Here is a 57,671-nt window from a genome sequence, read left to right on the forward strand (position 1 = left end):
GACTTAATCGCATGGGCTGAAGCAGCTGGTGCGATTTTTTGCCCTCAGGTCGACGCTTTATTGCGAAATCTGAGGGTAAAGAAACGATTTTGGGTCTGTAGCTCAGTTGGTTAGAGCGCACCCCTGATAAGGGTGAGGTCGGTGGTTCGAATCCACCCAGACCCACCAAATCAATCTCCTACGTTGTCATAAGACTCGTCGTTTAGCAGGCTAAACGTCCTCGTCTTATTCCTAGTATTAGAATGATTTGGTGTTTGGCTAAACATTGTGCATCTTGTGTAATGTAAAGCTAAGAAAAAAGCTAAGAACTAAATGGGGCTATAGCTCAGCTGGGAGAGCGCCTGCCTTGCACGCAGGAGGTCTGCGGTTCGATCCCGCATAGCTCCACCATTTAGCTTTAAGTAATAACGAACCGAAGTCAGATATCAAAGTAATAGGCTGTACACAGTTTACTCCTTTGATTTCTTATGAAGTCACGCTCTTTAACAATCTGGAAAGCTGATAGAAATAATTTGTAGTTCTTGATACGCAAGTGTCTTAGAAATTCTTGGCGAAATAAGTTGTAAGCATCAGTCACTGATGCGTTATGACCCCGCTTAAAGATTCCTCATTATTTTATGTCCATCTATTAAATGTTTTTCGAAGCGTTTGTTAGGTGAGGTGCAGCGACGCGAGTGCAAGGCGCGGTTTGAGTGAGCCTCCTGAGCATAGTTAATCTATGTGATGGAGCGAGCGAAAGCCGCAACGCAGAAATCGCTAAGCAGCACCCACATAAAAGAGGCTTCTTGGGGTTGTATGGTTAAGTGACTAAGCGTACACGGTGGATGCCTTGGCAGTCAGAGGCGATGAAGGACGTGCTAACCTGCGTTAAGTACGGATGAGCTGGTAAGAAGCGCTTGAGTCCGTAATATCCGAATGGGGAAACCCACTGCACTCAGTGCAGTATCGTAACGTGAATACATAGCGTTGCGAGGCGAACCGGGAGAACTGAAACATCTAAGTACCCCGAGGAAAAGAAATCAACCGAGATCCCCCTAGTAGCGGCGAGCGAACGGGGGCCAGCCCTTAAGCTGTGTGTGGTGTAGTGGAATGGTCCTGGAAAGACCAGCCGTAGTGGGTGATAGCCCCGTACACCAAATGCCACTTACAGTGAAATCGAGTAGGACGGGACACGTGATATCCTGTTTGAATATGGGGGGACCATCCTCCAAGGCTAAATACTCCTGACTGACCGATAGTGAACCAGTACCGTGAGGGAAAGGCGAAAAGAACCCCTGTGAGGGGAGTGAAATAGAACCTGAAACCGTGTACGTACAAGCAGTGGAAGCCCACTTGTTGGGTGACTGCGTACCTTTTGTATAATGGGTCAGCGACTTACTTTTAGTAGCAAGGTTAACCGTATAGGGGAGCCGTAGGGAAACCGAGTCTTAACTGGGCGAATAGTTGCTAGGAGTAGACCCGAAACCCGGTGATCTAGCCATGAGCAGGTTGAAGGTTGAGTAACATCAACTGGAGGACCGAACCCACTAATGTTGCAAAATTAGGGGATGACTTGTGGTTGGGGGTGAAAGGCCAATCAAACCGGGAGATAGCTGGTTCTCCCCGAAATCTATTTAGGTAGAGCCTCGGACGAATACTTGCGGGGGTAGAGCACTGTTTAGGCTAGGGGGTCATCCCGACTTACCAACCCTATGCAAACTCCGAATACCGCAAAGTACTATCCGGGAGACACACGGTGGGTGCTAACGTCCATCGTGAAGAGGGAAACAACCCAGACCGCCGGCTAAGGTCCCAAAGTCATAGTTAAGTGGGAAACGAAGTGGGAAGGCTCAGACAGCCAGGATGTTGGCTTAGAAGCAGCCATCATTTAAAGAAAGCGTAATAGCTCACTGGTCGAGTCGGCCTGCGCGGAAGATGTAACGGGGCTAAACTATGCACCGAAGCCGCGGATGCGCTCTTTATTGAGTGCGTGGTAGGGGAGCGTTCTGTAAGTCTGCGAAGGTGTGTTGTGAAGCATGCTGGAGATATCAGAAGTGCGAATGCTGACATGAGTAACGATAATGGGGGTGAAAAACCTCCACGCCAAAAGACCAAGGGTTCCTGTCCAACGTTAATCGGGGCAGGGTGAGTCGACCCCTAAGGCGAGGCTGAAAAGCGTAGTCGATGGGAAACGGGTTAATATTCCCGTACTGACGTGCATTGCGATGGGGGGACGGAGAAGGCTAAATGGGCCAGGCGTTGGTTGTCCTGGTGAAAGGGTGTAGGCAGGGTGTTTAGGTAAATCCGGACGCTCAATGCTGAGACCTGAGACGAAATCGCTACGGCGGTGAAGTCATTGATGCCCCGCTTCCAGGAAAAGCCTCTAAGCTTCAGATGCACGTGAATCGTACCCCAAACCGACACAGGTGGTCGGGTAGAGAATACTAAGGCGCTTGAGAGAACTCGGGTGAAGGAACTAGGCAAAATAGTACCGTAACTTCGGGAGAAGGTACGCTGAAACAGGTGAAATCCCTTGCGGATGGAGCGTGGGTCAGCCGCAGTGACCAGGTGGCTGGAACTGTTTATCAAAAACACAGCACTGTGCAAACTCGCAAGAGGACGTATACGGTGTGACACCTGCCCGGTGCTGGAAGGTTAAATGATGGGGTTAGCCTTCGGGTGACGCTCTTGATTGAAGCCCCAGTAAACGGCGGCCGTAACTATAACGGTCCTAAGGTAGCGAAATTCCTTGTCGGGTAAGTTCCGACCTGCACGAATGGTGTAATCATGGCCACGCTGTCTCCACCCGAGACTCAGTGAAATTGAATTTGCGGTGAAGATGCCGTATACCCGCGGCTAGACGGAAAGACCCCGTGAACCTTTACTATAGCTTGGCACTGAACATTGGCCCTACATGTGTAGGATAGGTGGGAGGCTGTGAAACCATGACGCCAGTCGTGGTGGAGCCATCCTTGAAATACCACCCTTGTATGTCTGATGTTCTAACGTTGGCCCCTTATCGGGGTTGCGGACAGTGCCTGGTGGGTAGTTTGACTGGGGCGGTCTCCTCCTAAAGAGTAACGGAGGAGCACGAAGGTTGGCTAAGTACGGTCGGACATCGTACGGTTAGTGCAATGGCATAAGCCAGCTTAACTGCGAGACGGACAGGTCGAGCAGATACGAAAGTAGGTCATAGTGATCCGGTGGTTCTGTATGGAAGGGCCATCGCTCAACGGATAAAAGGTACTCCGGGGATAACAGGCTGATACCGCCCAAGAGTTCATATCGACGGCGGTGTTTGGCACCTCGATGTCGGCTCATCACATCCTGGGGCTGAAGTCGGTCCCAAGGGTATGGCTGTTCGCCATTTAAAGTGGTACGCGAGCTGGGTTCAGAACGTCGTGAGACAGTTCGGTCCCTATCTGCCGTGGGCGTTGGATGATTGAGAGGAGCTGCTCCTAGTACGAGAGGACCGGAGTGGACGAACCCCTGGTGTTCGGGTTGTATCGCCAGATGCATTGCCCGGTAGCTACGTTCGGAATCGATAACCGCTGAAAGCATCTAAGCGGGAAGCGAGCCTCAAGATGAGTCATCCCAAGGGCTTTACGCCCTCTGAAGGGCCGTTGGAGACGACAACGTTGATAGGTTGGGTGTGTAAGCGCTGCGAGGCGTTGAGCTAACCAATACTAATGACCCGTGCGGCTTAACCATACAACACCCAAGAAGTGTGAGACCTTGCGCTCAAGAGCAACAAACAAATTATTCAGATTACCGACCTTAACCGTTCGTTAATCAAACATTCAGTTTTCTAGATACAATTTATGCCTGGCGGCCATAGCGCTGTGGAACCACCTGACTCCATGCCGAACTCAGTAGTGAAACGCAGCCGCGCCGATGATAGTGTGGCAGATGCCATGTGAAAGTAGGTCACTGCCAGGCAACCAATTCAAAAAGCCCTTCGCTGATGTGAAGGGCTTTTTTTATGCTTTCGAGACACTCATTTCACATGGCAAGGTGGATAAAGCGGAGCGTAGCGACCTCCCTATAGTGAAAGTAGGGCTTAGCACGCTCGGAAAAAGCAGCGCTTTTTCAGTGCTAAGCGACCCGAGCTCTGCGAGGGGATGGGCCACGCCAGGCGCCAAATTCAAAAAGCCCAACTCGAAAGAGTCGGGCTTTTTTTCGTCTGTCGAAATGTGGCGGCTCTGGCGTGGGGGAGAAGAGTGTAAACCAAAGCCTACTTCGCTTGAGCTAATAATTTTACTACCTCGCGAGTTTTCTACTCTTCTTGATCAGGTTCATTAATTTATTTTTACTTTATTTGCCCACTTCTTTGCTCATTTCCTTGTCGATTTACTTTAAAAAAAGTTAATTGATTTAATAACTTATCAAGTTTTTTATACTGAATAACTTGCTCAATAAAGAGAGCTGTAGCACACAATTAATAAATAAGCATTTAAAAAGCAGCTTTAGTGACTTACATCAAAGTATATGTTCTAGCGAATGCTAATATCCGCACAGATTTGAAGTGATAGGTAATGATCATGCTTAAGAACAGATGCTTTTTTTTATACCTCATGCTGATGAGCATGGTGTGCGTAATGACTCCGAGTATTAGCCATGCTGCTGCGCTAAGTACTCTAGAGCAAGAGCGTCTGTATAGCGTCCTTCCGAGTGTTGAGCAGGTATCAGAGCCTAGTGGTGAATTTGGAGTGCGAACCCTTCACCAAGACGGTGAAATCGTGGGTTATGCCTTTCAAACTAACGACGTGCTTACCATCCCTGCTTACTCCGGTCGTCCTATTAACTTTCAAGTTATTATGGATCCCCAAGCCAATATTTTAGATGCCTATGTGTTGCATCACGATGAGCCTATTCTGCTTATTGGTATTCCAGAGCATAAGCTACATAACTTTGTTAGCAAATACCAAGGCGTGAATGCGAATCAGCGGGTGGTAATCGGTCACTCTAAAGACGACAGCGCTATTACTATTGATGCAGTCAGTGGTGCCACTGTAACTGTGATGGTAGCTAATGAAACTGTGATGCGCGCTACCCATAAAGTGGCTATTGATTTGGGCTTAATTAGCGCAGATGTAGCAACCGCCGCCCCTCAGTCAACCATTAATACCGAAGTTGACCAAGTTAAGGATTGGGAAACGCTCATTAATGATGGCTCTGTTGCACATTTAAGTCTGACCCGCGGTCAAGTAGACGATGCCTTTGTGGGAACAGAAGGCGAAGGGGTTGATAATGCGCGCCCCGAGCAGCGAGATGAGCAGTTTATTGATCTCTATTTCTCTGATCTGACGGTGCCTACTATTGGCCGCAGTATCTTAGGCGACAAGCAATATGAGCGATTACAAGATGAATTAGTCGCAGGCGAGCACGCCATCTTAGTGGCCGGTAACGGTAGCTATTCCTTTAAAGGCTCAGGTTATGTGCGCGGTGGTATCTTTGACCGTGTTCAATTAAGACAATACGGCGACATTATTAGCTTTAGAGATTTAGACTTTACGCGCTTAAATGACGTCTACGCCGAAGGTATGCCAAGATTTTCTGAGATGGCGATCTTTATCGTACGCAGTAGCTACGAACTAGACCCAGGCCAAGATTGGAGCTTAGAGCTATTAGTGCGTAAGCAAATTGGCCCGGTGAGTAGTGTCTTTACTATCTTTGAAGGCCAATACCAAACACCCGAAGCTTACCTGAATCGCCCAGAAGCGGTGGCAAGTGAGCCGCTCTATGATGAGCGACCAATGTGGGTCACCATTTGGGAGCAAAAGACCTTTCAAATTACGGTATTAGTGATTGCACTGGCCTTGTTAGTGATCATTTTGTTTATCCAAGATTACTTAGTGCGCCGCCCACGTTTAATTCACTTTATTAGAAACTCATATCTCACCTTTACTGTTATTTTTATCGGTTGGTATGCACTTGGGCAACTGTCGATTGTAAACGTACTGACCTTTGTCCATTCGTTATTTGATGACTTTAACTGGGGCATCTTCTTAAACGACCCCATTATCTTCATCTTATGGACCTTTACTGCCGCCGCCACTCTGTTGTGGGGACGCGGTATATTCTGTGGTTGGCTGTGCCCCTTTGGTGCACTACAAGAATTAATTAATGAGATAGCCCGTAAGCTTAAAATTAAACAATATACAGTTCCTTTCGGAATACATGAGCGGCTGTGGGCCATTAAGTACATAGTGTTATTTGTACTGTTTGGTCTGTCTTTGCAGTCGCTTGCTACCGCCGAGAAGTTCGCCGAAGTTGAACCTTTCAAAACCACTTTTACTTTAGGCTTTGATAGGCAGTGGTGGTTTGTTTTATACGCGGTGATCTTACTGGTTATTAACATATTTACTCGTAAAGTTTACTGCCGATATATCTGTCCTCTGGGAGCTGCGTTAGCCATTCCTACTCGAGTGCGGTTATTTGATTGGCTTAAACGCCGTAAGGATTGCGGTTCTCCTTGCCAGCTATGCGCTAAAGAATGTGAGGTGCAAGCCATACATCCAGACGGCACCATTAATGCGAGTGAATGTCACCACTGCTTAGACTGCCAAGTGACTTACTATAACGACAATCGGTGCCCTCCTTTAGTCGCGACTAAAAAGCGTAAACAACGTAAACAAAAAGAAATTGATAATGCTTTGGTCATAGAAACAGTGCAGTTAGAAGATAAACCTCTTTGATTGTCAGGCGATTCGCCAATGGAGAAAGTGAACTATGAAAGATAAAAAGACAGGTGTAGAGCAAGAGCAAACTGGGTTGAATCGTCGTGGCTTCTTAAGTGCCGCTGCATTTACCGGCGCTGGGTTGGCTGCAGGAGCTGCCGCTTTAGGGTCTTCGTTTATGACTCCTGAAGCGTGGGCGAGTGCGGTTAAAGAATCTCAAAATCGCGCGGTAGTAGACCCAGGCGAGTTGGATGACTACTACGGTTTTTGGAGTGGTGGTCAATCCGGTGAAGTACGCGTATTTGGCGTGCCTTCTATGCGTGAGTTAATGCGAATTCCGGTATTTAATACTTGTTCTGCTACTGGTTGGGGCTTAACTAACGAGAGTAGAGCTATCTTAGGTGAAAGTGCTAAGTACTTAAACGGGGATACTCACCACCCTCACTTATCCATGACCGACGGTAAGTATGACGGTAAATATCTGTTTATTAACGATAAAGCCAACAGCCGAGTGGCGCGTATTCGTTTAGACGTGATGAAGACCGATAAAATTACTACCGTGCCTAACGTACAAGCGATTCACGGCTTGCGCTTGCAGAAAGTGCCACACACTAAATATGTATTCTGTAATGCGGAATTTATTATTCCCCATCCAAACGATGGCTCTAACCTAGATAATTTAGATAGCGCCGAAAAATACACCATGTTTAATGCCATTGATGCAGAAACCATGGAAGTAGCCTGGCAGGTTATCGTAGATGGTAACCTAGATAACGTGGATGCGGATTACACCGGTAAGTATGTGGCTGCAACTTGTTATAACTCTGAAGGTGCAACTGATCTCGCCGGTATGATGCGTAATGAACGCGACTGGGTGGTTATCTTTAACGTTGAACGTATTGAAGCAGCCATTAAAGCGAACAAGTTTATTAACTTAGCTGACTCTAAAGTCCCAGTCGTTGATGGCCGTAAGAAAGACGGTAAAAATAGCCCGCTAACTCGTTATGTTCCGGTGCCAAAAAACCCGCACGGTTTAAACACCTCGCCCGATGGTAAGTACTTCATTGCTAACGGTAAGCTGTCGCCCACTTGTAGTATTATTCAGTTAGATAAGCTAGATGACTTATTTGATGACAAGTTTAAAGACGAGCGTGAAGTCATTGTCGGTGAGCCCGAGTTAGGCTTAGGACCTTTGCATACCACCTTTGATGGTCGTGGTAATGCATACACCACACTCTTTATCGATAGCCAAGTAGTAAAGTGGAATATTGCTGATGCGATTCGTGCGTATGATGGCGAAGATGTTAACTATATTCGCCAAAAATTAGACGTACAATACCAGCCAGGTCATAACCACTCTTCACTGACTGAAACTTCGGAAGCTGATGGTAAGTGGTTAGTGGTCTTGAGTAAATTCTCAAAAGACCGCTTCTTACCGGTTGGCCCATTACACCCAGAGAACGATCAGTTGATCGATATCTCAGGTGATGAAATGAAACTGGTCCACGATGGTCCTACTTTCGCTGAACCCCATGACTGTATTATGGCTCGCCGTGATCAGATCAATACCCTGAAAGTGTGGAAGCGCGATGATCCTTTCTTTGCTGGCACCGTTGAGCGCGCAAAGAACGATGGCATCGTTCTAGAAAGAGATAACAAAGTTATTCGCGAAGGTAATAAGGTTCGCGTGTATATGACGTCTGCTGCACCTAGCTTTGGTATGACCGAGTTTAAGGTCAATCAAGGTGATGAAGTGACAGTGACCATTACTAACATCGATATGATTGAAGACTTGTCTCATGGTTTCTGTATGGTTAACCACGGGGTAAGTATGGAAATTAGTCCGCAACAGACTTCTTCTATTACTTTCACCGCTGACAAGCCAGGTGTGCATTGGTATTACTGTACTTGGTTCTGTCATGCGCTACACATGGAGATGGTCGGTCGTATGTTTGTTACGCCTAAGAAATAATTAATGATAGTGCGGGTGCAAATTATTGCACCCGCTTTTAACTTTGAAGTTTATATCTGATAATGTGTACCAGTGCCGATTTCACTAAAGAGTAATAATAAAATGAAATTAGAAAAATACAGTTTGCTTTTATTATTACTATTAACTCCTTATGCCCACAGTATTTCTGCCCCCGATGCATTAAAAGATCTGCATTTACACGCTATTCAAGCGCCACCGGATGCGGACACCAGCCTCACTTCTGTGGTTGAGCTGCCCTTAGAGCTCATTTCTGATAATAAATGGCGGCTGCCTAAAGGCGAATATCAAGGTAACTATGTAATTGATGTCCCGATCCATTTAGCATGTGATGACGGTGCTATTTTTAATGGTAATAACCACAAAAATACGCTCAATATTCGTGCGCCCCATGTGACGATAGAAAATTGCCAGTTAACTAACTGGGGGCAAAACTTAACGAATATGGATGCAGGCATCTTTGTTGAACGTACCGGTGAATTTAGCAATATTTTGAATAATCGTCTCTCAGGACCTGGTTTTGGTATTTGGGTGGATGCGACGCCTAATGTGACCATAGATAAAAATATTATTGAAGGCGATGAAAGTATAAGAACGCAAGATAGAGGCAACGGTATTCATTTATTTGCCGTTAACTTCGCTAACATTATAAATAATGAGGTTTATCATGTAAGAGACGGTATATATATCGAAGCGGCTAACGATAATATTATTGACGGTAATTACTTACATGATATGCGCTATGGCGTTCATTATATGTTTTCCCACCGTAATGAAGTAACCAATAACCTTACCCGTCGTACTCGCACCGGCCTTACTCTAATGCAGAGTCGCCAACTCACGGTGCATAACAACCGTTCAGAGTTTGATCAAAACTACGGCATTTTAATGAATTACATTACTTACTCTACTATTAACGACAATTTCGTTTCTAATGTACAGGCGGGGGTCGGTGATGGCATTCATATTAAAGGCGGTGAAGGTAAAGGTATTTTTATTTATAACTCGCTCTTTAATGAAATCTCTCACAATTATTTTGAAGATAATGCGCTGGGCGTGCACTTAACTGCTGGCTCTGAAGATAATAAAATATATCATAATTCTTTTGTTAATAATAAAACCCAAGTTAAGTATGTCTCTTTAAGAAAGCAGGAATGGTCTGAAGAGGGGAAAGGCAACTTTTGGAGTGACTACTTAGGATGGGATAGAAATAATGATGGTATAGGGGATGTGATTTATGAGCCTAACGATAATGTTGATAAATTACTTTGGTTATACCCTCAAGTTAAATTTTTAATGAACAGCCCGAGCATAGAATTATTACGCTATGTTCAAAAAGTGTTCCCAGTTATTAAGTATCCAGGAGTCCAAGATAGTTTCCCATTAATGCGTCCTATTAAAAATGCTGACTCCTATCGTTAAGGAACCAAATTATGGCTGTTGTAGAGCTAACAAACGTAAGTAAATATTATGACCAGTTGGAAGTGCTTAAGGACATCAGCTGGAGTCTTGAGCAAGGACAAACCTTAGGCTTATTTGGCCATAATGGCGCGGGCAAAACGACCACTGTTAGACTAATCTTAGGTTTAACAGGCACCTCCAGTGGGCAAATCTCTGTATTAGGCAAACAGGGGGGTGGCATTGATGCCCATAGAGAGATTGGGTTTTTACCTGAAAACGTGATGTTTTATCCGCAGCTAACAGGGCGAGAAATCTTAACCTATTTTGCTCGTCTTAAAGGCGCGAGTATAGGTCAAGTTAATGACTTACTTGAACAAGTGGGGCTGGCAAGTGCCGCTAAACATCGCATTAAAACTTACTCTAAGGGGATGCGCCAACGCCTAGGCTTAGCACAAGCTTTATTAGGAGAACCTAAGCTATTAATTTTAGATGAGCCCACGGTAGGGCTAGATCCTATCGCCACCCAGGAGTTATATGAGTTGATGGGTAAGATGCAAAAACAGGGGACGAGTATTATTATTTGCTCCCATGTATTGCCAGGGGTGGAACCTTTTATTAACCAAGCCGTTATTTTAGCCAGAGGCCAGTTAGAGGCCAGTGGTAAGTTATCAGAATTGCGCCAACAGGCCGACTTACCAGTAAAAATTATTGCCACCGGCCTAAGCCTGCCTATTAACCATTACAGCATAATGGCACACAAAGAGTTAGCTCATCAATGCCATGAATTTAGTGTGCAAGACAGTAATAAATTAGCGTTGCTAGAGCAGATTATTAAAGGTTCGCCGCAAGATGTAGAAATTAAATCTCCATCTTTAGCTGACTTGTATTGTTATTATATGCAGCGCGCCGGGGCGCTGGGTGCGGCGGGAGTACAATAATGGATAGCATCTTACATATTGCTAAAAAAGAATTAAATGATGGCTTAAGAAACCGCTGGTTATTATTTATTACAATTTTGTTTGCCTTAATGGCTATCGGTATTTCTTGGTTTGGGGCGGCGGCTTCAGGCCATGTTGGCTTTACTAACTTACCGGCGACCATTGCCAGCTTAGCCAGCCTAGCTACTTTTATCGTGCCGTTAATTGCCTTACTTTTAGCCTATGATGCCATTATTGGTGAAGAAGAAAACGGCACCCTTATCTTATTGCTCGCCTACCCTATTAGTAAAAGCGATATTATATTAGGTAAGTTTATTGGTCATGGCGTTATCTTATCTTTAGCCACGCTAGTGGGCTTTGGTAGTGCTGCCATCGCTATTGCCATGCTAGTCACAGAAGTAGATACGGCTTTTTTACTGCTGTCTTTCACTAAGTTTATTTTATCTTCATTGTTACTGGGGTTAGTATTTTTAGCTTTTGCTTATGTATTAAGTTGCTATGCCAAAGAAAAGTCTACCGCCATCGGTTTGGCATTAGGGCTGTGGTTTTTATTTGTATTGGTCTTTGATTTAGTACTGCTGGCACTATTAGTAATGAGTGAGGGGGCATTTAACCCTGATGCACTACCTTGGCTACTACTCCTAAATCCTACCGATGTTTATCGACTCATTAACTTAATGGGTCTAGATATGACGGGTAATGGGGTGGGCGTGATGAGCTTAGCTGCAGACTTACCCGTTAGCGCCGGTGTGTTGTGGGCCGTATTAGGATTATGGGTTGCCTTAGCCTTGTTATTAGCTAAGACACTTTTCATGCGTAAAGATTTTTAGTCTTGTAAAAGGGTTAATAATGCGTACATTTTTAAGATTAATTGCCGTGGCGTTGTTTTCACTGTGGCTTGCTGGCTGCGATCAAGACCCGACACAGCGCACCAGTGCCGAGCCTATTGCTTTTCATAGTGATGATGAGTGCCATGTGTGCGGCATGATTATTACTAATTGGCCAGGCCCTAAAGGAGAGATATTAGCGGGTACCGATGAAGTGTATAAGTTTTGCTCTACGGTAGATATGTTGTCTTGGTGGTTGCAGCCGGAAAATAATAACCGCGCCGCTGATATCTATGTGCACGATATGACAAGTACGCCTTGGGATAGCCCAGAAGATGAGCACTTAATTAATGCAACTGAAGCTTGGTATGTGATGGGCTCTAGCCAAATGGGGATGGGACCCACATTAGCCAGCTTTAGCAGCCAAGAGGCGGCTAATGATTTTAGCGAACAATATAATGGCGAAGTACTTGCTTGGGCTGATTTAGATCTTGAGGTATTACAAAAAGTCATGCACTCGGGCCATAGCTTTTCTTTAGATGCTGAGCCTGAACACGCGCATCATTAATAATAAAAAAGCCCGCTATTTAGCGGGCTTAATAATTAACGAAGTAATAAATTAACTTATAAAGTAACAATCCACTGCGCTAGGCTGGTGGCTTCTTCTTCTGTTACTGCATTCGGACCCATTGGCATAGCCGAGCCCCATCTTCCTTGGCTGCCATTTTTAATATGGTCTGCAAGCGTCTCTACAGCATTTTCATCATCTGCATATCTCTCTGCTACTGCAGATAAAGCAGGGCCTACTAATTGGCTATCTACGGTGTGGCAACCGACACAAGAGTTACTTTTAAAAATGGCTTCTCCCTCGTTGGCTAGGCTGCCAAATGATACAGCTAAAGATAAAACAGCAATTGGCAATAGTACTTTTTTCATAATGGCTCCTTCGAGGAATGGTGATTTCGCTAATGTGGTATATGAAATACACCATATAAACATGTCATAAAATTAGCATGTTGGCGCCAAGCGAAGTTGCGCTGGATCAATAAAATCGCACTTTATGACTGACTCGAACAAGAAGTTTTCTATTTTCTCTACTATGGCGCAAAACTGGGCATTGGCTTTTTTAGGCAAGGATCAGTTAGCATAAATGCGATTTTTAGTTGGTCTTAAAAAAGTTGTGTAGACAGCGCTTTTTTAGACTTAGATTTTAGAGGCTTGCCGTTACTAGGTAGGCGCTTAACAGGAGAACATAATGCCTATTTTAAATATCGCTCTTATTGAAGGCCGCTCTAATGAGCAAAAAGAAGCCTTGATCAAAGAAGTCACCGAGGCTTGTGTAAAAGCACTGGATGTAGCACCCGAAACGGTACGTATCTTATTGCAAGATATTGCAACGCAAGATTTTGGTGTGGCGGGCGAGTCTGTAAAGGCTAAGCGTGAGCGCCTAGCGTAATTTCTTACTATAGCAGGGGCCGCCCTGCTATATTTTTATTTAATAACCGCGCTCAACTGAGTTATTTTCTTTCTCTAGTTAGCCATTCCCTGCCTGGTTTTATTACTTTCGCTTTCCCTCTTCTGTATTTATTTCATTATGTTTTTGAAACGATTGCCTTTTAAAATAACGACTAAATGGTGGCGGTAGGTTTTTAATGAGGCAAAGCGTAAACTGCTGTTATGTTCAAAGAGCGGGCTTACACATGCATAATTTGTTAATGATTGCGGTGGGTGGTGCGCTTGGTGCGCTATTACGGTTTGGTATTACGGAATTCATGGCGCGAACGGTAGGAAGATCTTTTCCCTATGGTACGCTCACCGTTAACCTACTGGGCTCGCTGCTTATGGGCTGTATCTTTGTACTAGTACAGCAGCAAGTATTAAGCCATCACGGCTGGCGACCTTTTATTATGGTGGGCTTATTAGGCGCGCTCACTACCTTTTCTTCTTTCTCGCTAGATAGTTTGCTGTTACTTGAGCAAGGAGCATGGCTGAAAGCGATGTTGAATGTGTCGCTCAATGTGGTTTGTTGTATTATGTTGACCTACATTGGCATGCAATTAACGACGAGTCTCATCGCTTCCCGTTAGTCTAGGCCACGCATTTGCAGTACACTCATATACTTTGATTTTATAGGTGCCTTCAGCATGTCAGAACAAGAAAAATCGACGACCCACTTCGGTTATAAGACGGTAGAAGCCAACGAAAAAGAGCAAATGGTGGCCAGCGTTTTTCATTCAGTGGCGGCCAAATACGACATTATGAATGATCTAATGTCGTTTGGTATTCATCGATTATGGAAGCGCTTTACCATAGATTGTTCTGGCGTGCGCAAAGGACAAAAAGTATTGGACTTGGCCGGTGGCACGGGCGATCTTACCGCCAAATTTTCCCGTATTGTGGGTGAAACAGGCCAAGTCGTATTAGCGGACATCAATGACTCAATGCTAAAAGTGGGGCGCGATAAGCTACGTAACCGCGGTCTTGGCAACAATATTAGTTATGTACAAGCGAATGCCGAAGCGCTGCCTTTTCCTGATAATCACTTTGACTTAATTACCATTGCTTTTGGTTTGCGCAATGTCACCGACAAAGATAAAGCGCTGGCTTCCATGCAAAGAGTACTAAAGCCAGGCGGGCGGTTACTGGTGCTAGAGTTTTCTAAGCCACAGCATGAAGTGATGAATAAATTATATGATTTTTATTCATTTAATATTTTGCCTAAAGTGGGGCGGATAGTGGCGAAAGACGGTGACAGTTATCAGTATTTAGCGGAGTCTATTCGCATGCATCCCTGCCAAGATACGCTTAAACAGATGATGGAGCTGGCGGGGTTAGAGAAGGTTGAATACTTTAATCTCACCGATGGCATAGTCGCACTGCATCGTGGGTTTAAATTCTAATGCGCGCCTTGTTATTCCCCTTGGTCAATGGCTCGCTTGAAACCGCTTTCAACCGGTTTCTGCTCCATGAGCCTCAGGCTCTTAATAAAGCCCCTTCATTAGCGGGAAAAACCTTGCAGCTCACTATTACTGGGCTGAGCAGCTTTTACCTAGTATTTAGTGAGCAAAAACTGCAAGTGTTGCACACCTTTGAGGGCAAGGTAGATAGTCATTTAAGCTTATCGCTTAATGCGCTTGGCTTATTAAAAGACAAAAGCTTGTTGATGCAATATATCCGTGATGGCCGCATCGACTTACAAGGCGATCCTAGTCTTTGGCAAGATTTTTCCACTTTGTTGAAAACGCCTGACTTTGATATTGAAGAGTGGCTGGTTCCTTATATGGGCGATGGTCTGGCTCATTTAGTGGTACGCCACGCCACAGAGCTTGCTCAAGGGCTGCAACAGCGCACACAAGCACTGCGTGGCCACGTGGGGGATTATGTGCGTGAAGAAGCGCGCTTAGCCGTAGGCCCTCTTGAGCTGGCCGATTTTAGTGATCAAGTGCAGGAGTTACATCAGCAAAGCTTAAGGCTCGCTAATCGATTAGCGAAGTTAACGGATAAGATTAGGCATTCATGAAAAAGCTCCGCGAACTAATACGACTTTATCAAATAGGTAAAACGCTGCTTGAGTACGGGCTCGATGAACTGATCCCCGCTCGTTTACAAATTTGGCCAGCACGCATGGCCAGAAGCAGCCTGTTTTGGTTAAAAAACCGCCATCCTGACTTGTCTCGCGCTCACCGGATCCGCCTCGCATTTGAACAGCTAGGGCCGGTGTTTATTAAGTTTGGACAAATGCTGTCCACGCGGCGGGATTTATTACCGCCCGACATTGCTCAAGAGCTGGCCTTATTACAAGACCGAGTACCGCCTTTTCCCGGACAATTAGCTCAGCTGCAAATTGAGGCTAGCTTAGGCGCGCCTATTAATGAATTATTTGATGACTTTGCGATAACACCCCTAGCTTCAGCGTCTATTGCCCAAGTGCATACCGCGCGTTTAAAAACTGGGCAAGAAATTGTTATTAAGGTTATACGACCCGATATTGAAAAAACCATAGACGCCGATGTCAGCTTGATGCAAACCTTGGCGCGGTTAGTGGCGCGCTTTGCTCCTGCGCGCACCCAGCGCTTACGTCCAGAAGCTGTGGTAGAAGAGTATCGTAAAACACTATTTGATGAGCTTAACTTATTGCGCGAAGCGGCCAATGCCATTCAGCTGCGCCGTAATTTTGAAGGCTCGGGCACTCTCTATGTGCCAGAAATTTATTCTGATTATTGTCGAGAAAATGTGCTGGTGATGGAGCGCATTTATGGTATTCCGGTGTCTGATATTGCCGCTTTAAAAGCGAATGGCACTAACATGAAGCTGCTTGCCGAGCGCGGCGTCGAAGTCTTTTTTACTCAAGTGTTTCGCGATAGCTTCTTTCATGCCGATATGCATCCGGGCAATATTTTTGTTTCCTATCAACACCCCCAAGACCCACAGTGGATAGGCATAGACTGCGGTATTGTGGGCACGCTAAATAAAGATGATAAACGCTATCTAGCGGATAACTTTTTAGCTTTTTTTAATCGCGATTATCGTAAAGTGGCTGAATTGCATGTGGAGTCAGGCTGGGTACCTGCCGATACCAAAATTGAAGAATTTGAGTCGGCGATTCGTACCGTACTAGAGCCGATTTTTGAAAAGCCGCTGTCTGAGATCTCCTTTGGCCATGTGTTGCTTAATCTTTTTAATACCGCGCGCCGCTTTAATATGGCCGTACAACCGCAACTGGTCTTATTACAAAAAACGCTCTTATATGTAGAAGGCGTTGGTCGCCAGCTGTATCCTCAATTGGACTTATGGAAGACAGCCAAGCCCTTTTTAGAAGAGTGGATGCAACAACAAGTCGGCTATAAAGCGGTGATTAATGCGATGAAAGAAAAAGCACCGTTTTGGGCAGAAAAATTACCCGAGCTGCCTGAATTAGTGTATGACGCCCTTCGCCAAGCGAAAGCGCAGCACCAACAAGTACAAGGTTTGTATTACCAGTTTGCTCGCCACGATAAAGAACAAGGTAAAGGGCGATTTTTGCTGGCCATGGGTGCTACGCTGTTACTGGCGGGAACCTTATTGCTCGCCATGGATAAAAATCAGTGGGCGTTCAGCGCGTTAGTGTTAGCGCTAGTAAGTTGGTGGTTGGGATGGCGCAAAATCTCCCGCTAATGTGATCTGGCATAAAGGTATTATCTTTAAGCTCGGTTATGATAGGTTTTTATTTTTGATAGGAAGAAGGTTATGGCCGGTATTAGCATATGGCAGTTACTGATTGTAGTGTTAATTGTGGTGCTGCTGTTTGGAACTAAGAAACTGCGTGGCTTGGGCACTGACTTGGGCTCAGCGGTAAAGGGCTTTAAAAAGGCCATCAGTGATGATGAGCAAGATATTGCCAAAGATAAGCAAGATGCAGACTTTGAGCGTGAAGCGTTGTTTGATAAAAAAGAACAAACAGATCGTTTTACGGCCAAAGACCAAGAAAAAACCAAAGATAATGATCGAGTATAAGCATGTTTGATATTGGCTTCTGGGAGCTGGTGGTTATCGCCATCGTCGGTCTGTTAGTGCTAGGTCCTGAACGATTACCTGTGGCTATCAGAACCGTATCACGTTTGTTTAAAACCGTGCGCGACACGGCTAATTCAGTAAAAGCTGAGCTTAGCCAAGAATTGCGCATGGAAGAGTTACATCGAGATTTAAAAAAAGCAGAGCGACTCGATATTAAGCACTTAAGCCCAGAGCTAAAAGAGTCGATTGATCAACTTAAAGAGGCCGCCGACTCGGTTACGCGGCCTTATGCAAAAAAGAGTGCTAGCGAGCCTAAATCTACTGCTGTACTCGAGTCACCCGCTGAAACTAAGCCGAACGTTGAACCGAGTGCAGCGCCTTCGTCGACTTCGCAGGATAACTCGTAAATGAATCAAGTCCATCAGCCTTTATTTAGCCATCTTGTGGAACTAAGAGGCCGATTTTTGCGAGCATTTGGCGCTATTTTACTGGTGTTTCTGGCGTTGGTGTATTTTGCTAATGACATTTACACTATTTTAGCTGAGCCACTACTTCGCCAATTGCCTGCGGGCAGCTCCATGATCGCCACCGGCGTCGCTACCCCGTTTTTAACACCCATGAAGCTGACACTTATCGTGTCTTTTTTCATCGCTATTCCCTATGTTTTATATCAGGTATGGGCCTTTGTGGCGCCGGGCTTGTATAAACATGAAAAGCGCTTAATTGCGCCGTTAGTGTTTTCCAGTGCCTTGCTGTTTTATGCCGGTGCCGCCTTTGCTTACTTTGTGGTTTTCCCACTCGCGTTTGGCTTTTTTACTAAAATGGCACCCCAAGGCGTCACCATCGCTACCGACATTGCCAGTTATTTAGACTTTATATTAGGACTGTTTATTGCCTTTGGCGTGGCCTTTGAAATCCCCATTGCCACTATTGTTATTTGTTGGACGGGCATGATGACGCCCAAAGAATTATCCTCAAAACGCCCCTATGTCATCGTGATAGTGTTTGTGGTGGGTATGTTATTGACGCCGCCGGATGTTATTTCTCAAACCTTATTAGCCATTCCCATGTGGATGCTATTTGAGGTGGGCGTATTTTTTGCCCGTTTTTATGTACGCCCCGAAGACGATGAACAAGAGCAGGACTCTATTTCATGATCGACATTGGCGTTAATTTAACGGATCGCCAGTTTACTAATGACCGAGCAGCAGTCATTGCTCGTGCCCAACAAGCAGGTGTCTCGGCGCTGATCTTAACCGGCACCAATGTGGCTGCCAGTGAGCAAGCGGCAGATTGTGCCGCTGATTATCCCAAATTCTGTTACAGCACCGCGGGCATTCATCCTCATGATGCGAAAAGTGCGGATGAACAGAGTATGAACGCACTACGCGCACTCGCCCTGCGCCCAGAAGTGGTGGCTATTGGTGAGTGTGGGCTAGACTTTAACCGTGATTTTTCACCGCGCCCGCAACAAGAAGCCGTATTTGAAGCGCAGCTGGCCTTAGCGGCTGAGCTACAATTACCCGTTTTTATGCACTGTCGGGATGCACATTCGCGTTTTATGGCGATTCTTCGCCCTTGGCGCGATAAGCTGCCTGGGGCCGTGTTGCATTGCTTTACCGGTAGCGAAGCTAAGCTGAAAGACTGCTTAGAGTTAGACTTGCATATCGGCATCACTGGTTGGATTTGCGATGAGCGCCGTGGCCAAGAGTTACAAGGGCTGGTGTCCTTGATCCCTGCCAAGCGGTTAATGATAGAAACCGATAGTCCGTATTTATTGCCTCGCGATATTAATATCAAACCAAAACCTAAGCGCAATGAGCCCGCCTTTTTAGGGCATATTGCCCAGCGCATTGCTACCTGTCGGGGTGAAACACCCGAGCAGCTGATTGCCGAGACCTTGGCAACCAGTCGTGCCTTTTTCCGTATTTAGTTATTAGCTAGGAGCTGTCATGACTCAACAAATATTTGGGGGCTTTCACAGCCGTCGTTTACGTCGTACCCGTTTCCAAGACTTTAGCCGACGTTTAGTGCGTGAGCATACTCTTACCGTTGATGATTTAATTTATCCGGTGTTTGTATTGCCAGGGATTGGGCGTCGTGAAGCTGTGGACTCTATGCCTGGCATTGAGCGCTTATCGATTGATTTACTTGTTAAAGAAGCCGGCGAGTTAGTTGAGCTTGGCTTGCCCTTAATTGCATTATTTCCCGTGGTGAATGCGGAGCAAAAAACCTTGATGGCTGAAGAAGCTTATAATGATGCCGGATTAGCTCAAGAAGCGGTGCGTGCGCTAAAAGCCGCTTACCCTGAGCTGGGAGTGATGACAGACGTAGCGCTGGATCCATTTACGGTGCACGGTCAAGACGGCATCTTAGATGATACCGGCTATGTGGTTAATGATGTTACTACCGAGGTGTTAGTTAAGCAGGCGCTCAGTCATGCTAAAGCGGGCGCCGATATCGTGGCGCCATCCGATATGATGGATGGGCGTATTGGGGCGATTCGAAAAGCGCTGGAAGCGGGTGGTTTTATTAACACTCAAATTATGGCTTATTCGGCAAAGTATGCATCTAACTACTATGGCCCCTTTCGCGATGCTGTCGGCTCAGCGGCTAATTTAAAAGGCGCGAATAAGTCGACCTACCAGATGGATCCGGCCAATAGCGATGAAGCGCTACAAGAGGTGGCGTTTGATATTGAAGAGGGTGCCGATAGCGTCATGGTTAAACCCGGTATGCCGTATTTAGATGTAGTGCGGCGCGTAAAAGAGCAGTTTGGGGTGCCGACTTTTGCTTATCAAGTGAGTGGCGAATATGCCATGCATATGGCAGCGATCCAAAATGGCTGGTTAAAAGAGCGCGAAACGGTACTGGAGTCATTAATGTGCTTTAAGCGCGCTGGGGCCGATGGCATTTTAACCTACTTTGCCAAGCGCGTGGCGACGTGGCTAAAAGAAGAACAGTTGGCCAAGTACAGCGATAAGAAGTAATAATCAGCCGTTATCCGCAATAAAGAAGGCGCCGCAAGGCGCCTTTTTTCAATATAAAGCCGTTTTTTCCACAAAGTACACGAAAAGCCACGAAAGTAGAGAAAAGCGAAAACAGATATTTTTTGCAAGCTCTATCCAATAGAACCGTCTTGTTCCCTAGTGTTCTTTCGTGTATTCCGTGGCGAGAAAATCTTTAGTCTCTACTACTTATCCTACACCTTACTCTTCACCCTGTTTTATAACCAAGGGCCAACCTAACTCGGTTTGGCGTTGTGCTTCTTGCTGGAGTTCGCTGGCGCGAAGATGGTGAGTTTGGCTCCAGTTTGGCGGCAGGGTAAGTGTGAGTTCAATGCCTTGAGCACTAACGTGAAAGTCAGGCACAGTGCCTTTAGTGCGGCGCAGACAGAGGATAATGCTAATGCGCAGCAGGCGGGTCAGCAAAATCGCCTGTTCATAGCTAGTCGCACTTTGCTGCTCTAGCGCCGCCAGTTGGAAGTCATCTCTTTGGTTAAGGAGCAGTGCGGCTAATAATTGTTTTTGGGCAACGGTAAAGCCGGGCAAGTCGATATGGCTGAGAATATAAGCCCCATGCTCAGGCGCACGCTTATATTCAATACATAAGCCCAACTCATACATCATGGCAGCCCAGCCCAATATATCATCACTTGCATCTTCTAGGGGCTGGCGCTCATTTACTTGCTTAAATGCTAGTAGAGCCGTGTTACGGACTCGTTCTCCTTGAGTGCGATCCAATTGATAGCGATCCATTAAACTATCAAGACTGCGCACTCTGGCATCGCGATCTTGATGCTGGCCTAACATGCCATACATTAACCCTTCTCGTAGCGCCCCCCCAGCTAACACCATGTCGTCGATGGCTAACATATCAAATAGCGCAATGAGGATAGCCAATCCTGAAGGGAATACACTTACCCGTTCGGCTTTAAGACCAGGTAAGTGCAGCTGAGCGAGGGTTTTACAGTCAATAGCGGCATTTTTAAGGGCTTGGAGTTTTGGCAAAGTAATACGTTCATCTTCGCCAAGATTAATCATTATTTCTTGAATGGCTTGAATCGTACCTGATGCGCCAATGCAACCTTGCCACCCTAATTTGAGATAAGCACTGGCGTTTGGCACTAACACTTGGCGCGCTGCAGCGATGGCTTGCTCAAAGTTAGTCTCAGACAAATTACCATCATTAAAATAGCGCTTAAGCCAAGTGACACAACCCATATCTAGGCTATTTAATAATAACGCCGAGGTTCCTTCACCAATCACTAGCTCGGTACTGGCGCCACCTATATCAATCGCGAGGCGTCGTCCGGTTCCTGATGAGGTCCATGCCACTCCCTCATAAATAAGAGCAGCTTCTTCTTCACCGGAAATAATGCGAATAGGGTGGCCTAGTATGGCGTGTGCTTGGTCTAAAAATACTTGGATATTGCTTGCCAGGCGTAATGTCGCCGTACCCACAATACGAATATTTTCTGCAGGCACATCTTGTAGTTGTTCGGCAAATAACTGTAAGCAGTCCCAACCACGCTCCATCGCGGCGTGATCGAGACTGCCATCCTCTTGCAACCCTGCCGCCAAGCGAACCTTACGCTTAATTTTAGCAAGGGTACGACTGGCTCCTGCTACTTCATTTACCACTAGCATATGAAAACTGTTAGAGCCTAAGTCGATGGCAGCATACAGGGCGCTATTTTTCACTATAAGCCTCCGTTAACCAGGACGCCGACGTGGAGCACTGGGGCGGCGTTGACCGTTATTGGGTTTGCGATTGGATGTCGCTCTATGATGATGAATGCGCAGTGGCGGTGTCACATCATCTAACAAAGAGTCTTTATCATAATTACTGACCTGGATTGCGTGCTCAATGTATTCCTCAATGGCTGGCAGATTAAAGACATACTCTTCACAGGCAAAGCTGATAGAGCAGCCGCTCGCACCGGCACGACCGGTACGGCCAATGCGATGCACATAATCTTCGGCATCATCGGGTAGGTCGTAATTAAAGACATGAGAAACTTCAGGAATATGTAAACCCCGCGCCGCCACATCGGTGGCTACTAAAATATCTAAGTCACCTTTAGTAAACTCTTCTAAAATCGCTGAGCGCTTGCGCTGGGGCACATCGCCGGTTAACAGTCCGACTCTATGACCATCGGCAGCTAACCAAGCATGCACTTTTTCACAGCTATATTTAGTATTAGCAAAAACGATGGCTTTATCAGGCCATTCGTTTTCAATTAAGGTTAACAATAACAACAATTTGTCTTCTTGAGCGGGATAAAACAGCTCTTCTTTAATGGCGACGCCTGTTTTACGAGCCGGCTCTATGGTCACTTCTTCAGGGCTATTCATATGCTCATAAGCCAGCTCTTGTACTCGCAACGACAGCGTGGCTGAAAATAACATATTGAGCCGTTGCTGAGGGGGCGGCATGCGTCTGAATAAAAAGCGAATGTCTTTGATAAAGCCTAAATCAAACATGCGATCCGCTTCATCAAGTACCACTGCTTGGATAGCGCCCATATCGATGACTTGTTTTTTTAAGAAGTCGATAATGCGCCCAGTAGTACCAATTAAAATATCGACCCCAGCGTTTAATACAGCAGTTTGCTCTTCGTAGCCTTCCCCGCCATAGGCCAAGCCTAGCTTTAAGCCAGTACTGGCGCTTAAGGTGTCAGCATCATTATAAATTTGTACTGCCAGCTCGCGCGTGGGCGCCATGATAATGGCTCTGGGCTGGTTAACTTGGCGCGCCTGCGTCGCTGGGTGCGTGAGTAGGTAGTTAAAAGTCGCCGCGAGAAAGGCAATAGTTTTACCGGTTCCGGTTTGTGCTTGGCCGGCTAAATCTTTGCCTTGAATTAAATAGGGTAATGACAGCGCCTGAATTGGCGTGCATTGATAAAATCCTTTTGCATCCAAACCGGTCACAACTTGTGGTTGTAGACCCAGCTGGGCAAATTTTACGTCAGTTAAGTGTGTTTTGCTCATAACGTTCACAATATCAGGTTAGGCTTGCAATAATAAACAGGATCGTTTGGAATAGACCAACTAAATTCTATATTGGCTCTACATTACCTGTTGAGCAGTAACAAAACTAACTGGAGTTGGAGATGAGTGACAAAATTGTGCAGCTGACCGATGCCAGCTTCGAAGCGGACGTGCTAAAAGCGAGTGGTCCCGTATTAGTTGATTTTTGGGCTGAATGGTGTGGTCCTTGTAAGATGATTGCGCCAATCTTAGAAGAAGTAGCGGGCGAGTACGTAGGCAAGGTAACGGTGGGTAAGCTGAATATCGACCAAAATGCCGACACGCCACCTAAATTTGGTATTCGTGGTATTCCTACTTTACTGCTATTTAAAAACGGTGAAGTGGCCGCGACTAAAGTGGGCGCTTTGTCTAAGTCGCAGTTAAAAGAATTCTTAGACGCGAATCTGTAGTCGTCATAAATTAAACAAGGGATGCGCAAAGCATCCCTTGTTGTTTTTATAGACGGCCTGTCTTTTTAATGCTAACTTGTTAATCGTTTGCTAACCTACATTTGTGCCACGTTAAATCGGCCCTGCATTTTTAAGTCTCACCTCAGCAGACTTTTTTCTACTATTTCACATATCCTGGTTGATAGAAACCCACCACTATGAATCTGACTGAACTCAAGAATACCCCCGTCCCTGAGCTAGTAAAGCTTGGTGAGACCATGGGCTTGGAAAACCTCGCCCGTTTACGTAAACAAGATATTATCTTCGCTATTCTGAAGGCGCATGCCAAAGGCGGCGCGGATATCTTTGGCGATGGCGTACTGGAAATATTGCAAGATGGCTTTGGCTTCTTACGCAGTGCCGACTCTTCTTATTTGGCCGGACCCGACGATATCTACGTCTCGCCCAGTCAGATTCGCCGTTTCAACTTGCGTACCGGTGATACCATAGCCGGCAAAATTCGCCCACCTAAAGACGGTGAGCGTTATTTTGCACTGCTAAAAATCAATGAAGTTAACTACGACCGTCCTGAAAACGCGCGTAATAAAATTTTATTTGAGAACTTAACGCCACTGCATGCTAACGAGCGCATGAGAATGGAGCGCGGTAATGGCTCAACCGAAGATATTACCGCTCGAGTTCTAGACTTGGCTTCACCGATTGGTAAAGGCCAGCGTGGCTTAATTGTCGCGCCACCTAAAGCCGGTAAAACCATGTTGCTGCAAAATATTGCGCAGAGCATTACCTACAATCATCCTGAGTGTGTACTTATTGTATTACTCATTGATGAGCGCCCCGAAGAAGTGACCGAGATGCAGCGCATGGTAAAAGGAGAAGTGATTGCTTCTACTTTTGACGAGCCTGCACAGCGCCACGTACAAGTGGCGGATATGGTGATCGAAAAAGCCAAGCGCTTAGTTGAGCACAAAAAAGACGTGGTGATCTTGCTCGACTCTATTACCCGTTTGGCGCGCGCTTATAACACCGTCATCCCCTCATCCGGTAAGGTGTTAACTGGGGGTGTTGATGCTAACGCACTGCATCGTCCTAAGCGCTTCTTTGGTGCAGCGCGTAATGTAGAAGAGGGCGGCAGTCTCACTATTATTGCTACTGCACTGGTTGAAACTGGCTCTAAGATGGATGATGTTATCTACGAAGAGTTTAAAGGCACCGGTAACATGGAGCTGCATCTGTCGCGTAAGATTGCCGAAAAGCGGGTGTATCCTGCTATCGACATTACTCGCTCAGGTACGCGCCGCGAAGAACTACTGACCACCCCAGATGAGCTGCAAAAAATGTGGATCTTGCGCAAAATTGTGCATCCTATGGGTGAAAGTGACGCGGTTGAGTTCTTAATCGATAAGTTGGCCATGACCAAAACTAACGATGAATTTTTTGATGCCATGAAACGTCAGCAAAAATAAGTATTTTATGTTCTTAAAAACCGCGGCCTGTCCGCGGTTTTTTATTGCTCAATACAAGGCAAAGCGAACAGGCTATAATCGGAAGTCTTTGTCGATGCACTTGGAATAAACCTATGAAATATAAGGACTTGCGCGACTTTATTACGCAACTCGAAGCTCAGGGCGAACTCAAGCGTATCCAGCATGAAATCGATCCCTATCTGGAAATGACGGAAATTTGTGACCGTACGCTAAAAGCGGGCGGCCCGGCGCTATTATTTGAAAACCCAAAAGGCTTTACGATGCCGGTGTTAGGCAACTTGTTTGGCACGCCTAAACGAGTGGCCATGGGCATGGGGCAAACCGATGTGAGCGCACTGCGAGAAGTGGGCCGCTGGTTATCTTATTTAAAAGAGCCAGAGCCGCCTAAAGGCTTAAGAGAGCTGATGGATAAGCTGCCTATTTTTAAGCAAGTGCTGAATATGCCCACGAAGCGGCTTAAGAAAGCGCCTTGCCAAGAAGTGATCCTGGAAGGCGATCAGGTGGATCTTACCCAGTTACCTATCCAGCACTGTTGGCCAGGAGATGCGGCACCCCTAGTGACATGGGGGCTAACTATTACTCGTGGTCCTTATAAAAAGCGGCAAAATTTGGGCATTTATCGCCAACAATTGTTAAGCAAAAATAAGCTGATTATGCGTTGGCTTAGCCACAGAGGCGGCGCGCTGGACTTTAAAGAATGGCAAGAAGCTAATCCCGGCCAACCTTATCCGGTGGCGGTGGCCTTAGGTGCGGATCCTGCGACTATTCTAGGCGCTGTCACCCCTGTACCCGATACTTTGTCGGAATATGCTTTTGCGGGCTTGTTACGCGGTAGTCGTACTGAAGTCGTTAAGTGTATTGGTAGTGATTTGGAAGTGCCGGCCAGTGCCGAAATTGTGCTTGAGGGTTATCTTTATCCGGGCGAGATGGCGCCAGAAGGCCCTTATGGTGATCACACCGGTTATTACAACGAAGTGGATGAGTTTCCGGTATTTACTGTCGAGCGTATTACCCGTCGCCAAGACGCCATTTACCATTCTACTTATACTGGACGCCCGCCCGATGAGCCGGCGATTTTGGGCGTGGCGCTCAATGAGGTGTTTGTCCCGATTTTACAAAAACAGTTTCCCGAAATCGTCGACTTTTATTTACCGCCCGAAGGCTGCTCCTATCGCATGGCAGTCGTCACCATTAAAAAGCGCTATCCGGGTCATGCCAAAAGTGTCATGCTCGGTGTATGGTCGTATTTACGCCAATTTATGTACACTAAGTTTGTTATCGTCTGTGATGATGATATTAATGCCAGAGATTGGAACGATGTGATTTGGGCCATCACTACCCGCATGGATCCCGCGCGCGATACCACCTTGATTGAACACACTCCTATCGATTATTTAGACTTTGCTTCTCCTGTCTCAGGCCTAGGCTCTAAGATGGGCATGGACGCCACCAATAAATGGCCAGGTGAAACCGACAGAGAGTGGGGGGTGCCAATTATTATGCCTGACAGCGTAAAAGAAAAAGTAGACGGCTTATGGGATCAACTGGGGATTTTCGATTCCAACATCAAATAAAATGTTAACAGAGAGAATTCAAAGGACAGTCATGCAAAATGTAATATGTAATGTAGAAGCCTTAACGGAGATGGCCGATACCTTATGGTATGTGCGCTTAAAGCCAGAAATGGCCGTGGATTTTCTGCCAGGCCAATATCTATTAGTAGTGATGGCTGAAGACGATAAACGTCCGTTTTCCATTGCTAATACCGTCACTAAAGACGAGACTTTAGAGCTGCACATTGGTGCTACACCGGATAATACTTATGCGGTGCAAGTACTAAAGCGTATGCAAGACCAAGGTAAAATTGAAGTACAGTTACCTGCAGGTAAAGCACATTTACGCGCCGACTCTCAGCATCCGGTGATTTTAATGGCCGGTGGGACAGGCTTTGCTTATACGCGCTCTATCTTACAACAGCTCTTAGCCGATGGTTTCAAACAACCGATATTCTTATATTGGGGCGTACGTTTTGCTCAGCATCTTTATGCCGATGAAGAGATGAAGGCTTGGGCCGATGAGCATCCACAGCTCACCTATATTCCGGTGGTCCAAAACGCTGATGCCCAGTGGCAAGGTCGCAGCGGTTTAGTGCATGAAGCCATTATGGACGACTTCTTAAGCCTGCATGATTACGATGTGTACGTGGCGGGGCGCTTTGAGATGGCGGGTGTAGCGCGTGAAGCCTTTAAAGAGAAAGGAGTCGTCGCTGAACAATTATTTGGTGATGCTTTTGAATTTATTTAAAATTAATACACAGTAAGCTAAAAATAAGCCAGTAGTGAGCATGTCACTACTGGCTTATTGGTGTTTAGAGCTCTCAATAAGCGCATCTAAATTAAGTGCAATAATGGCCTCCATCGCGAGTTCAAAACGCCCTTGTTGACATAACCCTAGCCAGCCACCTTCTTCATAGGCGGCTTGAGCCGCCCGTAAACAGGCCGCTCGCACTTGCTCAGCCAGTGCGCTGTTAGTTTGACTGCTCATCGTCAAGCTTAAGAGGAGCGGAATTAGCAGTTAGCTGTTGCTCAAGTACGCTGAGCTTTTCTTCTAGCGTATTAAGCTTTTCGCGAGTGCGCAGTAAAACATTGGTCTGCACATCAAATTCTTCACGCGTGACCATATCCAACTTACCCAGCTGTGCTTGCAACACAGTACGAATACGCTTTTCTGCTTCTTCGCCCATATTCTTAATGCCACTAGGTAGGTTATTTTGAATTTGGCGCGCTATCTCTTCTAATTTTTTAGGGTCTAACATGATGATCTCCTTAGGCTATAACGCATTTTAGCCTTAATTGAGCGACGACGTCAGCTTTTAGCGCCTTGCGTTGTGCGCTGTACGCTATACGTCAAGAAAAACGATGTGTATCTCTAACGTAGGGCGTTAAATGTAGCGCTTTCTCTAAACCGGTTCTAACGCCGTTTGTTGGAAGGCTTGAATAAGCGGGTCGTCAAGACGCTTCTTCAATAAACACACCCCCACTTCAATGGACTTCAATGCAGGGCTGGCCGATAACACTCGTACCTTATCGCCCATGGGGCTGTGATCAATCACCACGCGCGGCACCACGCCAATCCCAAAACCCAGTGCCACCATGCCAATAATAGCCTCATTACCGGCCACTTCTGCATAAATATTAGGGCTAATGCCTTTGCTCTTAAACCATTGATTAGCCCGTTTTCTGGCTACCCCTTGCTCCGATAAAATCACCGGTAAACGTTGCCAATCCAAAGGCTTTTGTTCCAGTAAGTCACTGACTGGGCCTGATGTGGTGGGGGCAATAAACACCATAGGCACCGTTTGTAGATTAATAAAGTGCACTTTAGCAGGCAGCGCATCAGGGCGGGCGGCGATGGCGAGCTCGGTTTCATCATCCAATATTTTATCAATGGCGAGCGCCGGATCGCCGGTTTCTAAGCGAATTTCAAGGCGAGGGTAGCGGCTGCGAAAACGCTCTAAGATACCGGGTAATAAGAAATAGCTGGCCGTGACCGAGCAATAGACGCGCAAGCGCCCTTGTAAACTTTCATCGCCATGTTTTAGCTCTTGTTTAAGCAGTTGCCAATCATTGAGCCAGCCTTGTGCAAATTGCTGCAAGCGCAGGCCAGCATCGGTGAGTGTTACGGTGCGGTTATCGCGAGTAAATAGCTCACAACTCACCTCTTGTTCAAGTCGCTGAATGGCGCGACTTAGGGTTGAGGGGCTCACTGCCAGCGCATCGGCGGTATGGCCAAAGTGCAAACTCTGGCTTAAGTGCACAAATAATTCCAGATGACGAAAATCCACGGCGGTTTCCTTAAACATAGCACCCAGCGTCCCGTACCAAGGGAAACTAAAGCGCTGTCTTTAATGTTGCTTAAACCGCAACACTCTATTTCGAATATATCATTTTAAGCAATGATGCACTTGAGGTATAGTAGCTAAGTCGACATCGCAGTAAGACGCAGCGGTGCATAAATTTTTCATCAATGAATTAATAGGAAGTCTACTTAATGGCTAATAATTACTTTAATACTTTGACTCTGCGCGAGCAGCTTGAGCAGTTGGGCAAGTGCCGCTTTATGAAGCGTAGCGAATTTGCTGATGGCTGTGACTTTTTGAAAGGTAAAAAAGTCGTGATCGTCGGTTGTGGCGCACAAGGCCTAAACCAAGGCTTAAACATGCGTGACTCAGGTCTTGACGTAGCTTATGCATTACGTGACGAAGCCATTGCTGAAAAGCGCCAGTCTTACAAGCAAGCCACCGAAAACGGCTTTAAAGTCGGCACTTACAAAGAGCTGATCCCAACCGCCGACTTAGTGATGAACCTAACTCCTGACAAGCAGCACACCTCTGCTGTTAACGCCGTTATGCCGTTAATGAAAGAAGGCGCCGCACTGGGTTACTCACATGGCTTCAACATCGTTGAAGAAGGCATGCAGATCCGTAAAGACATTACCGTGGTTATGGTTGCACCTAAGTGCCCAGGTACTGAAGTACGTGAAGAATATAAGCGTGGCTTTGGCGTTCCAACTCTAATTGCGGTACACCCAGAAAACGACGCTAAAGGCGAAGGTCTGGCTATCGCTAAAGCTTGGGCTTCTGCCACTGGCGGCGACCGTGCCGGCGTATTAGAGTCTTCTTTTGTAGCCGAAGTTAAGTCTGACTTAATGGGCGAGCAAACCATTCTGTGTGGTATGCTGCAAGCGGGCGCCATCTTGGCCCACGAAAAAATGCTGGCCGACGGTATCGACGCCGGTTATGCAGGCAAGCTTATCCAATTTGGTTGGGAAACCATCACCGAAGCGCTCAAGCAAGGCGGCATCACAAATATGATGGACCGTTTGTCTAACCCAGCTAAGATCAAAGCCTTCGACATGGCGGAAGAGCTGAAAGACTTGATGCGTCCCCTGTTCAACAAGCACATGGATGACATCATCCAAGGCAACTTCTCTGCCGGTATGATGGCTGACTGGGCCAATGACGATAAAGACCTGCTGACTTGGCGTGAAGAAACTGCCGACACTAGCTTCGAGCAGTATCCAGCAACAGATGTTGCCATCGACGAGCAAGAATACTTTGACCACGGCATCTTGTTAGTAGCCATGGTTAAAGCCGGCGTAGAATTGGCGTTTGAAGCTATGGTTGCCTCCGGCATCATCGATGAGTCTGCTTACTACGAGTCTTTGCATGAGCTGCCACTGATTGCTAATACCGTTGCCCGTAAGCGTTTGTACGAAATGAACGTAGTTATCTCTGATACTGCAGAGTACGGTAACTACTTGTTTGCTAACGCTGCTGTGCCTTTGTTGCGTGAGAAGTTTATGCCAAGCGTTAAGACTAACGTCATCGGTAAGAGCTTCGACGTTAAGTCTAACTCGGTAGATAACCGTCGCTTAATTGAAGTGAACGAAGCGATTCGTAATCACCCAGTTGAGATTATCGGTAAGACCTTGCGTTCTTACATGACCGACATGCAAAACATCGCCGTTGGTGGTTAATTTTAAATAGTGAGTCGCTAGCTTTAACTAGCGCACTATAAAAAAGGGAGCTTCGGCTCCCTTTTTTGATCTCGAGTTTTAATTGCGACTCTTAGTATCACCAACTAGCGCTTAGAGACTGCAGAGCAACCACCGCCGACTCGCTAAGCCGCCTCCTTGCGACGCTCAGCACATAACGTCCATGTTATGTGATGGTCGGCTTAGGTTATCTCAGCAGCCTCTTCGTTAGCATTTGAGTGTTCGGCTGGCGGTACTGTGTGTTGGTGTTATCAGCAGGCGGCTCCATATCGTTGTGATGAGGTGGTAGGAATTGTCGTAGCCAACCGTTAAATGCCAAGGATGGCATTTGCCGAGCGCCACATGGATGTGTTTCAGCGCGTTGGCGTAGGCAATTCTGCTACCTCTTTACATAGCTGTATTCCCCAACCTTAACTGGGCTTGATATACTGGCCGCACATTTAGGGAGTAAACAATGAGTTTTGAGCAGCGTTTTGGTGGTATTGCCCGCCTGTATGGCAATGATGCCTTAAGCACCTTTAGTCAATCACATGTTTGTGTGCTGGGCATCGGTGGCGTGGGCTCGTGGGCGGCAGAAGCGCTGGCGCGCTCTGGTATCGGTGCCATCACGCTTTTAGATATGGATGATATCTGTATCACCAATACTAATCGCCAAATTCATGCGCTCGCTAATCAAATTGGCCAAGAAAAAACCCAAGCTATGGCCGAGCGCATTAAGCTGATCAATCCCGACTGTAAAGTGACCGTGATTGATGATTTTATTAGTGCTGATAACCAAGCAGAATATTTACTAACGAATTTTGATTATGTAGTGGATGCCATCGACTCGGTGAAAGCCAAGGTAGCCTTGATCGCTTTTTGTAAGCGCAACAAGATCCCAGTGATCACCGCCGGTGGCGCCGGCGGACAAACGGATCCTAGTCAGATCATGATCCGCGATCTGAGCAAAACCATTCAAGATCCATTGGCGGCTAAAGTGCGTAACGAGCTACGCCGTTTTCATAATTTCAGCACTAACCCTAAACGAAAATTTGGTGTGGATTGTGTCTTTTCTACCGAGCAGCCTAAATATCCAGATGGGGATGGCGGTATTTGTAATGCTAAGCCGCAATTGGATGGCACCATGAAGATGGACTGCGCCTCGGGCTTTGGTGCCATCACCCATATCACCGCCACCTTTGGTTTCTTTATGGTCAGCAGAGTGCTATCCAAACTGGCAGCTAAGAGTTAAATCATATTTGCCACGGAATACACGGAACAACGACCGGAATAAAAATAATCTATTTATTAATCAGGCTTGAAGATAAATACTAAATCACTAACCAAGCTCTTTACCTTTTATCGCCCTAGGTCCGTGTATTGCGTGGCGAAAAAGTCTTTATTCCTTATCATTAACGGGCAGCGTACAGCTTTGTTTGATAGCGGTGACTACTGCTCTTAAACCATTGCCCCGGGAGGGGCTTAAATGATTGAGCAGTTGTAAATCGGCGAAGTAGGCTTCCATGTCGAAGGCTTGAATTTGCTCAGCGGTGTGATTATTTAACGCCGCCAACACTACCGCCATTAAGCCTTTAATGATACGCGCATCTGAGTCGCAATGCAGTTGCCAACATCCTTGAGCATCCACTTTACTTACCAGCCACGCTTGACTTTCGCAGCCATGAATGACGTTAGCCTCTATCTTATCTGCATCAGCTAAGGGTGGTAGTTGCTTGGCGAGTTTAATCAGTTCTTTATAGCGGGCTTCCCAGCTGCGAGCGTTGGCAAAAAGGTGGCGAATATCGGTGTCGGTAATGGTATAGCCAAATGGCGGCATTAGAAAAACTCCTCTGCTTTAGCAAGTCCCGCCAGCAAGGCGGCAATATCGTCGGCGTTATTATAAAAAGCCAGTGAGGCGCGAAGAGTACCGTTTGGCAACTCCAAAGCTTGCATTAAGGGCATGGCGCAGTGATGACCGGTGCGCACCGCTATGCCTTGCATATCCAACAAGGTGGCTACGTCTTGGGGATGCACATCATCAATGACAAAAGACACGGCGCCGACTTGAGGGCGACCCATAATATGCACTTTTGGCATAGCATTTAAGCCAGTGAGTAGTTGCGCCAGTAACGCCTGTTCATGCTTAGCGATGGCGTGGCGATCCAAACTCATTAAATAATCTACCGCCGCTCCCAAGCCGATGGCACCGGCAATATTGGGCGTGCCCGCCTCAAACTTAAAGGGCAGCGCGCCAAACGTAGTTTTTTCAAAGCTCACTTTTTTAATCATCTCGCCGCCGGTTTGCCAAGGCGGCATTTTTTCCAATAATTCCCGTTTGCCATATAAGACACCGATGCCGGTAGGGCCAAACATCTTGTGCCCAGAAAACACATAAAAGTCGCAATCGAGCGCCTGTACATCCACCGAGAAATGACCCACCGCCTGCGCGCCATCAAGCAGGGTCACTGCGCCCACGGCTTTGGCCATGGCGATTAATTGTTCAATAGGATTAATGATACCCAGCGCATTAGAGACATGACTCACCGCCAATAATTTAGTGCGCGGTGAAAATAAATCGGCGGCCGCCGCCATATCTAACTCGGCATTGGCCTCCAGTGGTATCACCTTAATGCTGGCGCCAGTGGCGGCGGCTACTTGCTGCCAGGGCACTATATTGGCGTGGTGCTCTATAGTCGATAGTACAATCTCATCCCCGGCGGTTAAGTGCTGCATACCAAAACTGTAAGCCACTAGATTAATGGCCTCGGTGGCGCCGCGGGTCCAAATAATTTGGGCGGTATCGGGCGCATTAATAAAAGTCGCTACCTTGGCACGGGCGTTTTCAAAGGCGTGAGTGGCCTCGCTACTTAGCGCATGAGCAGCGCGATGCACATTGGCATTTTGACTGTGGTAATAATGAGCCAGCGCATCCAACACCACTTGTGGTTTTTGAGTGGTGGCGGCGTTATCTAAATACACCAAGGGCTGGTCATTAACCTTTTGGGCCAGAATAGGAAAGTCGAGTCTAAGGCGGTTTATATCGAGAGTCATAGCAGTTCAATTAAATAAGCACTGATAAGATCATGTGCGGTTAAGAGACAAGTGTAAAGCACAAACATAGCGCCAAGCGATTAGCACCAAGCTAAATAAAAATTACTCTTTGTAACGAACTTTATACAAAAGTAGAGAGCAGATCTGAAAAAGCCAAAACCTAGGTAAAACAATGTTTGGTAAGAACCACACTCGGCCATCAGAAAGCAATTTTTTAATCATCACGTATTTGGCACTTGTCGAAGTTATCTTATGTTAATTTTTTTTACGGATTTAGTGGGTTTTGTGGCAAAAAAGTCATGAGTTTTTAAGATTTTGCTTTGTCTCTTCGCTTTTTACACTTCACTCCTCACCGTTGGCAAGGCTTTCCCCTGTGGCGGCTAGCCGCTAGAATGGCGCTCCTGCTTATCTGTCGGAGTGCCTTATGAAGTTAAATCCAGCCCAAGACCAAGCGGTGCATTTTATTAGCGGGCCTTGTCTGGTATTGGCGGGCGCCGGCAGTGGTAAAACGCGGGTGATCACCAATAAAATCGCCTATCTGGTGCGAAAATGTGACTATAAAGCGCGCAATATCGCCGCCGTCACCTTTACCAATAAAGCGGCCCGTGAGATGAAGGAGCGGGTACTGCAAACCTTAACTAAAGCTGAAGCGCGCGGACTAATGGTCTCGACGTTTCATAGTCTGGGTTTAGATATTATTCGCCGTGAGCATAAGACGCTGAGCTTAAAAGCCGGCTTCTCGCTGTTTGACGATCAAGATCAGTTGGCACTATTAAAGGATTTAACCGATCAAGAGTTAGAGGGTGATAAAGAGTCGCTTAGTCGCCTAGTGAGTACTATTTCTAATTGGAAAAACGATTTGGTGTTGCCGGCTCGCGCGGCACGCATTGCACGAGATCCCGAACAGGTGTTATTTGCCCAAATGTATGAGCGCTACCAGCGCCAGATGAAAGCTTATAACGCATTAGATTTTGACGATCTTATTTTGATGCCCACCTTATTGTTAAAAACCAATGAGCAAGTCCGCCAATTTTGGCAGAATAAAATCCGCTATCTGCTAGTCGATGAATATCAAGATACCAATGCCAGCCAATACGAATTAGTAAAGTTAATAGCCGGTGAGCGCGCGCGCTTTACTGTAGTGGGTGATGATGATCAGTCCATTTATTCGTGGCGCGGTGCACGACCGCAAAACTTGGTGTTACTCAAAGAGGATTATCCCCAGCTCAAGGTGATCATGCTAGAGCAAAATTATCGCTCTCGTGGCCAGATTTTGCAGTGCGCTAATATCTTGATTGCCAATAACCCCCATGTCTTTGAAAAAAAGCTATTTTCTGAGATGAAATATGCGGCGCCGGTGCGAGTGCTATTTGCTAAAAATGAAGACCATGAGGCAGAGCGAGTGGTAGCCGAGATCATGGGGCATAAGTTTATGAATGGTGCTAAATTTGGCGAGTACGCGATTTTGTATCGCGGTAATCACCAGTCGCGGTTATTAGAAAAACAGTTAATGACTAACCGTATTCCTTACAAGATAAGTGGAGGTACTTCATTTTTCTCGCGCAGTGAAATCAAAGATATCATGGCGTACTTGCGCTTATTAGTGAATCCAGATGATGACAATGCCTTCTTACGAGTAGTGAATACGCCGCGTCGAGAAATTGGCCCCACTACGCTCGAAAAACTAGGTAACTACGCGAATCAGCGCGGAAAAAGCTTATTTGCCGCCAGCTTCGAACTGGGCCTTGAGCAAACTTTAGAAGGGCGCGGCTTAATGGCATTGCGCGGCTTTACTCAATGGTTGGTACGCCGCGGTGAGCAAGCCGAGCGGGGTGCGGCTCAAGATGCGGTGCGCGATATGATTAAAGATATTCACTATGAACAGTGGTTATACGAAAGCTCGCCAAGCCCTCGCGCCGCTGAAATGCGTATGCAAAACGTCTCTACCTTATTTAAATGGGTGAGCCAGATGTTAGTGGGCTCTGAGTTGGATGATGCCATGACCTTGCCCGAGGTGGTGATCCGCTTAACGCTGCGCGACATGATGGAGCGCGGCGAAGAAGAAGATGATGGCGAGCAAGTACAACTAATGACACTGCATTCCTCTAAGGGGTTGGAGTTTCCCTATGTATTTATGGTGGGCATGGAAGAGGGCTTATTACCCCACCAAAGCAGCATAGATGAAGACAACATTGACGAAGAGCGTCGTCTTACTTATGTGGGTATTACCCGTGCGCAACAAGCACTTACCTTTACCTTGTGCCGGGAGCGGCGCCAATATGGTGAGCTGTTACGCCCTGAGCCCAGTCGTTTCTTGCTTGAATTACCCCAGCAAGACTTAGACTGGGAGCATAATCGCAAGCCACCCAGTGAAACTGAGCGTATGGAAAAAGGGCAAGCGGCCATTGCCGATATCCGCGCCATGTTTAATAAATGATGGGTGATGGGTGATGGGTGAGTGGATCAGTAACGGGAAATAATAGCGCTAAGCTCTGGTCTTTAGCGGGGGTAGGCTGCGCCTTATTCCTCACGAACAACAAAAAAGCCGCATTAAGCGGCTTTTTATTAGTGGCTTATATCGAAAGCTTAGATAGCATCCAACATGTAATCCACGGCATTAATAATTTCTTCATCAGAGCAAGCGCCACAAGCACCACGTGCCGGCATACCTTGGAAGCCTTCTAAGGCGTGCTTAACTAACGTCTCGTGGCCTTTAGCAACGTGAGATTCCCACTGCTCAGCATTCCCTTTAATAGGAGCGCCAGCAGCACCTGTACCATGACAAGCAGCACAATGGGCTGTGTATACCGTCTCGCCATCGCGAGGACCCGCTTCTTCTTCGCTGTCTTGTGCATCGGCACTAGCGCCTACTATGCCTTCTAGATCCGCAGCCATGTATACGCTGCCGACGGGTTTAGTGCGCGCATCAATGGCTTCAGAGGACATATCGTTGGCGGCGTAAGCCATACCACTTAATGCAGCAGCGGCAACGCCGACAAGCAAGAGTTTTTTTAACAGGCTCACCTTTATTCTCCCAGTTGGCTTTATCTATTGTTATTGATTCTTGAAACCCGCCGAGTATAGCGCAAGTAACACGGGCGTTAAACGTCAATGACGGCGGTTAGTTGAGTTAACTTAGCGATTATTTTGTATATTAAAAAGCCAGTGCTACAGGATGGCAACTAAATTCTTTATGGTATTATCCAAAAATATAGACTCAAAAGCAGCTGATGAACATCCAGCATTACTCTATGGAAGATAAAAATATGGATAACACGTCTGTTAATTGTGAGCCCGACACTGCGTTAGACCAAATAGATCGCATTGTGGCGTTGTGGCAGCAAGCACGCCCTGATCTTGATTTAGCGAGCACCGAAGTTATCGGGCGCATAGTGCGGTTAGAGTATTTTATTAGTCGTCGAGTGTTACAAGATTTAGCGCATTATAAGCTTAACGTCGGTGAGTTTGATGTATTGGCCGCGCTGCGCCCACCCCCCTACCTTTCAGCTTTCTCCTAACCAGTTGCAAAGCATGGTGCTTATCTCCTCGGGCGCGCTGACTAATCGAATAAACCGCTTAGAAAGTCGCGGTTTAGTCAGTCGTGCCCAAGCTGATCATGATAAGCGCGGCGTTATTGTTACCTTAACGCCCGAGGGGCTTAGCGTGCTTGAAGAAGCAGTGAGCCATCATTTGAGCGCGGAAGCTGAGCTGGCTAATCCTCTTAATCCCCAAGAACAGCGCCAGCTTGCAGATTTACTTAAAAAAATGCTGCTTAGTATTGAAGATTAAAATGATCGAGTGTCAAAGCAAAATGAATAAGGCGTGCTATAACAAGAGGGGTTAGAATTAATAGGTGATTATTGGTGGGATTTTGTCAAAATCAGTCGCAACAAAGATCAAATTGCATAAAAAATAGCGACAAAACCACCCCTCTAAAGCCGGGTTAATCTAAGGTTTAAGAGTGTTATTTAAGAGAGGTATGAATGAAATTATATTATCGCCCTGGTGCTTGTTCTTTAGCGGCTCATATTGTTTTGGCATGGTTAGACTTACCTTATGAAGTGGAAGTGGCTAATACCCGTGACCCTGAATTTTCCAAAGTAAATTATCTGGGCACGGTGCCGGTATTATTTACCCCTGATATGGGCGCGCTTTATCAAAATAGCGCTATTTTGCGCTATCTTTCTCGTTTACCAGCGGGCGAGCCCTTTGGGCCTGGAGCAGATCCGGTACTAAAAGCGCAGTGTGATTATTGGTTAAGTTTTTTTAATGCCGATGTGTATCGTGCCTTCGCGCCCTTTTTTAACCCAGAAAAGTACACCACTGATACTAGTGCTGAAGCTAAAAAAGCCATTAAAGCGGCCGTGCCCGCCCAAGTGCAACCCCTGTTTAAGCGCATGGATAGTCATTTAGCGAGTCGTGATTATTACCTTGAAGATGAAATGGGCATTATTGATGCCTGCGCCTTTGTTTATTGTTATTGGGCGAGTAAGGTGCTGGCAAATGGCTTAGCCGATTACCCCAATGTGGCCCGCCACTACGCCACTTTGCTAGCAGACCCTAAGGTTAAAGCAGTGATTGCTAAAGAAGGCTTAAAGTTATAAGTGAGAAGTAAAAGGGAGGCGTGAACAGTCAAACATTTGGCTTGAAGTAACGCAGCTAATTTAACCTCGCACTTCACTCGCACCTAGTGGCGAGCCACTATTAAAACTGTACCTAGCACGCTAATCGCCGCTCCTGCCCAGGCCCCTAAGGCGGGGCGGTTTTTAGTCAGTAGCCATAATAAAGGCAACACTAACACCGGACTCACCGAGCTGAGCATGGCTACCATGCCCACATTACCTTGGCGCAGTGCTACCAAAATCAGCGTCATGCCAATGCCCATCGCCAGTAAAGCATTGCCGGCTACCATGCCAAAAATAGGCCAATTAATGCGGCGCAATGCCTTAGCGCCTGACCATCCGCACCATAGCAATAAAAGGTGAGCACTAAACGCCGTGCTCATGCGTACCGCCGAGGCTGAGATAGGATCAACCAGTGATAGCGTGTCCATCATCACCGGCTTCATCATTAAAGTGGCTATTGACTGACATAAGGCGGCCAATAATCCTAACGCCACTCCTACCCAAAGCTTACCAATATCTTGTTCCCAGACATGGTTATCGTGTGCGCGCTTACCCATAAAAATGGCGAGCATAACGCCGCCCATCAGCAGTATGCAGCCAATTAGCGTCCAACCTTGAATTTTCTCCCCAAAAATAACATACGCCAATAGCGCAGAAAATAAGGCGTGGGTGGCAAATAATACGCTAGCTCGCCTAGGGCCAAGTCGGTTCATGGCGGCAAATAACGCCGTGTCACCAATAAAAATACCCACTAAACCTGAGGCCGCCATAACACCAATATGAGCACTGGTGAGGCTAGTCCAACCGCCACTAAATAAGGCCAGAGTCCACAGCATGATGCTGACGCAAAACATTCGCCAACGAGAAAAGGCCACGGCGCCAAGATGGCGGGCGCCGTGGGCCGAAAATAAGCTAGCAAGGGCCCAACATGCCGCTGCAGCCAGTGCTAAATAGTCATAAGAAAAGGGCATAGGGAGTCTTAATAACCAATAATGTGACGCTAACCTAGCGCGCAAACGAGCCTAGGCCAAGACGCTTGTTACTCTTTAACAGCAAATCTTGCGTTATTTAATGCCAAATTTGCCAGCCTTGCTGAGAGCGGGTCTAATAGTGCCTCACTTTTTACAGTTGAGATATTATGCGTATTTTGCACACCTCCGACTGGCACCTTGGCCAACACTTTATGGGTAAAACCCGTCTCGAAGAACACCAAGCGTTTTTGCACTGGTTAGTAGAGCAAGTGCACGCCCACGCGGTTGATGCAGTGATAGTGGCAGGAGATGTGTTTGATACGGGTACCCCACCCAGTTATGCCCGTGAGTTATATAACGACTTTATTGTTAAGTTGCAGCACGCCAATACGCAGCTAATAATTTTAGGTGGTAATCACGACTCGGTAGCCATGCTTAATGAGTCGCGAAGCTTGCTGGGCTGTTTAAATGTGCAAGTGATCCCAGGCGTAATGGCTGAGCTTAACCAGCAAGTGCTACTCCTTCATAACCGCCAAGGAAGCAGCGGTGCCCTCTTATGTGCCGTGCCGTTTATTCGGGCGCGCGAGGTCATGAGCAGTGAGTCTGGCCAAAGTGCCCAAGATAAACAGCAGAGCCTGCAACAGGCGATTGCTGGCCATTACCAGCAATTATTTGAGCACGCCAAGCTATTAAGTGAACAACACCATACCGCCCATGGACACCACTTGCCTATTATTGGCACTGGACATTTAACCACAGTCGGTGCCAGCAGCAGTGATTCAGTACGAGAGATTTATATTGGCACCCTTGATGCCTTTCCTGCTCATGCCTTTGCGCCCTTCGATTATTTAGCACTTGGTCATATTCACCGGCCCCAAACAGTCGGTGGCCATGAGCATATGCGCTATTGCGGCTCGCCCATAGCGTTAAGCTTTGATGAAGTAGGCCAACAAAAAGAAGTGCTGCTAGTAGACTTTAATGCCCACCGCTTAAGTTGTATTACTCCGTTAGCGGTGCCGGTCTTTCAGCCGCTGGCGCGATTAAAAGGAAATTTAGCTGAACTAGAAAAAGCCATAACGGCATTGGCTACTAAGAGCACTGCCACCGCCGACGCGAATAAGGTATGGCTAGAAGTGACCGTTGTTGAAGACGACTATTTAAGTGATTTGCAATTAAAAATTGAGCAATTAATCGCCGGCCTACCATTAGAGATATTATTGGTGCGCCGCCAGCGTGCCAGTACTCCTGCAAACCTTACCAGTGATGCTCATATTACCTTGAGTGAGTTAACGCCCCTTCAAGTATTTGAGCGGCGCCTTAGCCAAGCTGAGCTAACAGCCGAGCGCCAGCACGCCTTACAAAGCTTATATCAAAACGTATTAGCCGAGCTGGAGCAGAGCCAATGAAGATCCTCAGTCTGCGACTAAAAAATATTAACTCCCTTAAAGGGGAGTGGAAAATAGACTTCACTAAAGCGCCTTTTACCGACTCCGGCTTATTTGCGATTACAGGGCCCACAGGTGCCGGTAAAACCACCTTACTCGATGCCATCTGCTTGGCGCTGTATCATGAAACTCCCCGCATGAAATCAGTCTCGGCTAGCAGTAATGAACTCATGACTCGCCATACTGCTGAGTGCTTAGCTGAAGTTGAATTTGAAGTTAAAGCGCAAGGCTATCGCGCCTTTTGGAGTCAACGTCGCTCTCGTAATCAAGTGGATGGCAAGTTACAAGCGCCTAAAGTGGAGCTGGCTAAATTAGATGGCACCATTATTACCACTAAAATTAATGACAAGCTGCGCTTAACAGAAAGCATCAGTGGCTTAGATTTTGGTCGTTTTACTAAATCGATGCTGCTCGCCCAAGGCGGATTTGCTGCCTTCTTGCATGCCAATGCTAATGAGCGTGCCGAATTATTAGAAGAGCTGACTGGCACCGATATTTATGCACACATTTCTCGGCTCGTCTTTGAAAATACCCGCGAGCAACAAGGCACCCTAAAAGAATTAACAGCTCATGCTCAAGGGATGGAATTGCTTGATGACGCCGCCCGCCAGCAGCTGCACACAGAGCTGGCGGCAGCCGAAGCTGACTTAATTCACCGCCAGAAAAATATCACTGAGCAACAAGCTCGCCTTGAGCATATTAAGACTTATCAAGTCGCCAAAACGCAACAAGCTCAAAGCGCGCAGGCACTACAAGTGGCTCATAGCGCATGGCTGGCCAAAGAGGCGCAGCGCCAACAACTTAAACTTGCCGCGCCGGCTCAGCGCTTACAGCCTTATTGGCAGCAGTGGCAAGATGCGAATACGCGCCAGCAGTCGGTATTGCATCAACTAAGCCAAGTAAAAGCTGAACTAGCGCAAGCGACGCATCAGCAACAGCGGCTCACTTGGCAGGCACTAGAAGTCAGTAAACAGCGAGTACAACAACTCAGCGGCGCTGAGCAGCAACTTAATCATGAACAAGCAAAGCTAGACCAGCAAATGGCCAGCAACCCCGTAGCAGAGCGCTTAGGAGAGCTATTAGGCACTTGGCGAGTACAAGTGCCTGAGCTGAGTAAGCAACAAGCGCAGTTAAAACATGGTCAAGCAGCACAGCTTAGCCTGCAAACCCAACTTAATGAGTTAAAGACACAGCAAGAGCGCAACCAACACCTAGTTGCTACCAGTCAGCAACAGTTAGTAATAAAACAAGCCGACACCGAACAACAGCAACATAAGCTCACCCAGCTGTTAGCGGGGCAGTCACTCGGTGAGCTTCGTCAACAACTACAAATACTAAGTCAGCAGCAGGGAAAGTGGAGCCAAGTGCACCAGCTTTGGGCACAAATGGCTAAACAGCAAGCGCTTCATCAACAACTCACCCAGAGCATTGCTAAACAGCAGCCTGAGCTGGACGCACTTGAGCAGCAGCTCAACGACTCGCGTTTAGCCTATAAAGTTTTACAAGAACAAATTCGTGATAAAGAAAAGCTGCTCGAACAAGAACAGCGCATTCGTGCACTTGAAGAGCACAGAGCAAGATTGCAGCCAGATGAAGCCTGCCCGTTATGTGGCAGTGAGCAGCATCCGGCCATCGAGGCTTATCAAGCACTGGACGATGCTACTGCTGCGAGCTTGGCGGCTAAGCAGTTAGAGCGCGCCGAGCGCGAGTTACAAGGTCAGCAATTAAGTCATACCGTGACCAAACACCAAGCAGAATTGGCGCAACGTCAGCACCAAGTGCAAGTATTGGCAGAGGAGCTGATTGAGTTGCAGGAGCAGTTAACGAGCCTGTTAGCCCAATTGCAGATTAATGACGTTGATCTTAACTCTCAACAAGTAGTACTTGAACAGCGTCAGCAAGAGTTACATACGCTGAGCCAACAGCTTAATGATGTGGAGCAACAGCAAGAGCGAGTACAAGTCGCGCAAACGGCGACGCGCCATGTGGAACAGGCGCTAAGCCAGTTAGAAAATAATCAGCGTTTGCTCAGCCAAGAACAGCAGTCGTTAACTCAACAACACGCCCAGCAGCAAGCACTACTGACTGAGCAACAAGATTATATAATTGAACAAGAGGCCGCCCTCGCCACAGCACTGGCTAAGCTTGGTTGGGCAGTTCCTCAGCATTGGCCAACTTGGTTGGCAGACTGTGAACAACAATGGCAAGCTTGGAAAGAACAGCAGTTACGACATCAGCAACTTAGCGCCGATAGCCAGCAGGTAGCCATACAGTTACAGCTGGCGGGCACCGAGCATCGCCAGTGGCAAGAGCGCTGGGCCACGCTTAATATCGATGATTTTCCGGCGCGCACCGACGTGACTAACCCCAGCGCCGAGCTCAATAAATTGGCGGAGCAATGGCAACAGGAGCAGCAACAAGTACAACAAAAAACGGCGCGCCTTGATACGCTGTACCAACAAGAGTCAGAGCTTAGCGCCGACTTGCAAAGCCGATTAACCAAGTGGCAGCAGCAATTAGCTGCCAGCCCCTTTAGCGATGAAGCCGGTTTTTTGGCTGCCTTATTTAGTGAGGAGGAGCTCGCGCAATTAGTAGAAAACCAGCGCCAATTAGAGCAAGCCTTACAACGCGCCCAGACCTTGGCCGAACAAGCGGAGCAATCGGTAGCGGCGGCTAAACTTATACTGGGTGAAGTAGACCCCACTCACTACGCAGCCTTACAAGCGCAGTTGCAACAGGCTCAAGCGCAATACGACGTTCAACAACAACAAGTGGGGGGCTGGCGTACCCAATTAGACACAGATGCTAAGCGCCGCGCCCGTCAACAATCGCTATTTGCCAACATCGAAGCTGAGCAGCAAACGTTACAGCTATGGGAGCAATTAAATCACCTGATTGGCTCGGCAGATGGCGCAAAATATCGTCGGTTCGCCCAAGGGCTAACGCTTGAGCACTTAGTGCATTTAGCTAATCTGCGCTTAGTGCGCTTACATGGCCGCTACCAATTAGCGCGTACTGAGGGCGGAGAGTTGGAGTTATCAGTGATTGATACTTGGCAAGCGGATGTCGCGCGCGATACCCAGACCTTATCAGGCGGTGAAAGTTTCTTAGTGAGCTTGGCGCTGGCCTTAGCCTTGTCAGACTTGGTGAGCAGTAAAACGCGCATTGACTCGTTATTTTTAGATGAAGGTTTTGGCACGCTAGACTCGGAAACATTAGAAGTGGCACTCGATGCGCTCGATGCGCTCAATGCCAGTGGTAAAATGATTGGCGTGATCAGCCATATTGAGGCACTTAAAGAGCGGGTGCCGGTGCAAATTAAATTAAGTAAGAGCCATGGCTTAGGCGTAAGCCGCTTGGCGGCGGAGTTTGAGGTTTAATTGCTGGAAGGCTGAGTTGTAAAACATAGCGTGAGTGCCAAGCTAAACATAAGACAATTAGCCGTATCTCTATTTAGTAGAGTGCTGCTAAGGTCGGCAGGTGCGCTAGGCAGGTTTTAGCTGTGCCAACTGGAATTTAATCCTAAGTCTGGTTTTGCTCGAGTCTCGGTGGGAGCTAGGATAAAAAAAGCCCGAGTCTGTAATAACAAATTCGGGCTTTGTAGCTCTGTGTAGTCGCTCGTTATATTAGTGAGCAATTAAACCCGGAATACCCGGTAGCATGCCAACGGTTGCCATAATCGCTAATAAGACTAAAAAAGTGACACCGGGGATCACCCAGCGGTCGGTGCGACGTAGCGTCTTACCGCGCTCTTTATCACCGATTAAGCCTAAGTTATCGAGCAGCATAGTAAGCGACCAGCCAAATACTGGATTTACAAAGGCCGAAGCAAATACCACTATGCCAGCTGATTGGCTACTGGTAGTGTCACGCGTCATTTGCATGCCCGCTTCTAACAAAGGCATAAATACCCCCACAATTAATGCCACGCGAAGCACAGGATCCCATACGGCTAAGTCCATGGGGTAGCCCCAAATAGCTGCTACAATACACATCACGCCGGTTAAAATGGCGCCAGCGGGAATAGGGCGCTTAGCGATGGCGGCGGGGATCATATAAGTACCCCAAGACGAAGTAAGGTTACCGCCCCCTAGCACGCTGCCTACCGCTTGGCGCACCGCCGCAATGCCCATAGTGTCATCTACGTTCATTAGCACTTTGGTGGCCTTTTTCGGATAGTTCAGCTCTTGGAAGACTCTGTGTCCCATAAAATCGGGCGACCACATCGCCACTGCTAATACCGCAAAGGGCGCTGAACTTATAAAATGATGCAACTGTGGCCAACCCATCTGCCAGCCGGTCGTTTCACCCCACCAATAAGCGGGGCTTAAATGGGGCATGCCAGGGCTGGTCACAAATTCAAAGGGCGCACCCAGTGCTAGAGCAATAATAAAGGCAATGCCTGAGCCCAGCGGAATCGATAGCCAGCGCATTTCTAGACGGGCTAATAAGGCATACATAATAATGGTACTTAAGATCACCGCGAAGGCGATATAAGCCATATCAAAGCCTTTAGCCCAACTATTAAGGGCACTGATTTGACTAATAAGCCCAATGGCGCCTAGATAAATCAATAAGCCACCGCGTACTCCTTCACTGGTCAGTGCCATCAGCTTACTGCCGCCTTTACTGATACTGAGCAATAAGCCAAAAAAAGCCACCAACAACCCCAATGCCAGTGGATGCCCCCCCGAGGCAACAATCAAGGGAATAAGCGGTATCATAGGGCCGTGGGTGCCCGCCAAGTTAGCTCTGGGGTTAATTAAACCTGAAAATAAGATCACAAATAATACTGCAGCAATCAGCATTTCAAAGCGTACGTTTTCCACGACAAATTCATTAGATAAGCCAAGTGGCCCCGCAAAGGCAGCAGCAACTGCCGCCACCATGACTATTTTGCCAATAGTGGCCGCCAGCGCCGGTACTAAGTCTTCAAACTCAAAGCGATAATCTCGAATGGGTAAGTTAATTCGCCAGCGTTTAGGCTTCATGATCAACAGCTCATTTTCCAAATAAGCGGCTCGAGTCTCAAAATCGCGGCGAGGGCGGTGTTGTTTTTGGTAGCTGAGGGGATCTTTATCTGACACTGGCTTCTCCTTGATGATGACCATCGCTGTGGTGTCATGGTTAGTTTGGATACTAGAAGCTGTTATCAGAATGTTCTATTGGACAAAAGTCTTAACTTTTATGAAACATCTACCGTTTTTGGACTCTACTCTCTTAATTGGCCGCCTAATTTGCGATTAAGATCTTGGCTCGATTAAGCGTTAAGCAATGTGTGGTATGTTTGAATGGAGCGTTATTGTTACAAAGTGCGTTTTTAAGGGGCCAATACCATGATACAGGTGCATCATCTAAACCATTCGCGCTCACAGCGCATTCTCTGGCTACTTGAAGAGTTAGCGCTTGAGTATGACGTTATAAAATACTATCGCGATCTAGATACTGAACTTGCGCCGGCCAGTTTAAAAAAGGTGCACCCTTTAGGTAAGGCACCTATTTTAGTTGATGATGGGGTTAAGTTGGCGGAGTCGGGCGTAATTGTGGATTATTTGGCGCAGCGCTATGGCAAAAAGGAGCGGCATAGCAGTGCGCATGAGGCTGATTTTTGTTCAGCAGAGAACCTCTTGTTACCCGAAAAAGAGAGTCAGGCGTGGTGGGATTATGGCTACTGGCTGCATTATGCAGAAGCTTCCCTCATGCCGCCATTATTGCTGCGCTTAGTATTTGATAAAATAAAATCTGCGCCAGTGCCCTTTTTTATTCGCCCTATTATTAACAAAATAGTGGCCAGCGTTGATCAGGCTTTTTTGCATCAACAACTCCATGGTCAGCTCAGTTATGTTGCCGATCACCTCTCTTGTCATCAATGGATGCTAGGCGAGCGATTTAGTGCCGCCGATATTCAAATGAGTTTTCCCTTAGAAGCGGCCATGAGTAATAAAAAATTAGCCGACTGTTATCCCAGACTTAACGCCTATGTGCAGCAGTTGCACGCTAGACCTGCGTATTTGCGTGCGCTCGCTAAGGGGGGAGACTACTGCTATGGCCCCAAAAGCGAAAGTGAGTAGTTTCAACTGACCCCTGTTATATCGGCTTTGAGTCTTATATGAATTTTTATGGAGTAATAATGGAAGAGGTAAGTGATTTAGAAGAGCTGGTGATGCCAGTTTTAGATAAATATGTGCCGCAATTTTCAGGCTTAATTTATACCGGCACGGCTTTATTGTTGATTGTACTGATCTCGGCCTTCATTCATTTTGTGTTACATAGAGTCGTCATTGCATGGATTGGTAGCCAGTCTAAAGGAGATAGGCGGATTTGGCGTAAAGCCTTTTTTGAGCGCAAGTTATTTAGTCGTTTTGCACTCATGCTACAAGGCATTATTATTTATATTCAAGCCGGTCTTTGGCTCGACGCTGACGCCACACTGTTACCCATTATTGAAATTGTGGCGCATATTTGGATCCTCTTTTACAGTTTATTGTCGCTTTTTTCTTTACTGGATGCGCTGCTAGATATTTTTCAGCATCGCCCATCGATGCTTAATTTTCCACTTCGCGGCATCTTCCAAAGTATTAAATTAATCGCCAGTATTTTTGTGGCATTAATGGTCATTTCTATTCTTATTGGTAAGTCGCCGCTCATCCTATTAAGTGGCTTAGGCGCTATGACGGCAGTATTAATGCTGGTGTTTAAAGATCCTATCTTAGGGCTAGTTGCCGGCATTCAGCTTTCTGCAAATAATATGCTGATTGTGGGTGACTGGTTAGAAATGCCTAAGTATGGTGCTAATGGTGCCGTAATTGATATTGGACTCACCACCGTTAAAGTACAAAATTGGGATAATACGATTACCACCATTCCGACTTATGCTCTTATTTCCGACTCCTTTATTAACTGGCGCGGCATGAGTGAGTCGGGTGGGCGGCGCTTAATGCGCAATTTATTAATTGATAGCAGCAGTGTGCGCTTTCTAGAGGCTACAGATATTGAGCGTTTACAGCGAACTCAAGTATTAGCGCCCTATTTAGATGAAAAGGTGGGGGAGCTGGCGCAGTATAATCACCAAAACCAAGCAGATTTATCTTCTTTGGCTAATGGCCGACGCCTGACTAATTTAGGCACATTTCGGGTTTACCTAGAAAAATTATTACGTAATCATCCCGATATTCACCAAGAGATGTTGCTGCTAGTGCGCCAATTAGAACAAACACCGAACGGTATTCCGGTGCAAGTGTATGCCTTTACCAAAAGTACCGGTTGGGTGAATCATGAAGTAACACAAGGGCATATTTTTGATCATATTTTTGCCGTGCTGCCCGAGTTTGGTTTGCGTGCTCATCAGGCACCAACGGGATACGATATGCGCGCCTTTGCTCATTCACTAACCGAGCCACTTACTCAGTCAGAAAATATTGCTCTTCCAAAGGAGTAGCCTTTTAAACCGTGTCTTATTTTAGGAAGGAAAAGGGCCGAATAATCGGCCCTTTTCGTCTTTTACTGTGGCTTTCTAGGATGATTAGGACTACTTTCACTGCCTAATATTTTTCCATCTACCTCGGTGCCGTAATAACTCATAGCACCATGAAAGTCTTTACGAGTTTGAGCAACATCTCCTTTACTACGAGGATCTTGTGGGCGCTCGCGAGTATCCACATACATGGCAACATCCCACGCTTGTTGGTCGGTCAGTTTACCTGGTTGGCCTAGCGGCATATTTTGTTTAATAAATTCAGCGGCCGTATTCACACGGTGCATACCTGCCCCCCAGTTAAAGCTTTCTGGGCCCCATAGGGGAGGGAAAACATAATGCTCATTCACTTGTTGGCCTTGACCGTCTGCGCCATGACATACCGCACATTCTTGTTCAAAAACTTTTTTACCACGAGCGATATCCGGAGCCTGTTCCGGTTTATCTAACTTAGGATAACCCCGTCCCGGTAATTCTGGCTCTTTACTGCCACCGGCATCTAAATAAGCTTTCATAAAGGGAAAGTCATCGCGTTTACCGCCTTTAAGAAGCTCGGCATCACTGGGGACTGCCATGTCGTTAGCATCAAAGTCGTCACCCGTTAACGTCCCCTGGGCTAGCCAATAAGCATAAGCAGATAAGTCTACTAAGGTATCGCTATCATTGAGCGGAGGGGTGCCGTTCATAGAGAACATAAAGCAACCTTGGATACGCTCTTGAAAGTCGTTTATTTTATTATTTTTCTTACGAAAGGCGGGGTAACTCATATAAGCGGCCCACAAGGGGGCGGCGTTTTCTTTTTTACCGGCATCGGTGTGGCAGTTAACACAGTTTAAGCCATTACCATTAAATTCGGGCGCTAAGGTTTGGGTGTCGACAAAGTATTGATAGCCACGCAGTACTTTTTCTCCTAGTTCGCCTTTAGGTAATTTATCCCAGCCCGGTGGAGTGGGATACTCTCCGGTGCTTTTGGTGACGGCTAATTCATCTTGAATGGCCAGCTTATCTACGTCTACCGCATAGGCACTGCCTATCGCCGCCAATGAGGCGCTCAATAGCAGCGTTGTTGAAGAAAGTTTAAACATTATTTCACCTCCACGCTGGCAAAGTAGTTGGCGACGGCAGTAATTTCATCAGCAGTCAGTTTTTTAGCTATATGTCCCATCAGGCCGTGGCTATCTCCGCTGCGTGTACCGGCTTGCCACGCTTTTAGTTGGCTTTCCAGATAGTCAGCGTGTTGACCTGCTAAGTGAGGGAAAGTATCGCCCACCCCGACGCCACCAGGGCCATGACAAGAAACACAGCTAGGAATATTGCGTTGCCAATCGCCTAAATAGGCGAGCTGCTCACCGCGTTCGGTAAGGCTGGCTGGCGACTTATCACCGCGAAAATCGGGATTTTTAGGTTGCTCTAAAGGGAGGCTGGCAAACCATTCACTGGTGGCTTTTATGCCTGCTTCATCCAGTGCCATGGCCATGGGCTGCATAATGGGGTTTTGGCGTTCATTATTTTGAAAGTGCTTTAGCTGCGCCGCAAGATAAGCGGCGGGCATGCCGGCAATAGCGGGCGCCAGATGCGGTGCACCTAAGCCACTCGCTTGATGACAAGCCACACAAGCCGCCGCTTGCGGGGGCATATCGGCATAAGCCGATCCAGTAGTAACAGCCAAGGCACTGGCTAAGAATACGAGTTTTTTCATAATTGTTATCCTGACGTTATGCTTGCGAGCGTATTCTAAGAGGCTAGGGCGTAAGACGATATACGTACTTTCCACATGCCTCTGTATTAATACAACAATAGCACACATCAAATTCACAATTTAGCAACATTTTGTGCTAGATAGCTGTTAGCTCACGCCAATGTAACCACAGCCGCGTATCTAGCTCCAGTTGGTGATAATCAGGCTCCATATGACAGCACAGCTGATAGAAGGCTTTATCATGTTGTTTTTCTTTAAAGTGCGCTAATTCATGGACCACTATCATGCGCAAAAATGGCGCCGGTGCCGCCTTAAATAACGCCGCCACCTTAATACTATTATGGGACTTTAACTTGTTGCCTTGCACTCGAGATTGCGCGGTGTGCATGCCTAATGCGTGTTTTACTATCTGCAGCTTGCTGTCGTAACTGACCTGGGATAACGGGGCGCTTTTACGCATATATTGGTTTTTTATCTCTGTGGTGTAGTGATACAAGGCCTTATCGCTTTGGATCTGATGCCGCTCAGGATATTTTTTTTCTAAATAATTGCCTAAGCGACCTTGGCTTATCAATAACCTCGCTTGGGTCTGAATTTGCTCAGGATAATGAGCGATATACGTTAAGCTGGTCACCGAAAAATCCTCTGTCTATATGTGCCTTACGCCTTGTGTTTTAGCTGGCTGGCCGCTCAGCTAAGACACCTTTGCTCTATGCATAGCGTATACGTAAGGCGGTAAATTTAATGCTGCTCATTAGGCTGAGTCCAACCGCCGCCGAGGGCTTTAATTAAATCTAAGGTGGCGTTGAGTTGGCTTTGGCGCAAGTTAGCTTGTTGCTCTTGGGCGCTAAATAGACTGCGCTGGGCATCCAATAAGGATAACAGCTCATCGGCACCGGCCTGATAGCGCTGCTCGGCGATAGTTAAGGTGCGCTCGGCATCACTTACGATATCACGCTGCTTAGCCAGTTGTTGCTGGCTTAGATTGATATTGCCCAGTGCATCTTCCGTTTCTTTTAGTGCTTGTAGAATTGACTTGCGATATTGCTCTATCAGCTCTCGGCGGCGTGCTTCGCTCACTTTTATCTGGCTGCGCTTGCGGCCACCATCAAAAATACTCTGGCTTAGGCTGGCACCTAAGGCCAGCGTTTGGCTGGGGTTGGCCAAAGATAACAGCGCGGCACTGGCTAGGCCACCGCTGCCGGTGAGTGACACCGTGGGCAAGAGGGCGGCGCGCGCGGCATGTAAGTTGGCGTCTGCCGCTCGTAGTTGGGCTTCGGCTGCAGCTAAGTCGGGTCGGCGATGTAATAGCTGACTGGGTAGCCCGGCATCCAGCGTGGGCAAGTTAATATCACTTAATGGCTCGCCAGCGAGCTGATAACCTTGGGGAGCTTGGCCTAATAAAATGGCCAATGCCGACACTGTCTGACGGCGTTGCTCGCGCAGCGGCAATAGGCTGGCGATTTGGTTATTGACCACGCCCCGTTGGCGATACACATCGCTTACTGCGGCGGCGCCATATTTATATTTGGCCTCGACGATAGTAAGATTTTGCTGGGCAATTTTTAAGTTTTCTTCATTGATCTTCACCCGCTCGGTTAGCGTTAATAACTGAAACCAAGCATTGGCAACGCCTGTGGTTAAAGTGAGCTGAGCGCTGGCCAAGTCATATTTGCTGATCGCTACGCCCGCCGTCGCCGCTTGGCGCTCGGCTTTTAATTTTCCCCATAAATCCAGTTCATAGCTAATGCCAAGATTAGCCGTGGTATTGGCTCTTGAAGTGCTTGAACCTGAGCTAGGCTCTTGCCAGCTTTTATCGCTGCCTGCGCCCAAGTTGAGGCTGGGAAACAGCGTAGCATTAGCAGCTTGTACTTGGGCTTCGGCTTGCCTAATACGCTCGGCGGCAATGCGCACATCGGGATTGGCGCTTAAGGCTTGGCTTATTAAGTCCGTTAAGGTGGCTGAGTTAAATTCTAGCCACCAAGCTTGATGCAGTCGCTGTTTCTGGCCTTGTGCAAGGGGCGAGGTATTCCAGTCAGCGGCCATGTTTTGACTAATGGCCGGGCGCTCGGTATGAGGGCTGTTAGCGCAACCGGCTAGCAGCAAGGCCGCAAACACCAAAGCGAGAGGCCAAGAAAACATTCGCATTGTGACTCCAAAAGTATTCAGTATTAGGTGACTATGAGCACTTTTTAGTAGCTCATTCAAAAACTTACTCAGAAGAAAGCGCCACCACAGGGTCGAGCTGTGCGGCTTTGCGTGCTGGCAGCCAGCCAAAGATTAAGCCGGTGGCAAAAGCACAACTAAAGGCCAGCAGCACCGGCGATAACGAGTAATACACAGCAATACCAAATATACTGAGCACAGCGGTGACCGCTAAACCTAACGCCACACCTAATGCTCCCCCAAGCGCGGAGACGACCAGAGCTTCAATTAAAAATTGCTGTAAAATATGGCGAGTATGAGCACCGGTGGCCATGCGGATGCCAATTTCTCGGGTGCGCTCACTCACACTGACTAACATAATATTCATCACGCCAATGCCGCCCACTAATAACGAAATAGCCGCGATAGAGCCCAGTAGCCACGTAAAAGTCTGGGTAGTTGCAGACACGGTATCGATAATGGAGGACATGTTGCGGATTTGAAAATCTTCTCCGCCGTGGCGTGCTATTAAGAGGCGCTTAATTTCGGCTTCGGTATTATTAATATGCTCTACCTCATTCACCGAGACGGTGATATTGCGTAAAAATTGTTGACCAAATAAGCGCAAGCCGCCGGTGGTGTAGGGCACAAACACCACGTCATCTTGATCTTGTCCCCACGCTGAGGCGCCCTTAGCACTCATTACCCCAATCACTTGAAAGAGGTGGGAATTTATCATGACATATTGACCTAATGGCTCTTGTTGAGGAAAGAGCGCCGCGACTACCGATTGTCCAATCACGGCGACAGTGGCATAACTTTGCTCATCGGCTTCGGTAAAAAAAGTGCCCTTAGCGAGCGGCCAGAGCCGAGCGCGAACAAAATCCGCCGAGGTGCCATTAATCTCAGGGCTATGATCTAAATTGCCAAAGCGTACGGTGGCACTGCCGCCAATTTCTGGCACTACCGCACTAATATTGGGCAGCTCTTTAATGGCCTGCATATCAGCGGCTACTAGCGTAGAAGTTGTGCGCCGCCCAAATTGGTTGGGTGCGCCTGGGCGCACCGATAATAAATTACTGCCCATGGCACTGATACTTTGTACAATTTCTTGCTGCGAGCCATTGCCGATGGCCAGCATGGTAATAACCGAGGCCACGCCGATAACAATACCCAGTAACGTTAGTGCCGCGCGAAATAAATTACTGCTGAGCGCACTCAAGGCGGTGCGCACCGCCTCTATTAATTCTGCCGCTAGTGAACCCTGGCCTCTTTGTGAAGTGGGTAAGGGGCTAGGAGTGGCGACCAAGCTTGGACCGGGGTCTTTAATAATGCGCCCATCACTTATCTCAATCTGTCTATTTGCCAGTGCCGCTACTTTGGGGTCGTGAGTGATTAAAATTACGGTGTGGCCGCTGTGCGCTAATTGGCTTAGCAATGCCATCACTTCTTTGCCACTTTGACTATCAAGAGCGCCGGTGGGCTCATCGGCTAAGATAATATCGCCGCCATTCATTAAGGCGCGCGCAATAGAGACTCTTTGCTGTTGGCCACCGGATAATTGATTGGGCTTATTAGCTAAGCGGTCTGCTAGACCTAAGGTGGTCAGTAACTGTGCTGCTTGCTGTTGGCGCTCAGGGCGAGATAAACCGGCATAGACCGCCGGTACCGCTACGTTATCTTGCGCACTCATGCCCGCTAATAAATGGTAACTTTGAAATATAAAGCCAAAGGTATCTCGTCGTAGCTCGGCTAATTGGTCGCGATTTAAATCGGCAACATTGTTACCTTGCAAGTAATACTCACCACTGCTGGCTTTATCTAAACAGCCTAAAATATTCATTAACGTAGACTTACCAGAGCCAGAGCTGCCCATAATGGCCACAAACTCACCGCGATACAGAGTAAGGTTAATGTCATTAAGCACAGTGGTAGCAAGTTCACCGCGACCGTAAGTTTTGCTTATTCCTTTAAGCTCAATTAGTGGCGTGTTCATAAACGCATCCTACGTCCAATACGGTTAGAAGGGCCTTGAGCACTTGCCGTGGGTAAGAGCAGGGTTTCGCCGGCGGTTAAGCCAGAAGTAATAGCGCCATGTATACGATTAGTCACGCCTACGGTAACGCTGCGGGTTTCGGTTTGCTGTTTGCTATTGACGACGGTCACTGTGGCTTGACTGCGATCGGAGGCATCATTAAAGGTCAATGCTGATATGGGCACTAACAGAGTGTCTTTCGCTTGGGCGATAACGAAAAATACTTGGGTTGTCATTTGTGACATTAAACGACCGTGAGGATTTTCAATATCAAATAAGGCTTTATAGAGCACCACATTATTTTCGACTTCTGGCATGGGCTCAATTTTTCGCAACTGACTGTGCCAGCGCCGTTTGGCATCGCCTAGAGTAGTAAAGTAAACTTCCATTCCTGGTTTTAGCTTGGTTATATCTGCCTCTGACACTTTAGCTTCTACCGTCATCACCGCTAAGTCGGCGATGCGCATTAACACCGGCGATTGTTGACTTGCATTGAGTGTTTGCCCTTGTCGCGCTTCAATTTGCACTACGGTTCCTGCCATAGGTGCCACGACTTTGGCATAACTAAGATTGGCTTCATCGGCACGTAAACTCGACTCGGTTTGGGCAATTTGGGCGGTAAGTGCGGCCACTTGGGCCTGAGCTGAGCGCAAGCTGGCCTCAGCACTTTGTACATTTTCTTTGGCAGTAGCGTTAGCACGCAGCAAGTTTTGTTGGCGAGTGTGTTGTAGCTTAGCCAAAGTGAGTTGAGCTTGTCGGTCTTGTAGCTGGGCACGTTGGCTGCGCAGTTGAGCGCGGCTCGCATCCACTTGGGCCACATACACAGTGGGGTCTATTTCGGCTAGTAACTGATCTTGTTCAACTTTATCGCCTACTTCTACCGCAATCACTTTTAACTGCCCAGAAACCTGAGCTCCCACATCCACATAACCACTGGGTTGTAGTGTACCGGTAGCCGTCACTTGTTCTAATACATCCCCTTTTTCTACGGTGACTGTAAGCGGCGCCGTCTCACTGCTTCGCCAATCTGTAGCAAAGAAGCCATACCAGACGAGGGCGAGCAGCACTACGCTCAAACTAATGATCAGCCTTTTTTTCATTTTTCTTTCCAACAGTAAGGGTATGTCTTGCCTAGTGAGTAACGCCTCTCTACATGCGAGGGTACAAAGCGCTATTCAAACAAGTAATTGTCACCTAAGTGTGTCAAAAAATAAAAAATTAATATAAAGGGGGAGTAAAATGAGCTTATTAAAAGACGCGTATAAAAAACTAGCGCCTTTAAAAAGGCGCTAGTAGCAGTAACGACAAAAGAAAATTTAGGCTAAATTAAGTAACTGTTGAGACTGAGCCTGTGCTGCTTGGCCATATACGCCGGCAATCACTTGATTTCTTAGCTCTACTTGTGCTTTATCAAGCACCTGAGACGAGTTAGTAGGGGTAGAGACGGCGGCTTCTTTAGTTGTACTTATCGTGTTGGCCTTTTCTTTATTGCCCGCACTCAAGTTCTCTTTTTCAGCTTCAGGGTCGGTTTTTTCTTGGCGTTGCATAAGCTCAGCGGTGGCTTTGGCAATATTACTATCTGCCAAAGCGGCCGCATTTTTATCAGCACTAGAAGGTTGCGCAGGGGCGAGGGCGGCCGCTTTAACTTGGCGCATTTTTTCTATGGTAGCACTGGGATCACCTGCAACGGGCGTAACGTCTACCGCAACCGACCCCTCCACAACATACTGTTTACCATCTGGGCCTGTCTTAAATTCATAGCTAGGGGAGCCGGTATGCTGACCGCCCACACTGGCGTGTTGCTGCTCATGCAAGCGTACTTCTTGATCACGCTGTTGCATATGCAGTAGCTCTTGCTGTTGCTCTAAGGTGAGCTCTTTGCCGGCCATGTTTTTGCTTGGCGCATTAGTGAGCTCAGCGGCGGGCTTCTCCTCGATTGGTTGCTCAACGTCGGCCACAACATTAGTTTCATTTGGCAACACGCCTTGGCGGCTATATACCACAGTAGGAGGCGGTTGTTGGGAAAATTGTTGTGAAAATGGCTGAGACTGTGCGCCTTGTGCGCGAGTGACCGGTGCTATGACAGGCGGCTGTTTATCTTGCGCAACAAGCGTAGTTGCGGCTGTAGGAGCAAGGTTTGCGATGGTGGGTGTGGCGCTAGGTATCATCATGTTACACCCGTATATCAATCAGCGTGCCAAGCATGTCGTCGGCGCTGCGAATAATTTTCGCATTAGCGGCGCCATAGAGCTCGGCTTCTTTAAGTTGAATAAGGCTGTCGGTTAGTGTTTTGTTAGTGGCATCCACAAACTGATCGGCGTTAACACTTGCAGTTGTTGAAGACTGATTACTAATAGCGTTACTTTGAGGCCGACTAATATTTAGAGACGCTTCAGCGACGCTGTCTGCTGCGCGCTGAAAACCTTGAATACCATTAGCAAAGGGCGATTGAATATTCATAAGACATCTCTGATTAAAGTGATTAGCTAGTATGAGCTATGCCTAATTATTAACCATTAGCGCCATAAAGGAAAGGTCAGGCTTTTTAGCGTCAGTCGCATATTGACGTAACTGCTATTGAGATTAAGTTAAATAACAGAAAATAAGGGTGCAGGCTCCCCTTTTTATTAGTTTAAAGCTGGGCTTTTAATACTTGGACAAGGGCATAAGCACTCGTAAAGGCCGCCTCAACACGTCCGCCTAAACACCAATCTCCACATGCGGCTAATTTAGCTTGGCTATTTAAAACGAACTCAGCTTCGGGCTCTGTTACTTCGGCGCTCAATGCATAGCGCCAGCGATGTAGTTGGGCGCTGGTGATGGCCTTAAGAGCTACTTGGGTAAGTGCACAAAAGCGTTCTATAAGCTGTTGCTTAACTTGGGCTTGGTCATCTTCTAAGTGCCGCGCTGCCCAGTCGGCCGTGCTATGTGCAACTACAGTGCCGGCCTGAATATTGCGCCCAGGTAATCTGTGATTAAAACTAATCCAGCTCAGCGGGTCGTTATTCACTTTTGCGGCATCAAAGTGGGGTAAATCTGCATCTGCAACCGTCAGTAATAAGCTATAGCAGGGCAGCATTTGATACCGATCTAAACTATCACCTAACAGACTTTTAGGGAGTAATTCTTGAGTTTGTGGCAAAGGCGCTGAGCTTACAACCCAGTCAAACTCACCCAGCAGCTGCGCTTTATCATCAAATAGCTGCCAGCCACCGTTATGGGCCCGTACTTGCTCAACTCGGGTACTTAAGTGGATATCCAGCTCACCGGCCATGGCTTTAAGCAGACTATTCATACCGGGCGCTGCTACATAATGAGGCTCAAACCAAGGACGCTTAAAAGGCGCCTGATCAGGGCTTAGAGTGGTGATGTTTGGCTGCCATTCCACCACCGTGGCACTGGCGATAAAGGGCGCCAGTAATGCGTTAAAAGCACGGCTTCTTGCCGTAAAAAACTG

Annotated in this window: 50 protein-coding genes, 2 tRNA genes and 2 rRNA genes (1 of these 54 cut by a window edge); 34 read left to right on the plus strand and 20 right to left on the minus strand. The window is 47.2% G+C overall.

What is annotated here, in order from left to right:
- The first annotated feature begins 91 nt into the window (after nucleotides 1–91).
- The 10 genes from CBP12_RS11450 (at nucleotide 92) to CBP12_RS11495 (ending at nucleotide 12,383) form a co-directional block, all read left to right on the plus strand.
- Nucleotides 92–168 (plus strand) — tRNA-Ile (locus tag CBP12_RS11450).
- 146 nt (nucleotides 169–314) lie between these two features.
- Nucleotides 315–390, plus strand: a tRNA-Ala gene (locus CBP12_RS11455).
- 407 nt (nucleotides 391–797) lie between these two features.
- Nucleotides 798–3,690: ribosomal RNA gene (locus tag CBP12_RS11460) — 23S ribosomal RNA — on the plus strand.
- Between the two features lie 113 nt (nucleotides 3,691–3,803).
- A 5S ribosomal RNA gene (rrf, locus tag CBP12_RS11465) occupies nucleotides 3,804–3,918 on the plus strand.
- A 659-nt stretch (nucleotides 3,919–4,577) separates the two neighbouring features.
- Complete coding sequence (gene nosR / locus CBP12_RS11470) at nucleotides 4,578–6,677, plus strand: transcriptional regulator NosR (RefSeq protein WP_198341807.1); 2,100 nt, start codon at nucleotides 4,578–4,580, stop codon at nucleotides 6,675–6,677.
- A gap of 34 nt (nucleotides 6,678–6,711) precedes the next feature.
- Nucleotides 6,712–8,631 (plus strand): TAT-dependent nitrous-oxide reductase, encoded by a 1,920-nt coding sequence (nosZ, locus tag CBP12_RS11475; RefSeq protein WP_086964556.1) that lies wholly within the window; start codon nucleotides 6,712–6,714, stop codon nucleotides 8,629–8,631.
- 102 nt (nucleotides 8,632–8,733) lie between these two features.
- Nucleotides 8,734–10,071 (plus strand): nitrous oxide reductase family maturation protein NosD, encoded by a 1,338-nt coding sequence (locus tag CBP12_RS11480; protein ID WP_086964557.1) that lies wholly within the window; start codon nucleotides 8,734–8,736, stop codon nucleotides 10,069–10,071.
- Nucleotides 10,072–10,082: 11 nt separating this feature from the next.
- Nucleotides 10,083–10,988 (plus strand): ABC transporter ATP-binding protein, encoded by a 906-nt coding sequence (locus tag CBP12_RS11485; protein WP_086964558.1) that lies wholly within the window; start codon nucleotides 10,083–10,085, stop codon nucleotides 10,986–10,988.
- Entirely contained in the window at nucleotides 10,988–11,818 is an 831-nt protein-coding gene (locus CBP12_RS11490) for an ABC transporter permease (RefSeq protein ID WP_086964559.1), read from the plus strand. Before CBP12_RS11485 ends, CBP12_RS11490 begins: the two co-directional genes overlap by 1 nt.
- A 19-nt stretch (nucleotides 11,819–11,837) precedes the next feature.
- A complete protein-coding gene (locus CBP12_RS11495) occupies nucleotides 11,838–12,383 on the plus strand; it encodes a nitrous oxide reductase accessory protein NosL (RefSeq protein WP_086964560.1) in 546 nt (181 codons plus the stop codon).
- Between the two features lie 56 nt (nucleotides 12,384–12,439).
- Here CBP12_RS11495 and CBP12_RS11500 read toward each other — a convergent pair whose 3' ends face one another.
- Nucleotides 12,440–12,751, minus strand: coding sequence for a c-type cytochrome (locus CBP12_RS11500; RefSeq protein WP_086964561.1), 312 nt, complete (start codon nucleotides 12,749–12,751; stop codon nucleotides 12,440–12,442).
- Between the two features lie 319 nt (nucleotides 12,752–13,070).
- Between CBP12_RS11500 and CBP12_RS11505 the strand changes: the two genes are divergently transcribed.
- The 10 genes from CBP12_RS11505 to hemB all read left to right on the plus strand — a co-directional run bounded on the left by CBP12_RS11505 (nucleotide 13,071) and on the right by hemB (nucleotide 20,298).
- Nucleotides 13,071–13,271, plus strand: a complete 201-nt coding sequence (locus CBP12_RS11505; protein WP_086964562.1) for a tautomerase family protein — start codon at nucleotides 13,071–13,073, stop codon at nucleotides 13,269–13,271.
- A 244-nt stretch (nucleotides 13,272–13,515) separates the two neighbouring features.
- Nucleotides 13,516–13,902: a fluoride efflux transporter CrcB gene (gene crcB, locus CBP12_RS11510; protein ID WP_086964563.1), complete on the plus strand. Its 387-nt coding sequence runs from the start codon at nucleotides 13,516–13,518 to the stop codon at nucleotides 13,900–13,902.
- Nucleotides 13,903–13,959: 57 nt separating this feature from the next.
- Nucleotides 13,960–14,715 carry a bifunctional demethylmenaquinone methyltransferase/2-methoxy-6-polyprenyl-1,4-benzoquinol methylase UbiE gene (gene ubiE, locus CBP12_RS11515; RefSeq protein ID WP_086964564.1) on the plus strand — a complete coding sequence of 252 codons (756 nt, stop codon included), beginning with the start codon at nucleotides 13,960–13,962 and terminating at the stop codon, nucleotides 14,713–14,715.
- The gene (locus tag CBP12_RS11520) at nucleotides 14,715–15,335 is read left to right on the plus strand and encodes a ubiquinone biosynthesis accessory factor UbiJ (protein ID WP_086964565.1); all 621 of its coding nucleotides are present in this window, start codon (nucleotides 14,715–14,717) and stop codon (nucleotides 15,333–15,335) included. Before ubiE ends, CBP12_RS11520 begins: the two co-directional genes overlap by 1 nt.
- Nucleotides 15,332–16,969 (plus strand): ubiquinone biosynthesis regulatory protein kinase UbiB, encoded by a 1,638-nt coding sequence (ubiB, locus tag CBP12_RS11525; protein WP_086964566.1) that lies wholly within the window; start codon nucleotides 15,332–15,334, stop codon nucleotides 16,967–16,969. Before CBP12_RS11520 ends, ubiB begins: the two co-directional genes overlap by 4 nt.
- 72 nt (nucleotides 16,970–17,041) lie before the next feature.
- Nucleotides 17,042–17,308, plus strand: coding sequence for a twin-arginine translocase TatA/TatE family subunit (gene tatA, locus CBP12_RS11530; protein WP_086964567.1), 267 nt, complete (start codon nucleotides 17,042–17,044; stop codon nucleotides 17,306–17,308).
- Nucleotides 17,309–17,310: 2 nt separating this feature from the next.
- Nucleotides 17,311–17,715: a Sec-independent protein translocase protein TatB gene (gene tatB, locus CBP12_RS11535; protein ID WP_086964568.1), complete on the plus strand. Its 405-nt coding sequence runs from the start codon at nucleotides 17,311–17,313 to the stop codon at nucleotides 17,713–17,715.
- A complete protein-coding gene (tatC, locus tag CBP12_RS11540; protein ID WP_086964569.1) occupies nucleotides 17,716–18,465 on the plus strand; it encodes a twin-arginine translocase subunit TatC in 750 nt (249 codons plus the stop codon). It abuts the gene before it with no gap.
- On the plus strand, nucleotides 18,462–19,241 hold the full coding sequence (locus tag CBP12_RS11545; RefSeq protein ID WP_086964570.1) for a TatD family hydrolase: 780 nt from the start codon (nucleotides 18,462–18,464) through the stop codon (nucleotides 19,239–19,241). Before tatC ends, CBP12_RS11545 begins: the two co-directional genes overlap by 4 nt.
- A 19-nt stretch (nucleotides 19,242–19,260) precedes the next feature.
- Nucleotides 19,261–20,298, plus strand: a complete 1,038-nt coding sequence (gene hemB, locus CBP12_RS11550; RefSeq protein ID WP_086964571.1) for a porphobilinogen synthase — start codon at nucleotides 19,261–19,263, stop codon at nucleotides 20,296–20,298.
- A gap of 219 nt (nucleotides 20,299–20,517) precedes the next feature.
- Here hemB and gppA read toward each other — a convergent pair whose 3' ends face one another.
- Complete coding sequence (gene gppA, locus CBP12_RS11555; protein ID WP_086964572.1) at nucleotides 20,518–22,011, minus strand: guanosine-5'-triphosphate,3'-diphosphate diphosphatase; 1,494 nt, start codon at nucleotides 22,009–22,011, stop codon at nucleotides 20,518–20,520.
- 12 nt (nucleotides 22,012–22,023) lie between these two features.
- Complete coding sequence (rhlB, locus tag CBP12_RS11560; protein WP_086964573.1) at nucleotides 22,024–23,301, minus strand: ATP-dependent RNA helicase RhlB; 1,278 nt, start codon at nucleotides 23,299–23,301, stop codon at nucleotides 22,024–22,026.
- Between the two features lie 122 nt (nucleotides 23,302–23,423).
- Here rhlB and trxA point away from each other — a divergent pair, with 122 nt between their 5' ends.
- From trxA to fre, 4 genes are all read left to right on the plus strand, one after another.
- Nucleotides 23,424–23,750 carry a thioredoxin TrxA gene (trxA, locus tag CBP12_RS11565; RefSeq protein WP_086964574.1) on the plus strand — a complete coding sequence of 109 codons (327 nt, stop codon included), beginning with the start codon at nucleotides 23,424–23,426 and terminating at the stop codon, nucleotides 23,748–23,750.
- A 197-nt stretch (nucleotides 23,751–23,947) separates the two neighbouring features.
- Nucleotides 23,948–25,213 carry a transcription termination factor Rho gene (gene rho / locus CBP12_RS11570; protein ID WP_086964575.1) on the plus strand — a complete coding sequence of 422 codons (1,266 nt, stop codon included), beginning with the start codon at nucleotides 23,948–23,950 and terminating at the stop codon, nucleotides 25,211–25,213.
- Nucleotides 25,214–25,326: 113 nt separating this feature from the next.
- A complete protein-coding gene (gene ubiD / locus CBP12_RS11575; RefSeq protein ID WP_086964576.1) occupies nucleotides 25,327–26,808 on the plus strand; it encodes a 4-hydroxy-3-polyprenylbenzoate decarboxylase in 1,482 nt (493 codons plus the stop codon).
- 31 nt (nucleotides 26,809–26,839) lie between these two features.
- Nucleotides 26,840–27,538 carry an NAD(P)H-flavin reductase gene (fre, locus tag CBP12_RS11580; protein ID WP_086964577.1) on the plus strand — a complete coding sequence of 233 codons (699 nt, stop codon included), beginning with the start codon at nucleotides 26,840–26,842 and terminating at the stop codon, nucleotides 27,536–27,538.
- Between the two features lie 54 nt (nucleotides 27,539–27,592).
- On the opposite strand, the gene CBP12_RS11585 is transcribed toward fre, so the two are convergent.
- The 3 genes from CBP12_RS11585 to ilvY form a co-directional block, all read right to left on the minus strand.
- Nucleotides 27,593–27,778, minus strand: a complete 186-nt coding sequence (locus CBP12_RS11585; RefSeq protein ID WP_086964578.1) for a hypothetical protein — start codon at nucleotides 27,776–27,778, stop codon at nucleotides 27,593–27,595.
- On the minus strand, nucleotides 27,762–28,049 hold the full coding sequence (ubiK, locus tag CBP12_RS11590) for a ubiquinone biosynthesis accessory factor UbiK (RefSeq protein WP_086964579.1): 288 nt from the start codon (nucleotides 28,047–28,049) through the stop codon (nucleotides 27,762–27,764). Before ubiK ends, CBP12_RS11585 begins: the two co-directional genes overlap by 17 nt.
- Nucleotides 28,050–28,193: 144 nt before the next feature.
- Nucleotides 28,194–29,078: an HTH-type transcriptional activator IlvY gene (ilvY, locus tag CBP12_RS11595; protein ID WP_086964580.1), complete on the minus strand. Its 885-nt coding sequence runs from the start codon at nucleotides 29,076–29,078 to the stop codon at nucleotides 28,194–28,196.
- A gap of 206 nt (nucleotides 29,079–29,284) precedes the next feature.
- On the opposite strand from ilvY, the gene ilvC reads away from it, so the two are divergent.
- Nucleotides 29,285–30,772 carry a ketol-acid reductoisomerase gene (gene ilvC, locus CBP12_RS11600; protein WP_086964581.1) on the plus strand — a complete coding sequence of 496 codons (1,488 nt, stop codon included), beginning with the start codon at nucleotides 29,285–29,287 and terminating at the stop codon, nucleotides 30,770–30,772.
- A 472-nt stretch (nucleotides 30,773–31,244) separates the two neighbouring features.
- Nucleotides 31,245–32,021, plus strand: coding sequence for a tRNA cyclic N6-threonylcarbamoyladenosine(37) synthase TcdA (gene tcdA / locus CBP12_RS11605; protein WP_086964583.1), 777 nt, complete (start codon nucleotides 31,245–31,247; stop codon nucleotides 32,019–32,021).
- A gap of 147 nt (nucleotides 32,022–32,168) precedes the next feature.
- On the opposite strand, the gene CBP12_RS11610 is transcribed toward tcdA, so the two are convergent.
- The gene (locus tag CBP12_RS11610) at nucleotides 32,169–32,606 is read right to left on the minus strand and encodes a SufE family protein (protein ID WP_086964584.1); all 438 of its coding nucleotides are present in this window, start codon (nucleotides 32,604–32,606) and stop codon (nucleotides 32,169–32,171) included.
- The gene (locus CBP12_RS11615) at nucleotides 32,606–33,820 is read right to left on the minus strand and encodes an aminotransferase class V-fold PLP-dependent enzyme (RefSeq protein WP_086964585.1); all 1,215 of its coding nucleotides are present in this window, start codon (nucleotides 33,818–33,820) and stop codon (nucleotides 32,606–32,608) included. Before CBP12_RS11615 ends, CBP12_RS11610 begins: the two co-directional genes overlap by 1 nt.
- 424 nt (nucleotides 33,821–34,244) lie before the next feature.
- On the opposite strand from CBP12_RS11615, the gene rep reads away from it, so the two are divergent.
- Nucleotides 34,245–36,257: a DNA helicase Rep gene (gene rep, locus CBP12_RS11620; RefSeq protein ID WP_086964587.1), complete on the plus strand. Its 2,013-nt coding sequence runs from the start codon at nucleotides 34,245–34,247 to the stop codon at nucleotides 36,255–36,257.
- A 149-nt stretch (nucleotides 36,258–36,406) separates the two neighbouring features.
- Here rep and CBP12_RS11625 read toward each other — a convergent pair whose 3' ends face one another.
- Nucleotides 36,407–36,844 (minus strand): c-type cytochrome, encoded by a 438-nt coding sequence (locus tag CBP12_RS11625; protein WP_232455065.1) that lies wholly within the window; start codon nucleotides 36,842–36,844, stop codon nucleotides 36,407–36,409.
- A 242-nt stretch (nucleotides 36,845–37,086) separates the two neighbouring features.
- On the opposite strand from CBP12_RS11625, the gene CBP12_RS13765 reads away from it, so the two are divergent.
- From CBP12_RS13765 to CBP12_RS11635, 3 genes are all read left to right on the plus strand, one after another.
- The gene (locus CBP12_RS13765; RefSeq protein WP_232455066.1) at nucleotides 37,087–37,338 is read left to right on the plus strand and encodes a hypothetical protein; all 252 of its coding nucleotides are present in this window, start codon (nucleotides 37,087–37,089) and stop codon (nucleotides 37,336–37,338) included.
- Nucleotides 37,289–37,609 (plus strand): MarR family winged helix-turn-helix transcriptional regulator, encoded by a 321-nt coding sequence (locus tag CBP12_RS13770; RefSeq protein WP_232455067.1) that lies wholly within the window; start codon nucleotides 37,289–37,291, stop codon nucleotides 37,607–37,609. The genes CBP12_RS13765 and CBP12_RS13770 overlap by 50 nt, the downstream gene beginning before the upstream one ends.
- Before the next feature lie 194 nt (nucleotides 37,610–37,803).
- Complete coding sequence (locus tag CBP12_RS11635) at nucleotides 37,804–38,424, plus strand: glutathione S-transferase family protein (protein WP_086964589.1); 621 nt, start codon at nucleotides 37,804–37,806, stop codon at nucleotides 38,422–38,424.
- Between the two features lie 83 nt (nucleotides 38,425–38,507).
- Here the strand turns inward: CBP12_RS11635 and CBP12_RS11640 are convergent, their stop codons facing one another.
- On the minus strand, nucleotides 38,508–39,416 hold the full coding sequence (locus tag CBP12_RS11640; protein ID WP_086964591.1) for a DMT family transporter: 909 nt from the start codon (nucleotides 39,414–39,416) through the stop codon (nucleotides 38,508–38,510).
- 167 nt (nucleotides 39,417–39,583) lie between these two features.
- Here CBP12_RS11640 and sbcD point away from each other — a divergent pair, with 167 nt between their 5' ends.
- Nucleotides 39,584–40,822 carry an exonuclease subunit SbcD gene (gene sbcD / locus CBP12_RS11645; protein WP_086964592.1) on the plus strand — a complete coding sequence of 413 codons (1,239 nt, stop codon included), beginning with the start codon at nucleotides 39,584–39,586 and terminating at the stop codon, nucleotides 40,820–40,822.
- Nucleotides 40,819–44,241, plus strand: coding sequence for an AAA family ATPase (locus CBP12_RS11650; RefSeq protein WP_086964594.1), 3,423 nt, complete (start codon nucleotides 40,819–40,821; stop codon nucleotides 44,239–44,241). Before sbcD ends, CBP12_RS11650 begins: the two co-directional genes overlap by 4 nt.
- Before the next feature lie 246 nt (nucleotides 44,242–44,487).
- Here the strand turns inward: CBP12_RS11650 and CBP12_RS11655 are convergent, their stop codons facing one another.
- Nucleotides 44,488–45,948, minus strand: a complete 1,461-nt coding sequence (locus tag CBP12_RS11655) for a DUF3360 family protein (protein ID WP_086964596.1) — start codon at nucleotides 45,946–45,948, stop codon at nucleotides 44,488–44,490.
- Nucleotides 45,949–46,197: 249 nt separating this feature from the next.
- On the opposite strand from CBP12_RS11655, the gene CBP12_RS11660 reads away from it, so the two are divergent.
- Both CBP12_RS11660 and CBP12_RS11665 read left to right on the plus strand, forming a co-directional pair.
- On the plus strand, nucleotides 46,198–46,932 hold the full coding sequence (locus CBP12_RS11660; RefSeq protein WP_086964598.1) for a glutathione S-transferase: 735 nt from the start codon (nucleotides 46,198–46,200) through the stop codon (nucleotides 46,930–46,932).
- Nucleotides 46,933–46,991: 59 nt separating this feature from the next.
- Nucleotides 46,992–48,299, plus strand: a complete 1,308-nt coding sequence (locus CBP12_RS11665; RefSeq protein ID WP_086964600.1) for a mechanosensitive ion channel family protein — start codon at nucleotides 46,992–46,994, stop codon at nucleotides 48,297–48,299.
- 62 nt (nucleotides 48,300–48,361) lie between these two features.
- On the opposite strand, the gene CBP12_RS11670 is transcribed toward CBP12_RS11665, so the two are convergent.
- From CBP12_RS11670 to CBP12_RS11710, 9 genes are all read right to left on the minus strand, one after another.
- Entirely contained in the window at nucleotides 48,362–49,420 is a 1,059-nt protein-coding gene (locus tag CBP12_RS11670; RefSeq protein WP_086964602.1) for a c-type cytochrome, read from the minus strand.
- Entirely contained in the window at nucleotides 49,420–50,034 is a 615-nt protein-coding gene (locus CBP12_RS11675; protein WP_086964604.1) for a c-type cytochrome, read from the minus strand. Before CBP12_RS11675 ends, CBP12_RS11670 begins: the two co-directional genes overlap by 1 nt.
- A gap of 136 nt (nucleotides 50,035–50,170) precedes the next feature.
- Nucleotides 50,171–50,668 carry a M48 family metallopeptidase gene (locus CBP12_RS11680; RefSeq protein ID WP_086964606.1) on the minus strand — a complete coding sequence of 166 codons (498 nt, stop codon included), beginning with the start codon at nucleotides 50,666–50,668 and terminating at the stop codon, nucleotides 50,171–50,173.
- A gap of 107 nt (nucleotides 50,669–50,775) precedes the next feature.
- Nucleotides 50,776–52,182: an efflux transporter outer membrane subunit gene (locus tag CBP12_RS11685; RefSeq protein ID WP_232455068.1), complete on the minus strand. Its 1,407-nt coding sequence runs from the start codon at nucleotides 52,180–52,182 to the stop codon at nucleotides 50,776–50,778.
- A gap of 64 nt (nucleotides 52,183–52,246) precedes the next feature.
- Nucleotides 52,247–54,175, minus strand: coding sequence for a MacB family efflux pump subunit (locus CBP12_RS11690; RefSeq protein WP_086964608.1), 1,929 nt, complete (start codon nucleotides 54,173–54,175; stop codon nucleotides 52,247–52,249).
- Nucleotides 54,172–55,314 carry an efflux RND transporter periplasmic adaptor subunit gene (locus CBP12_RS11695; protein WP_086964610.1) on the minus strand — a complete coding sequence of 381 codons (1,143 nt, stop codon included), beginning with the start codon at nucleotides 55,312–55,314 and terminating at the stop codon, nucleotides 54,172–54,174. Before CBP12_RS11695 ends, CBP12_RS11690 begins: the two co-directional genes overlap by 4 nt.
- A gap of 216 nt (nucleotides 55,315–55,530) precedes the next feature.
- Complete coding sequence (locus CBP12_RS11700; RefSeq protein ID WP_086964612.1) at nucleotides 55,531–56,385, minus strand: putative metalloprotease CJM1_0395 family protein; 855 nt, start codon at nucleotides 56,383–56,385, stop codon at nucleotides 55,531–55,533.
- A 1-nt stretch (nucleotide 56,386) separates the two neighbouring features.
- Entirely contained in the window at nucleotides 56,387–56,674 is a 288-nt protein-coding gene (locus tag CBP12_RS11705; RefSeq protein WP_086964614.1) for a hypothetical protein, read from the minus strand.
- 172 nt (nucleotides 56,675–56,846) lie between these two features.
- On the minus strand, nucleotides 56,847–57,671 hold the 3' portion of the coding sequence (locus CBP12_RS11710) for an NAD(P)/FAD-dependent oxidoreductase (RefSeq protein ID WP_086964616.1). The gene runs 162 nt beyond the window's last position; 825 of the gene's 987 nt are visible here — the last part of the coding sequence; the start codon falls outside the window, past its right edge — the gene reads right to left on this strand; the stop codon is at nucleotides 56,847–56,849.

Source organism: Oceanisphaera avium (assembly GCF_002157875.1).
Classification (GTDB): domain Bacteria; phylum Pseudomonadota; class Gammaproteobacteria; order Enterobacterales; family Aeromonadaceae; genus Oceanimonas; species Oceanimonas avium.

Coding starts and splice junctions, on each gene's coding strand:
- nosR (WP_198341807.1), top strand. CDS start 4,578: ATGACTCCGAGTATTAGCCATGCTGCTGCGCTAAGTACTCTAGAGCAA.
- nosZ (WP_086964556.1), top strand. CDS start 6,712: ATGAAAGATAAAAAGACAGGTGTAGAGCAAGAGCAAACTGGGTTGAAT.
- CBP12_RS11480 (WP_086964557.1), top strand. CDS start 8,734: ATGAAATTAGAAAAATACAGTTTGCTTTTATTATTACTATTAACTCCT.
- CBP12_RS11485 (WP_086964558.1), top strand. CDS start 10,083: ATGGCTGTTGTAGAGCTAACAAACGTAAGTAAATATTATGACCAGTTG.
- CBP12_RS11490 (WP_086964559.1), top strand. CDS start 10,988: ATGGATAGCATCTTACATATTGCTAAAAAAGAATTAAATGATGGCTTA.
- CBP12_RS11495 (WP_086964560.1), top strand. CDS start 11,838: ATGCGTACATTTTTAAGATTAATTGCCGTGGCGTTGTTTTCACTGTGG.
- CBP12_RS11500 (WP_086964561.1), bottom strand. CDS start 12,751: ATGAAAAAAGTACTATTGCCAATTGCTGTTTTATCTTTAGCTGTATCA.
- CBP12_RS11505 (WP_086964562.1), top strand. CDS start 13,071: ATGCCTATTTTAAATATCGCTCTTATTGAAGGCCGCTCTAATGAGCAA.
- crcB (WP_086964563.1), top strand. CDS start 13,516: ATGCATAATTTGTTAATGATTGCGGTGGGTGGTGCGCTTGGTGCGCTA.
- ubiE (WP_086964564.1), top strand. CDS start 13,960: ATGTCAGAACAAGAAAAATCGACGACCCACTTCGGTTATAAGACGGTA.
- CBP12_RS11520 (WP_086964565.1), top strand. CDS start 14,715: ATGCGCGCCTTGTTATTCCCCTTGGTCAATGGCTCGCTTGAAACCGCT.
- ubiB (WP_086964566.1), top strand. CDS start 15,332: ATGAAAAAGCTCCGCGAACTAATACGACTTTATCAAATAGGTAAAACG.
- tatA (WP_086964567.1), top strand. CDS start 17,042: ATGGCCGGTATTAGCATATGGCAGTTACTGATTGTAGTGTTAATTGTG.
- tatB (WP_086964568.1), top strand. CDS start 17,311: ATGTTTGATATTGGCTTCTGGGAGCTGGTGGTTATCGCCATCGTCGGT.
- tatC (WP_086964569.1), top strand. CDS start 17,716: ATGAATCAAGTCCATCAGCCTTTATTTAGCCATCTTGTGGAACTAAGA.
- CBP12_RS11545 (WP_086964570.1), top strand. CDS start 18,462: ATGATCGACATTGGCGTTAATTTAACGGATCGCCAGTTTACTAATGAC.
- hemB (WP_086964571.1), top strand. CDS start 19,261: ATGACTCAACAAATATTTGGGGGCTTTCACAGCCGTCGTTTACGTCGT.
- rhlB (WP_086964573.1), bottom strand. CDS start 23,301: ATGAGCAAAACACACTTAACTGACGTAAAATTTGCCCAGCTGGGTCTA.
- trxA (WP_086964574.1), top strand. CDS start 23,424: ATGAGTGACAAAATTGTGCAGCTGACCGATGCCAGCTTCGAAGCGGAC.
- rho (WP_086964575.1), top strand. CDS start 23,948: ATGAATCTGACTGAACTCAAGAATACCCCCGTCCCTGAGCTAGTAAAG.
- ubiD (WP_086964576.1), top strand. CDS start 25,327: ATGAAATATAAGGACTTGCGCGACTTTATTACGCAACTCGAAGCTCAG.
- fre (WP_086964577.1), top strand. CDS start 26,840: ATGCAAAATGTAATATGTAATGTAGAAGCCTTAACGGAGATGGCCGAT.
- CBP12_RS11585 (WP_086964578.1), bottom strand. CDS start 27,778: ATGAGCAGTCAAACTAACAGCGCACTGGCTGAGCAAGTGCGAGCGGCC.
- ubiK (WP_086964579.1), bottom strand. CDS start 28,049: ATGTTAGACCCTAAAAAATTAGAAGAGATAGCGCGCCAAATTCAAAAT.
- ilvC (WP_086964581.1), top strand. CDS start 29,285: ATGGCTAATAATTACTTTAATACTTTGACTCTGCGCGAGCAGCTTGAG.
- tcdA (WP_086964583.1), top strand. CDS start 31,245: ATGAGTTTTGAGCAGCGTTTTGGTGGTATTGCCCGCCTGTATGGCAAT.
- CBP12_RS11610 (WP_086964584.1), bottom strand. CDS start 32,606: ATGCCGCCATTTGGCTATACCATTACCGACACCGATATTCGCCACCTT.
- CBP12_RS11615 (WP_086964585.1), bottom strand. CDS start 33,820: ATGACTCTCGATATAAACCGCCTTAGACTCGACTTTCCTATTCTGGCC.
- rep (WP_086964587.1), top strand. CDS start 34,245: ATGAAGTTAAATCCAGCCCAAGACCAAGCGGTGCATTTTATTAGCGGG.
- CBP12_RS13765 (WP_232455066.1), top strand. CDS start 37,087: ATGGATAACACGTCTGTTAATTGTGAGCCCGACACTGCGTTAGACCAA.
- CBP12_RS13770 (WP_232455067.1), top strand. CDS start 37,289: ATGTATTGGCCGCGCTGCGCCCACCCCCCTACCTTTCAGCTTTCTCCT.
- CBP12_RS11635 (WP_086964589.1), top strand. CDS start 37,804: ATGAAATTATATTATCGCCCTGGTGCTTGTTCTTTAGCGGCTCATATT.
- CBP12_RS11640 (WP_086964591.1), bottom strand. CDS start 39,416: ATGCCCTTTTCTTATGACTATTTAGCACTGGCTGCAGCGGCATGTTGG.
- sbcD (WP_086964592.1), top strand. CDS start 39,584: ATGCGTATTTTGCACACCTCCGACTGGCACCTTGGCCAACACTTTATG.
- CBP12_RS11650 (WP_086964594.1), top strand. CDS start 40,819: ATGAAGATCCTCAGTCTGCGACTAAAAAATATTAACTCCCTTAAAGGG.
- CBP12_RS11660 (WP_086964598.1), top strand. CDS start 46,198: ATGATACAGGTGCATCATCTAAACCATTCGCGCTCACAGCGCATTCTC.
- CBP12_RS11665 (WP_086964600.1), top strand. CDS start 46,992: ATGGAAGAGGTAAGTGATTTAGAAGAGCTGGTGATGCCAGTTTTAGAT.
- CBP12_RS11670 (WP_086964602.1), bottom strand. CDS start 49,420: ATGTTTAAACTTTCTTCAACAACGCTGCTATTGAGCGCCTCATTGGCG.
- CBP12_RS11675 (WP_086964604.1), bottom strand. CDS start 50,034: ATGAAAAAACTCGTATTCTTAGCCAGTGCCTTGGCTGTTACTACTGGA.
- CBP12_RS11685 (WP_232455068.1), bottom strand. CDS start 52,182: ATGCGAATGTTTTCTTGGCCTCTCGCTTTGGTGTTTGCGGCCTTGCTG.
- CBP12_RS11690 (WP_086964608.1), bottom strand. CDS start 54,175: ATGAACACGCCACTAATTGAGCTTAAAGGAATAAGCAAAACTTACGGT.
- CBP12_RS11695 (WP_086964610.1), bottom strand. CDS start 55,314: ATGAAAAAAAGGCTGATCATTAGTTTGAGCGTAGTGCTGCTCGCCCTC.
- CBP12_RS11700 (WP_086964612.1), bottom strand. CDS start 56,385: ATGATGATACCTAGCGCCACACCCACCATCGCAAACCTTGCTCCTACA.
- CBP12_RS11705 (WP_086964614.1), bottom strand. CDS start 56,674: ATGAATATTCAATCGCCCTTTGCTAATGGTATTCAAGGTTTTCAGCGC.